General features: G+C 61.9%; 41 protein-coding genes (1 of these 41 only partly in view). 30 read left to right on the top strand and 11 right to left on the bottom strand.

Annotated elements, in window-relative coordinates; all coding sequences use genetic code 11:
* Positions 1–88: 88 nt before the first annotated feature.
* From GTP69_RS10760 to GTP69_RS10705, 12 genes are all read left to right on the top strand, one after another.
* The gene (locus GTP69_RS10760; RefSeq protein WP_161054884.1) at positions 89–373 is read left to right on the top strand and encodes a TonB family protein; all 285 of its coding nucleotides are present in this window, start codon (positions 89–91) and stop codon (positions 371–373) included.
* Positions 374–385: 12 nt separating this feature from the next.
* Entirely contained in the window at positions 386–1,171 is a 786-nt protein-coding gene (locus GTP69_RS10755) for a MotA/TolQ/ExbB proton channel family protein (protein WP_161054883.1), read from the top strand.
* Position 1,172: 1 nt separating this feature from the next.
* Positions 1,173–1,595, top strand: coding sequence for an ExbD/TolR family protein (locus GTP69_RS10750; protein WP_161054882.1), 423 nt, complete (start codon positions 1,173–1,175; stop codon positions 1,593–1,595).
* Positions 1,596–1,677: 82 nt separating this feature from the next.
* Complete coding sequence (locus GTP69_RS10745) at positions 1,678–2,610, top strand: ABC transporter substrate-binding protein (RefSeq protein WP_229260890.1); 933 nt, start codon at positions 1,678–1,680, stop codon at positions 2,608–2,610.
* A gap of 22 nt (positions 2,611–2,632) precedes the next feature.
* Positions 2,633–5,122, top strand: a complete 2,490-nt coding sequence (locus GTP69_RS10740) for a TonB-dependent receptor plug domain-containing protein (RefSeq protein ID WP_161054880.1) — start codon at positions 2,633–2,635, stop codon at positions 5,120–5,122.
* Positions 5,112–6,104, top strand: coding sequence for an ABC transporter substrate-binding protein (locus GTP69_RS10735; protein WP_161054879.1), 993 nt, complete (start codon positions 5,112–5,114; stop codon positions 6,102–6,104). The genes GTP69_RS10740 and GTP69_RS10735 overlap by 11 nt, the downstream gene beginning before the upstream one ends.
* Positions 6,105–6,127: 23 nt before the next feature.
* The gene (locus GTP69_RS10730; RefSeq protein WP_161054878.1) at positions 6,128–7,456 is read left to right on the top strand and encodes an LLM class flavin-dependent oxidoreductase; all 1,329 of its coding nucleotides are present in this window, start codon (positions 6,128–6,130) and stop codon (positions 7,454–7,456) included.
* 576 nt (positions 7,457–8,032) lie between these two features.
* Positions 8,033–9,616 carry a rhodanese-related sulfurtransferase gene (locus GTP69_RS10725; protein ID WP_371867891.1) on the top strand — a complete coding sequence of 528 codons (1,584 nt, stop codon included), beginning with the start codon at positions 8,033–8,035 and terminating at the stop codon, positions 9,614–9,616.
* Between the two features lie 84 nt (positions 9,617–9,700).
* A complete protein-coding gene (locus tag GTP69_RS10720; protein WP_161054876.1) occupies positions 9,701–11,383 on the top strand; it encodes a methyl-accepting chemotaxis protein in 1,683 nt (560 codons plus the stop codon).
* 128 nt (positions 11,384–11,511) lie between these two features.
* A complete protein-coding gene (locus tag GTP69_RS10715) occupies positions 11,512–11,751 on the top strand; it encodes a DUF7661 family protein (protein ID WP_161054875.1) in 240 nt (79 codons plus the stop codon).
* 338 nt (positions 11,752–12,089) lie between these two features.
* Positions 12,090–12,383, top strand: a complete 294-nt coding sequence (locus tag GTP69_RS10710) for a DUF7684 family protein (RefSeq protein WP_161054874.1) — start codon at positions 12,090–12,092, stop codon at positions 12,381–12,383.
* Positions 12,384–12,478: 95 nt separating this feature from the next.
* Positions 12,479–12,898, top strand: a complete 420-nt coding sequence (locus GTP69_RS10705; protein ID WP_161054873.1) for a hypothetical protein — start codon at positions 12,479–12,481, stop codon at positions 12,896–12,898.
* 946 nt (positions 12,899–13,844) lie between these two features.
* On the opposite strand, the gene GTP69_RS10700 is transcribed toward GTP69_RS10705, so the two are convergent.
* Positions 13,845–14,888, bottom strand: a complete 1,044-nt coding sequence (locus GTP69_RS10700) for an ATP-binding protein (RefSeq protein WP_161054872.1) — start codon at positions 14,886–14,888, stop codon at positions 13,845–13,847.
* A 194-nt stretch (positions 14,889–15,082) separates the two neighbouring features.
* Here GTP69_RS10700 and GTP69_RS10695 point away from each other — a divergent pair, with 194 nt between their 5' ends.
* Both GTP69_RS10695 and GTP69_RS10690 read left to right on the top strand, forming a co-directional pair.
* Complete coding sequence (locus tag GTP69_RS10695; protein ID WP_161054871.1) at positions 15,083–16,036, top strand: GlxA family transcriptional regulator; 954 nt, start codon at positions 15,083–15,085, stop codon at positions 16,034–16,036.
* Between the two features lie 90 nt (positions 16,037–16,126).
* Positions 16,127–17,152, top strand: coding sequence for an aldo/keto reductase (locus tag GTP69_RS10690; protein ID WP_161054870.1), 1,026 nt, complete (start codon positions 16,127–16,129; stop codon positions 17,150–17,152).
* Here the strand turns inward: GTP69_RS10690 and GTP69_RS10685 are convergent.
* From GTP69_RS10685 to GTP69_RS10660, 6 genes are all read right to left on the bottom strand, one after another.
* Complete coding sequence (locus GTP69_RS10685; RefSeq protein ID WP_161054869.1) at positions 17,149–19,221, bottom strand: TonB-dependent receptor; 2,073 nt, start codon at positions 19,219–19,221, stop codon at positions 17,149–17,151. The two genes, GTP69_RS10690 and GTP69_RS10685, sit on opposite strands and share 4 nt — an antisense overlap.
* The gene (locus GTP69_RS10680) at positions 19,163–19,621 is read right to left on the bottom strand and encodes a DUF6702 family protein (RefSeq protein WP_202424368.1); all 459 of its coding nucleotides are present in this window, start codon (positions 19,619–19,621) and stop codon (positions 19,163–19,165) included. The genes GTP69_RS10685 and GTP69_RS10680 overlap by 59 nt, the downstream gene beginning before the upstream one ends.
* 32 nt (positions 19,622–19,653) lie before the next feature.
* Positions 19,654–21,999, bottom strand: coding sequence for a M1 family metallopeptidase (locus tag GTP69_RS10675; RefSeq protein WP_161054867.1), 2,346 nt, complete (start codon positions 21,997–21,999; stop codon positions 19,654–19,656).
* A gap of 87 nt (positions 22,000–22,086) precedes the next feature.
* A complete protein-coding gene (locus GTP69_RS10670) occupies positions 22,087–23,598 on the bottom strand; it encodes a carboxylesterase/lipase family protein (protein WP_161054866.1) in 1,512 nt (503 codons plus the stop codon).
* A gap of 22 nt (positions 23,599–23,620) precedes the next feature.
* On the bottom strand, positions 23,621–24,727 hold the full coding sequence (locus GTP69_RS10665; RefSeq protein WP_161054865.1) for a LacI family DNA-binding transcriptional regulator: 1,107 nt from the start codon (positions 24,725–24,727) through the stop codon (positions 23,621–23,623).
* Between the two features lie 56 nt (positions 24,728–24,783).
* Positions 24,784–26,922, bottom strand: a complete 2,139-nt coding sequence (locus GTP69_RS10660; RefSeq protein WP_161054864.1) for an alpha-glucuronidase family glycosyl hydrolase — start codon at positions 26,920–26,922, stop codon at positions 24,784–24,786.
* 82 nt (positions 26,923–27,004) lie between these two features.
* Between GTP69_RS10660 and GTP69_RS10655 the strand changes: the two genes are divergently transcribed.
* Positions 27,005–28,111, top strand: a complete 1,107-nt coding sequence (locus GTP69_RS10655; protein WP_161054863.1) for an endo-1,4-beta-xylanase — start codon at positions 27,005–27,007, stop codon at positions 28,109–28,111.
* 82 nt (positions 28,112–28,193) lie between these two features.
* Here the strand turns inward: GTP69_RS10655 and GTP69_RS10650 are convergent, their stop codons facing one another.
* From GTP69_RS10650 to GTP69_RS10640, 3 genes are read right to left on the bottom strand one after another with little or no spacing between them, the layout of a single operon-like run.
* Entirely contained in the window at positions 28,194–31,028 is a 2,835-nt protein-coding gene (locus GTP69_RS10650; protein WP_229260889.1) for a glycosyl hydrolase 115 family protein, read from the bottom strand.
* 36 nt (positions 31,029–31,064) lie between these two features.
* Positions 31,065–32,654, bottom strand: a complete 1,590-nt coding sequence (locus GTP69_RS10645; protein ID WP_202424367.1) for a glycoside hydrolase family 43 protein — start codon at positions 32,652–32,654, stop codon at positions 31,065–31,067.
* Positions 32,651–33,922 (bottom strand): SGNH/GDSL hydrolase family protein, encoded by a 1,272-nt coding sequence (locus GTP69_RS10640; protein ID WP_229260888.1) that lies wholly within the window; start codon positions 33,920–33,922, stop codon positions 32,651–32,653. The genes GTP69_RS10645 and GTP69_RS10640 overlap by 4 nt, the downstream gene beginning before the upstream one ends.
* A gap of 142 nt (positions 33,923–34,064) precedes the next feature.
* Between GTP69_RS10640 and GTP69_RS10635 the strand changes: the two genes are divergently transcribed.
* The 9 genes from GTP69_RS10635 to GTP69_RS10595 all read left to right on the top strand — a co-directional run bounded on the left by GTP69_RS10635 (position 34,065) and on the right by GTP69_RS10595 (position 45,393).
* Entirely contained in the window at positions 34,065–35,237 is a 1,173-nt protein-coding gene (locus tag GTP69_RS10635; RefSeq protein WP_161054902.1) for a fumarylacetoacetate hydrolase family protein, read from the top strand.
* A gap of 31 nt (positions 35,238–35,268) precedes the next feature.
* Positions 35,269–36,048, top strand: a complete 780-nt coding sequence (xylB, locus tag GTP69_RS10630) for a D-xylose 1-dehydrogenase (RefSeq protein WP_161054861.1) — start codon at positions 35,269–35,271, stop codon at positions 36,046–36,048.
* Positions 36,045–36,920 (top strand): SMP-30/gluconolactonase/LRE family protein, encoded by an 876-nt coding sequence (locus tag GTP69_RS10625; protein WP_161054860.1) that lies wholly within the window; start codon positions 36,045–36,047, stop codon positions 36,918–36,920. The genes xylB and GTP69_RS10625 overlap by 4 nt, the downstream gene beginning before the upstream one ends.
* Before the next feature lie 7 nt (positions 36,921–36,927).
* Positions 36,928–38,703, top strand: a complete 1,776-nt coding sequence (locus tag GTP69_RS10620; RefSeq protein ID WP_161054859.1) for an IlvD/Edd family dehydratase — start codon at positions 36,928–36,930, stop codon at positions 38,701–38,703.
* 28 nt (positions 38,704–38,731) lie between these two features.
* The gene (xylF, locus tag GTP69_RS10615) at positions 38,732–39,736 is read left to right on the top strand and encodes a D-xylose ABC transporter substrate-binding protein (RefSeq protein ID WP_161054858.1); all 1,005 of its coding nucleotides are present in this window, start codon (positions 38,732–38,734) and stop codon (positions 39,734–39,736) included.
* 9 nt (positions 39,737–39,745) lie between these two features.
* Positions 39,746–41,272 (top strand): D-xylose ABC transporter ATP-binding protein, encoded by a 1,527-nt coding sequence (gene xylG / locus GTP69_RS10610; protein WP_161054857.1) that lies wholly within the window; start codon positions 39,746–39,748, stop codon positions 41,270–41,272.
* Between the two features lie 12 nt (positions 41,273–41,284).
* The gene (locus GTP69_RS10605; RefSeq protein ID WP_161054856.1) at positions 41,285–42,424 is read left to right on the top strand and encodes a sugar ABC transporter permease; all 1,140 of its coding nucleotides are present in this window, start codon (positions 41,285–41,287) and stop codon (positions 42,422–42,424) included.
* A gap of 27 nt (positions 42,425–42,451) precedes the next feature.
* The gene (locus GTP69_RS10600) at positions 42,452–44,830 is read left to right on the top strand and encodes a glycoside hydrolase family 3 N-terminal domain-containing protein (RefSeq protein WP_161054855.1); all 2,379 of its coding nucleotides are present in this window, start codon (positions 42,452–42,454) and stop codon (positions 44,828–44,830) included.
* Positions 44,831–44,916: 86 nt separating this feature from the next.
* Positions 44,917–45,393, top strand: a complete 477-nt coding sequence (locus GTP69_RS10595) for a VOC family protein (protein WP_202424379.1) — start codon at positions 44,917–44,919, stop codon at positions 45,391–45,393.
* Here the strand turns inward: GTP69_RS10595 and GTP69_RS10590 are convergent.
* Complete coding sequence (locus GTP69_RS10590) at positions 45,390–45,971, bottom strand: hypothetical protein (RefSeq protein WP_161054853.1); 582 nt, start codon at positions 45,969–45,971, stop codon at positions 45,390–45,392. The genes GTP69_RS10595 and GTP69_RS10590 overlap by 4 nt on opposite strands.
* A gap of 123 nt (positions 45,972–46,094) precedes the next feature.
* Here GTP69_RS10590 and GTP69_RS10585 point away from each other — a divergent pair, with 123 nt between their 5' ends.
* The 6 genes from GTP69_RS10585 to GTP69_RS10560 form a co-directional block, all read left to right on the top strand.
* Positions 46,095–46,640, top strand: a complete 546-nt coding sequence (locus GTP69_RS10585) for a TetR/AcrR family transcriptional regulator (protein WP_161054852.1) — start codon at positions 46,095–46,097, stop codon at positions 46,638–46,640.
* Positions 46,641–46,773: 133 nt separating this feature from the next.
* Positions 46,774–47,928, top strand: a complete 1,155-nt coding sequence (locus tag GTP69_RS10580) for an alginate lyase family protein (protein ID WP_161054851.1) — start codon at positions 46,774–46,776, stop codon at positions 47,926–47,928.
* Between the two features lie 100 nt (positions 47,929–48,028).
* Positions 48,029–50,665, top strand: a complete 2,637-nt coding sequence (locus GTP69_RS10575) for a TonB-dependent receptor domain-containing protein (protein ID WP_161054850.1) — start codon at positions 48,029–48,031, stop codon at positions 50,663–50,665.
* 8 nt (positions 50,666–50,673) lie between these two features.
* The gene (locus GTP69_RS10570; protein ID WP_202424366.1) at positions 50,674–51,903 is read left to right on the top strand and encodes an alginate lyase family protein; all 1,230 of its coding nucleotides are present in this window, start codon (positions 50,674–50,676) and stop codon (positions 51,901–51,903) included.
* Between the two features lie 75 nt (positions 51,904–51,978).
* On the top strand, positions 51,979–52,230 hold the full coding sequence (locus GTP69_RS10565) for an AbrB/MazE/SpoVT family DNA-binding domain-containing protein (protein ID WP_161054848.1): 252 nt from the start codon (positions 51,979–51,981) through the stop codon (positions 52,228–52,230).
* Positions 52,224–52,469, top strand: partial view of a type II toxin-antitoxin system ChpB family toxin gene (locus tag GTP69_RS10560; protein ID WP_161054847.1) — the 5' portion only. The gene runs 102 nt beyond the window's last position; the window shows 246 of its 348 coding nt (coding positions 1–246); it begins with the start codon at positions 52,224–52,226; the stop codon falls past the right edge of the window. Before GTP69_RS10565 ends, GTP69_RS10560 begins: the two co-directional genes overlap by 7 nt.

Genomic DNA, 52,469 nt, shown 5'->3' with positions numbered 1-52,469 from the left:
GGCCTGCTCGAATAACTCCAGCGGCGTCAGATGGGCGGCGACTTGGGTAGCACTCATGGCGGTTCCTTGTTAGTTAATTTTAAAGACGATGTTCCCGACCGACTACGTCAACCAGGTCTACGCCCGCATCAACCGCAACGCAGACTACCCGCGCGAAGCGAAGATGCGCCGCCAGCAGGGCAAAGTCGGCTACCGCCTGACGCTCAATCCTGATGGTTCGCTGGTGTCTTTTGATATTCAGTCGTCCGGCGTGGAAGCGTTGGACGAAGCGGCACGCGACGCCATACGCCGCGCCGCGCCTTTCCCGCGCCTGCCCGACCTGGGCGGCAGCAGCTATCTGCTGGCCGGGAACATCGTCTTTAAAATTAACTAACAAGGAACCGCCATGAGTGCTACCCAAGTCGCCGCCCATCTGACGCCGCTGGAGTTATTCGAGCAGGCCGACGTGATCGTCAAATCCATCCTCGTGCTGCTGACGCTTGCCTCGCTGGTCAGCTGGGGCGTCATCATCGACAAGCTGATTCGCTTCGCCAGGCTGCGTCGCAACGCCATCAACTGGACTGCGGCAGTGGCCGGACAGCGCTCGCTCGGCCGGCTGGCGCAGGAGCTGAAGCAGCACGCGCAAGATCCGTTCGCCCGCATCTATCACGCGATTGTCGACGAATGGCAGATCACGCACCGCCAGCACCTGCATCAGACCGAGTCTGGCCGTGACAGCCTGAAAGAGCGCATCAACCGCGTCGGCCAGATCTCCAGCAATGTGGAAGTGGAGCAGTTGCAGCGGGGCTTGTCGGTGCTGGCCACCGTCGGTTCGGTGGCGCCGTTCGTCGGCCTGTTCGGCACCGTGTGGGGCATCATGAACGCCTTCCAGGGCATCGCCGCCAGTAATAACACCAGCCTGACCGTGGTGGCGCCGGGCATCGCGGAAGCCTTGTTCGCCACGGCGCTCGGCCTGGTGGCGGCGATTCCCGCAGTGGTGGCCTACAACCGCGCATCCGGCGATTTGAATAACTATGCCGGCCGCTTATCGACGCTGGTCGGGCTGGTGGAGGTGCAGCTCTCGCGCCAGCTGGAAGCAGGGGAGTCACAGGTTGAAAACGTCGATGTTGCGCCAGCCAAGGCGGATCACGCGGGCCGCAATGTGACGTCGCTGTCGGCGCAGGGAGCCTGATATGGGGGTGCGTCTCTCTTCCGGTCCTGCCACGCGTCCGACGCCGGTTAGCGATATTAACGTGACGCCGCTGGTGGATGTGATGCTGGTGCTGCTGATCGTCTTCATGGTCGCAGCGCCGATGATGACCGCCGGCGTCAAGGTCGATTTGCCGACATCGAACGCCAAGCCGCTGCAGGAACCGAAGCCGCCGATCGTCGTCAGCATCAACGCCGAAGGCACGGTCTACGTCAACCAGACCGCCGCCACGCCGGAGACGCTGCTGCCGCTGATGGCGCAGGAGGCCGATGGCGACAAGGAGCGCCGCATTCACCTGCGCGGCGACCAGGCGCTGGCCTATGGCCGCATCGTCAAGACCATGGGCGCCCTGAATGATGCCGGTTACGCCCGCATCGCGCTGGTGTCGGAACAGCCCTCGCAATAACTCACTGATTAAAGGTTGGAAGATGGATTCGATGATTTCGAAGGGCGGCGCTCGTCGTCAATTTCTGAAAAAAGGCGCAGCCATGGCCGTATTAGTGGACGGCTGGAGCAACGCCACCCGCGCCGCAGCGGCGCAACTGCGCGATACCACGCTGCGCATCGGCACCTACAAGGGCGGCGACAGCTACTACTTCACCGAAGCCGGAGTGGCGGACATCCCGTACAAGACCGCCGTGGCGGAATTCTCGGGCGGGAACCTGATTGTGGAAGCCATGTCTTCCGGGACACTGGATTTCGGCGGCATGAGTGAGATTCCGCCGATCTTCGCGGCGGCTAGCGCGGCGCCACTGAAGGTGATCGCGGTGCTGCGCGGCGACGTGAATAACCAGGTTGTGCTGGTGCCGAAGAATTCGACCATTAGCGATCCGTCGCAGTTCAAGGGCAAGCGGATTGGCTACGTGCGCTCCACTACCTCGCATTACTTCCTGCTCCAGCTGCTGAAGGAGAACGGCCTGACGATCAAGGACATCCAGCCGGTGGCGCTGCCGCCACCGGACGGACTGGCCGCGTTCAAGAGCGGCCAGCTGGATGCCTGGATCATCTACGGGCTGGTGGTGGAATTTGCCAAGAGCCAGGGCGCGCGCGTGCTGCGCACGGCGAAGGGCTACTTGTCCGGTAACTATGTCATCAGCGCGTCAACGCAGGCGATTGCCGATCCGGCCAAGTTCCAGGCGGTGGGCGACTACCTGCAACGGGTATCTAAAGTCTACGACTGGATCAACAACAATCCGGAAAAGTGGGCCGCCAAAAGCGGCCAGATCGCGGGCGTGCCGGCGCAGTTCTTCCTGAATCAGGTGAAGAACCGCAGCGAACCATTCAAATTGATCGCGGTGGACGATGCGGCCATCAAATCACAACAAAAAGTCGCGGATGTATTTGCCGACGCGGGCCTGCTGGGCCGGCGCGTCGACGTGCGTCCGATCTGGGATCACAGTTTCGCTAAATATTTGACCTGATAATAAGAGAGGAAGAAAAGGCATGCAGCATTATTCCAAGAAGATCGCATTGACGCCATTGAGCCTGGCGCTGATGGCCATCGGTATCCCAGCGCTGGCGCAGACCAGCGTGGGCCAGGTGCAGGACGTGGTGGTGACCACCGGCGTGCGCGGCGAAGCCCGTACCGTGGCGGACAGCCCGGCGCCGATTGACGTGATCAGCGGCGAACAATTGATCCACACCGGTCGCGCGGAACTGGCCGAGGCGCTGGCGCGCCTGCTGCCGTCCTTTAACTTCGGCACCAACCAGGCGGGCGTGAACTCGGTGGTGCGGCCGGTGAGCAATCGCGGCCTGGGGCCGGCCTACACGCTGGTGCTGGTCAACGGCAAGCGCCGTCACAACAGCGCGCTGCTGACCAACGGCGGCGGTGACACCAGCGGCGTGAACGCCATCGACCTCGATACCATTCCGCTCAGCGCCATCGATCATATCGAGGTGCTGAAGGACAGCGCGGCGGCCCAATACGGCTCGGATGCGGTGGCGGGCGTGGTCAACGTCATTCTCAAAACGGGTAATCATGGCGGCGAAATCTCGGCAAGCTATGGCAAGCTGAAAGAGGGCGACGGCGACCTGTCGAGCAAGAAGATTGAAGGCGACGCTGGTTTCGCGTTGGGCGACGATGGCTTCCTGCATATTGCCGCGGCGGCGCGCAAGCGTGGGCAAGCCTGGTATAACTTCCCGTCGACGAATCTGGTGGCTTATTCGCCGGCCTCCAATCCCAAGAACGCGACCTGGAACCGCGACGGCGCGCATAACGGCGATCCGGGCATCGAGGCTTACGATCTGGCTTTTAATGCGGAGAAGCCGTACAACGCCGATATCACGCTATACGCTTTCGGCACGGCCGGCACGCGCAACACGGTGGCGGGGAATAACTTCCGCCGTCCGAACGGGCTGGCGACCATCGCGCAGATTTTCCCGGACGGGTACTTCGCGATCAATAACATGAGCGCCTTCGATTACCAGCTGAACGTCGGCGCGCGCGGCAAGACATCGGGATGGAACTGGGATATCAGCTCCGGCTACGGCAAGAACCGCGCCCGCCAGTACAGCAACCTGACGCTGAATCCTTCGCTGGGCCCAACCTCGCCGACCAGTTTCGACAACCTGGCCACCTATCAGTTCGAGCAGTGGACCACCAACGAAGACTTTACGCGCGCGTTGGATATCGGCTGGAGCAAGCCGCTGCAATGGTCGTGGGGTCTGGAACAGCGCGTTGAGCGCTTCTCGACTTTTGCCGGCGATCCGCTGGGCTATATCAATGGCGGCTATGTCTTCAAAACCGGGGACCAGGATGGCAATCCTAACGTCGGCAAGCCGGCGGCGGTGGGTGCACAGGCTGGCGTGGCGTTGTCGCCTGCGGATGCCACCAGTATCCGCCGCACGGTGCTGGCGGTGTACAACGACCTTGGCTTTTATCCGGTCGCGGACTGGTTTGTCGATGGCGCGGTGCGCTTTGAACATTACAACGACAGTGCCGGCAACACGGCCAGCGGCAAGATCAATAGCCGTTACGATTTTTCGCCGAAGGTAGCGGTACGGGGAACGGTGGGCAGCGGCTTCCGCGCACCTTCGCTGACGCAGACCGGCTATTCGCAGACCGATAACCGCACCAACATCAATCCGGTGACCGGTGTGGTGGAGCCGAGTTTGTCCAAGCTGCTACGCAACGATTCCGAGCTGGCGCACAAGTTTGGCGCGCGCGATCTGGACCCGGAAAAGTCGGTCAACTTTGGCCTGGGGCTGGTGCTCAAGCCTGCGGATAACATCAATGTGACGCTGGACGGCTATCAGGTCAAGGTGAAGGACCGCATCGTCCGCACTGGTTACATGTTTGGTCCGGCGTTTGCGCCGACACTGATTGCGGCGGGGCTGACCGGTACCGAGTGGGTACAGTATTTCGCCAATGCGGTTGATACGCGCACGCGTGGCGCGGATCTGGTGGCTGACATTACCAGTGATTACGGCACGTATGGGCTGGTGCGCTGGGGCGGGGCGCTGAACTGGAACAAGACCACGGTCACGCGCATTAATGCTACGCCGTCGCAGATTACGGCGCTCGGTGCGAATACGGGCGGTAGTTCGGTGTGGTTCGGCTATTCGGCGGGTGGCGGCATTGGCGATTTGAGTGCGACACCCAAGACCAAGCTGATATTGTCGGCGCGCTGGTTCCTCGGCGATTTTGAGGCCAATGCGCAGACGACGCGCTATGACTCCTATACGTGGCAGACCACCGCCAATCGCGCGCAGGATTACCACTTCGGCGCCAAGTGGCTGACGGATCTGGATTTGAGCTATGCGGTGACCAAGAAGGTCAAGCTGGTGGTTGGCGCGGCCAATGTGTTTAATACCAAGCCTGACAAGAATGGTCCGGGTGATGCCAACTCCGGCGGCAATAGCTTTGTGTACGGCCCTGCGCCGTTTGCGCCGAGCGGTGCGTACTACTACGGCAAGGTGACCTATGCCTTCTGATCCGGATGTGATCCGTCGCCGGCTGCTGGCGATGCTCCCGGCGGGAGCGTTGCTGAGTGCTTGTGGCAAGGCCGGACCGGCAGCGGGCAGTGCGGCGGTCGATCTGTCCAAGGTCACGCTGGTGCTGGGCGATCAGGTCCGCCTGTTGCAGACCAAGGCCGAAGCGGCTGGCGTGCTGAAAGATGTGCCGTACAAAATCCAGTGGGCCAGCTTCCAGGGGGCGGCGCCGTTGTTTGAGGCGGTGGTCTCCGGCGACGTCGATACCGCCATGGCGGCCGACACGCCGGCCCTGGCAGCGGCCGCCGGCGGCGCGCGCGTCAAGGTGGTGGCGGCCAGCGTCTCCTCGCCGGTCAGCGTCGCCATCCTGGTACCGCCGGATTCGCCGATCAAGACCGTGGCCGACCTCAAAGGCCGCAACGTCATCGTCTCTTCCGCGCGCGGCAGCGTGGCGCACTTCCTGTTGTTTGGTGCGCTGCGCGAAGCGGGCCTCAAGCCGCAGGACGTCACTACCGGTTTCCTCCTGCCGAGCGACGCCGCCGTCGCTTTCTCCAGCGGGAAGATCGAGGCATGGGCCACCTTCGGCACCTACCAGGCGGCCGCCGAGCTACGCGGCGCGCGGGTGCTGCGCAATGGCGTTGGCATCAACTCCGGCATCGGCGTCATTGCCGCTTCGGATGCAGCGCTGGCCGATCCCGGCAAGCGCGCCGCACTGGCGGACGTGCTGCAACGGCTGGCGCAATCGAACGTCTGGGCCAACGCCCACCCCAATGAGTACGTCGAAGTATTCCAGCGTTTGACAGGCTTGCCGCCCGACGTGGCCAAGCTGGCCGTCAGCCGCGACAAGCCTCAACTGCGCGCGGTGGACAGCGAAATCGTCCGCCAGTTGCAGGAAGTCGCAGACACCTTCTACGAAGCCAAATTATTCCCGCGCCGGGTAGACGCGAGCAAGCTGGTGGACCCCAGCCTGTTCCATCCCGCCTGACCCTACATACAAGGAGCATCACCATGAGCACTCGACAACTGAAACTCGGCTTCATCCTGCACGGCGTTGGTCCCGGCTGGGGCGACTGGCGGCATCCGGACGCCGACCCTACCGCCAGCACCAACATCGACTTCTACCTGCGCCAGGCCAAACTGGCGGAGCAGGCCAGGTTCGACTTCCTGTTCGTGGCGGACAGCGTGCACATTACCGAAAAATCCAGCCCGCACTACCTGAACCGCTTCGAACCGCTGACCATCCTGTCGGCGCTGGCCACCGCCACCCAGAACATCGGCCTGGTGGGCACGCTCACCGTCAGCTACAGCGAACCGTACACCGTGGCGCGCCAGTTCGCGTCGCTGGACCATATCAGCAAAGGCCGCGCCGGCTGGAACGTGGTCACGTCCTGGTTGTCCGGCAGCGCCGACAACTACGGCAAACCGACGCACCCACCACATGAAGTCCGCTACCGCATCGCCGCCGAACATCTGGAAACCGTACAGGGCCTGTGGGACTCGTGGGAAGACGATGCCCTCACGCGCGACAAAGCCGGCGGCCAGTTCTTCGACCCGTCCAAGCTGCACACGCTCAACCACAAGGGCGAATTCTTCTCGGTGCGCGGCCCGCTCAACATCAGCCGCTCGCCGCAAGGACAGCCGGTGATCTTCCAGGCCGGCGCCTCGGAAGACGGCCGCAATTTCTCGGCCCGCTATGCAGACGCCTTCTTCACCGAGAACTCGTCGTTTGAAGCTTCGCAAGCGTACTACGCCGACATCAAGCGCCGTGCCGCCGCCTTTGGCCGCGCGCCGGAACGCCTGAACGTGCTGCCAGCGCTGCGCGCCATCGTCGGCCGCAACGAGGAAGAGGTCGAGCGTCTGTTCCAGGAAGCGGTAAGCCTGATCCGCGTGGAAGACGCGCTGGTGGCTCTGGCCCGTTCCTTCAACGAACATGACCTGACGCAGTACCCGCTGGACGGCCCGTTCCCGGACATCGGCCACCACGGCGCCGAAAGCAACCGCAGCTCGTCCGAGCGCATCATCCGCACCGCGCGCGAAGAAAACCTGACGCTGCGCGAGACAGCACTGCGCTACGCCAGCCCGCGCCGTGAATTCGTCGGCACCGGCGTGCAAGTGGCGGCCGCCATCCAGCGCTGGTTTGAAAATGGCGCAGCCGACGGCTTCATTTTGTTTGAATCGCTGCCGCGCCAGCTGGACGCTTTCGTCAGCGAAGTCGTGCCGATCCTGCAACAGCGCGGCCTGTTCCGCCGGGAGTACGAGCACCATACCTTACGTGGTAATCTGGGCCTGGACGTGCCGGAAAACCGCAACACCGCCGCACGCCGCCAGGCTGCGTAAGGAGGAAGCAAGATGAGCGAAGTATTACAATCCGATCTGTCGCCGCGACTGCGGCATTTCGTCAGTCAGCTGGAAGCCGTGATCGGCCAGGATGAAGCACAGCTTGTCGAGCAAGGCTCGGCCGCACTGCGCGAGCTGATTGCCCATGACGACTGGTTGCCGCCGGAAGCCGCTGCGCCGCATCCGCAGTTCTATCGGCAGTACCTGCTGTACCGCGATCCGGCCGCGCGTTTTTCGGTGGTGAGCTTTGTTTGGGGACCGGGCCAGTCAACACCGATACACGACCACACCGTATGGGGCTTGATTGGCCTGCTGCGCGGCGCCGAGATTTCGCACGACTTCCGCCGCAACGCGGACGGCACGCTGGAGCGCCACGGCGAGCCGCAGCGGCTGGAAGCCGGCACCGTGGTTGCGGTGTCGCCGACCCTGGGCGATATCCATCAGGTCTACAACGCCTACAGCGACCGCGTGTCGGTCGGCATCCACGTGTACGGCGCGGATATCGGCGAGGTGGATCGCCATGTGTTCACGCTGGATGGCCAGGTCAAGCCATTCCGCTCCGGCTATACGCCGCAGATTCCGCTTCGCAGTTACGAGCAGGTGAGGGCGGAGCTGCTGGCTGGCCGCGAGATCGCGCTGCTGGACGTGCGCGAAGAAGACCCGCACGCGCAAGAGCATCCGCTGTTCGCCGCCAACTTCCCATACGGCCGCATCGAAGTCGACGCCTATACCAAGCTGCCGCGCCGCGATGCGCCGATTGTGGTGCTGGACGATGGTGAAGGCCTGGCGCTGCCGTCGGCGCTGCGGCTACACCAGCTAGGCTACACCAATGTGGCGCTGCTGGATGGCGGCATCGCAGGCTGGCGCGCCGCCGGCGGTGAACTTTTCCGCGATGTGAATGTGCCGAGCAAATCCTTCGGCGAACTGGTGGAGCATGAGCGGCACACGCCATCGCTGTCAGCGCCCGAAGTGAAAGCGCTGATCGACAATGGCGAGAACATCGTCATCCTCGACGCGCGCCGCTACGACGAATACCAGACCATGAGTATCCCAGGCAGCATCAGCGTACCTGGCGCGGAGCTGGCCTTGCGCGCGCGCGAGCTGGCGCCCGATCCGTCCACCCGCATCATCGTCAATTGCGCCGGACGCACGCGCAGCATCATCGGCACGCAGTCGTTGATTAATGCCGGCGTGCCGAATCCGGTGTCTGCGCTGCGCAATGGCACCATCGGCTGGACGCTGGCGCAGCAGCAGCTGGAACACGGCCAGTCCCGTAGCTATCCGCCTGCGGCGGAAGCCAACCGGCAGACGGCGGCGCAAGACGCGCGCGCGCTGGCCGATCGCGCCGGCGTGCCGCGACTGGATCGCGCGCAGCTAGCGGCACTGCATGCGGACCGCGCGCGCACCAACTACTTCTTCGACGTGCGCAGTCCCGGCGAATACGGCGATGGCAGGCTGCCGCACTTCCGCAACGCGCCGGGCGGGCAGCTGGTGCAGGAAACCGAACAATTCGCGCCGGTGCGCGGCGCACGCATCGTGCTGGCCGATAGCGACGGCGTGCGCGCCAACCTCACCGCGCACTGGCTCAAGCAGATGAACAACGACGTGTATGTGGTCGATGGCTTGCAGCCGGCTGACTTCAGCGTCGCCGGCGCGTGGAAGGATGAGCTGCCACCGCATCCGGCGGTGGAAGAAATCAGCGTCGAGACCCTGGCCGAGTGGCTGGATACTGCGCCGCAGCAGGTAGCGGTACTGGACTTCACCTCTGGCGTCAACTACCAGAAGCGACATATTCCCGGCGCCTGGTTCGCGTTACGCTCTCAATTGGCTGCGGCGCTGGCGCAACTGCCGGAGGGTGTGCAGCGCTACGTGCTCACTTGTGGCAGCAGCCTGCTGGCACGCTATGTCGGCGCGGACCTGAAAGCGCTGACCAAGCTGCCGGTGCTGGTGCTGACTGGCGGTACGGCCGCGTGGCTGGCCGCCGGCAAGCCGGTGGAGTCGGGCGTCACGCGTCTGGCGTCGCCGCTGATTGACCGTTATCGCCGTCCTTACGAAGGGACTGACAACCGCGCGGACGCCATGCAGGCCTACCTCGATTGGGAGTTTGGCCTGGTGGCGCAATTGGGCAAGGACGGTACGCATGGCTTTAAAGTAATCTGAGTTCTAATTGTTTCATTGCAATTTTAGTTGCAATGCAGCATAATTTTCTCATGATACTTGTTTAATCAGCTTGGGAAAATGGCAATGACGATTACGAAGCGCTTGATACTCACCTTGTCGCTGGCTTTGGCGGCGCTGATTTTTGTCGGCGTCGCCGGCCTGACGCAACTGTCCAAGGCGCAGCAGCGGCTGGACATGGTGCAGACCCGTTTGATCCCCAGCATCGCCAGCCTGAATATGGCCAAGGGCTATATGGCGGACACGCGCCTGGCCGGCTATCGGCTGTCGGTGTTCTCCAACCTGGCCGACAAGAGCGCGCTGGATAAAGCCTACAACGACGCCCACGCCAAGTTTGACGAGGTGATGGCGAACTACGAAAAAGAACGCATCTTCGACGACACCGACCGCAAGATGCTGGATGCCGACAAGGCGGCGATGGCGACTTATCGCCGGGCGCTGGTGCCGTTCCTGAATGGCGCCCACGCCGGCGACCTCGATGCGGTGCGCGCCACGCTGCAAGCCGGCACGCCGCTGGCCACGTCGGCCGGCGCGCTGAAAAAAGCCTTCGACGACCATATCGCTTACAACAACAAGCTGAGTGATGATGTGCGCGCCGAGAGTGTGGCGGCGTACGACTTCGCTTTCCGCCTGCTGGTGACGGTGATTGTGCTGGCGGTGATTGTGACCGGCGTGCTGGCATGGCAGCTGTACACCACCATTCGCAGCAGCCTGGCCTCGATTCGCGGCACGCTGGAAGATGTGAGCCAGTCGCTGGACCTGACCAAACAAATCCGCGTCGAGCGCATGGACGAAATCGGCCATACGGCGGTGGCGTTCAACAAGCTGCTGGAGCAGATTGCGGGCGTGATCGACACGGTGCGCGCATCGACCAGTGCAGTCGGCGCGGCGTCGCAGCAGATTGCATCGGGCACCGGCGACCTGTCGCAGCGTACTTCGTCGCAAGCGGCGGCGCTGGAAGAGACGGCGGCCAGCATGGAGCAGCTGACGTCCACCGTTGGCCAGAATGCGGACAACGCGCGTCAGGCGAACCAGCTGGCGCGGTCGGCGTCCGAAGTGGCGACGCAGGGCGGCGCGGTGGTCGAGCAGGTGGTGGTGACCATGGGCTCCATCAACGAATCGTCGCGCAAGATCGTGGATATTATTTCGGTGATTGACGGTATCGCCTTCCAGACCAATATCCTGGCGCTGAATGCGGCAGTGGAAGCGGCGCGCGCCGGTGAACAGGGTCGTGGCTTTGCGGTCGTCGCCACCGAAGTGCGCAATCTGGCGCAGCGCTCGGCGGCGGCGGCCAAGGAGATCAAGGCGCTGATCGATGATTCGGTCGAGAAGGTCGGCTCGGGCACCAAGCTGGTGGAGCAGGCAGGATCGACGATGCATGAAGTGGTGGCTAGCATCAAGCAGGTGACCGACATCGTCGGCGAAATCAGCGCCGCCACGCAGGAGCAGAACGACGGCATCTCGCAAGTGCACCGCGCGGTGACGGAGATGGACCAGACCACGCAGCAGAATGCCGCGCTGGTCGAACAGACCGCTGCCGCAGCCGCCACGCTGCGCGATCAGGCGGACAAGCTGGAAGAGGTGGTGAGTGCGTTCCGCATCAGCAGTGCATATGCGCCACCGGCCGCACGGACTGTCGCCACGGTGACGTCGCTGGCGAAAGCGCCGCGCGCCAAGCCAGCGCCCAAGCCGGCACCGCAAAAATTGAAAGCTGCCGCTGCGTCGAGCAACGAGTGGGAAGAATTCTAAGCAAACGCTTTTCGGAGTAAAGGCGTGACGACAGGGCCAAGTTTTTCTTGGCCCTTTTTTTTGCCATATCGACAATCTCCTGATAAAGTCGATGCACTCCCCAATCAAGTGGAATATGCGTAATTATCATGAACGAATTCAGGTTCAATATTTTTGGTGCGTTCATCGCAGTGACGGGCGTTGAAGGGGCTTGGCAAGCTTTTTACCTGGGAGCCGACGGCAAGCGCCGGCCGGCAGACTTCGTCGTGCCGGGAGATGTTGCCGAGAGTGAGCTGTGTGAATATTTGGCGGACCTGTACCACGAGAACGCTACGCCTCGTAATTCCAGGGCTGTGCAGTTAACGCAAGGCCCGCTTTCGGCCAAATAGCAGTCACTGGCGTTATTGACCTGATTTGAATATGCCGACTTACGTTAAACGACACTGGGCTGAGCTTGGAGGCGATGAGCATAACGCTTGGGGAACCTCTTGGTGGTACTTCGAAGTTGATGATAATGGCGGTGTACTTCGTCAGGTTGAGCTGTACGATTCGGGTGTTCGCCTATGTTATGGTGAACAGCATATAGAGGATGAGTTCGGTAGATTGAGCCAAACTCCGCTTGATTTATCTGAGTCCGGATACACTGCAATTTCGTCACAAGATTTCGAGGCAGCTTGGAGCCTCTCGTAGCTATGCCGCGACCAGCCAAATGCAGGCCCGTTGAAATATGCCCTACTCTGGAAAAATTGTTTTGCTTTCGAAATCTGGATATCGTTCAGAGCGGGACGATGGGTTTCTGCGTGAATTGCTGCAGGACCGTATTGAACTCTTCTGCGTACTCGGTCAAGACGCCGATAAATGGGAGGATGCTCTGGACTGGATTAGCATTGATGAGGATGGGAATGGACAGCATCTCATCATTACCACCTGCCATCGGAACGAATCGCTAGAAGAGGTGATCGCGTTTGCGCAAATGTTTAAAACGGGCCACGAACATGCGGTTCAGCTGGTAGAGCGATGATGCCGCAGCCCGCCATTAGCGGACGGCGTCCAAAGTAGTCGGCATACGGCCAATAGTGGTCACTGGTTGTCCAACGAGATGATGAATCAATACCTATGGCAAAAATCACTGTCAAAGATTATCGAACGGGGCATTACCCGAATTACATGTCGTACATTGACGACGAACAACTCCAACGATATCAAAGCTCAAAGGGACTGCTGCCATACAAGGTTTGTTTAGTGGATGTTTGTGGCTTTCGTTTTACCTTTCATAGTGTCATGCAAATTGAACTTTGCCATGACTATTTTGCGCAAAAGATTCGCATGAGTGGACGCTTGCCTGTTTACCGTGAAAATTTGGGTGGAGACCATTACGAAACACAGCGCTGGTTCGAGAAGTTGCCAGCTCGTCTTTCACATCATTCAAAGCGACCAAAGATCCTGGCAGCGCTTGAGAGGGTTATTCACGACTTCAAAGCGCACCCTGGTGCCATAACAGGGACCAAAAAGCCTTCGCTTATGGGCTGGTTCTGACTTTGGCCACATCCGGGCATGCAAATTTGAGAGGGGTACGATGCACGTCACTACTATGTTAAGTATCGTCGGGTCGACTGTTGCGATGGCTGGTTTTGCTTGGCAAAAGCAATGGCTGCCGTCGTTGATTTTTGCTTTTTCGCTGAGTTATACAGTCTTCGATAAGGTATTTCCAACCCTCTTACCTGAGTATTTTGTTACTGGGTTGTCCGTCGTATCTCTAGCCTTGGCTGTAATATTTTGCTGGCAGATTTTTTCACGCAAAAGAGTCATCTAACGGCCGCCAGAAGACACTGGTGTTATCGAGCTGATCAGAGAGAGCGGATTGCGGCAGAGATAGCTTTTGCCACTCGCCGTTTTTGAACCTTTGTGGTCGATCAAATCGGTATATGGATAGGGTTGCTTATTTTGCAGATCGCTTACGGCGTGGCATACGGGATAGATGCTCTTGAAGCGCTAAATGGCATCAAGTGGTGGGACATTTGCATAGCATGTTACGTTCTCTACTACGTATGTTTTGAGGTGGTTTCCGGCAGAACGCTTGGAAAGGTCGTGACCGGCACATTAGTTATCGTGTTTAAGGTTCTATATGACAAACAGTACCGAGAAGGCACACGGCTGGCTAGAACTCTTGAAGCAGCAAGCCCTGCCAAATTACGGCGATTTTATTCAACAGTTAGCCTTTGGTGAAGTGACGGACTTATGTCAATGCGGATGTAATGGCTTTGATTTTTTTGTGCCGGATCCGACGCGCAGTTTTTAGCGTCATCATTTTGCAAGACGAAACTTGCCGTTGACGATGTTGCCGGATTCGGTGACGCCGTTCAGCTTGCGGATAATGCGGCCGGGGATATCGGGATCGGCTTAGAAGAAGGGCACGTCTGGCGGCTGAGGAAAATCGATGCCGGGTTTCAGCATGCGCCGCAGCGCGCTAGCGAGCTGCCGTCTAATGCCTCATACAGCGAGGCAGCCAGTGCCATGGCTTGTGCTGATAAGCCATTCTTGCAGGCAGCGTCACGGTGATGCGGGTGCCATTCCCGGCGATGCTGCGAAGCGATAACTGCGCGCCAATCTTCGCCGCCCGCTCATGCATACCGCGCAGTCCCCAGCGGCCGGCTCGTCCTTGCGCGGCAATAACGGCGTTGGGGATGCCGGGCCCGACATCGGTGATCGACAGGCTGAAATGCCGGCGGCCATAGCGTAGCTCGATGTCGATTGCCCGATACGCGTGGCGATAGCTGTTGATCAGCGCTTCGCGTCCGATCGCACTCAGCTCTTCCTCCACGATCAAATGCAGCTCCCGCGCCGAACCGATGACTTGAATCCGGGGCGGCTCTTTTAAATGTTCATCTGCGAACTGGTCCGCGGTTCCGCTCAACACGGCTTCCAACGCCGTGGCATGCAAGCCGTGGATGCGCAGGTTCTGCACGCGGTCACGTCCTTCTTCCAGCGATGAGATGGCTTGACTGACGATGGCCTGGATTTCGTCGCGCAGCGCCTTCTTTTCCGTCGGTAGACCGAGCGCGACGGCCTGCACTTTGAGGATCAGGCCTTGCACCGATTGCAGCAGGGTGTCATGCAGCTCACGGGCGATGCGATGCCGCTCGTCCAGGCGTTCCTCCAGTCGGCTTTGCGCCTGGGCGGCGGCCTGGCACGATCGCCTCCGGTACCACCACCACAGCGACAATCCCACCAGCCCCGCCAGCAGGATGCGGAACCACAGCGTTTGCACCACGGTCTCGGGGGTGTCGAGCTTTTGCGCGGCGCCATATTCTTTCCAGTCGCCGTCTTCGTTCGCTGCCAGCACCTGGAAACGGTAGCTCCCGGGTGGCAATTCAACGCTGATTTCCACCGGCGCGGTGCGTTCTTGCGGTGCGACGACCAACGTCCCCGGCTCCGCGCTGCTGGAGGCAAAAATTGTCCCCATCAGTAAGGCGAAAAGCAGACTTCGGCTTTTCTGGTGGGCGGCGAATGACTGGGACTTGAGCATCGTATTGGGGGAATAGGCGCGCCTTGCGGAAACGAAGTAAGCGTACTGAAGGGATTATACGAAGCGCTGCCTGCGCGGAGAGGCCAAACAAGCGACGAAAAAGGACATTGACCGCCTCCGCATCGAATTTGGCGACCTCTTTTATAATAGCCAATGGCCGAGGGAGGCTCAGGGAGTTAGCTCATGGAGTTGGTATGGTAGCAAAAGTCGCACTTGTCATTTTTCCACAGTTCAATTTGCTCGATCTGTCCGTCGCTACGGTGCTGGGGATCGCGAACCATTACGCCCCTGATACGTATGCGCTGGACATTGTTTCCATGTCGGGTGGCATCGTCTACAGCATGAGCGGCATAGGTGTCGATACCAAAAAATTTGAAGCGCAGCGCTACGACACGATCATCGTCGGCAGCATGCCCGGTGTTCCCACGGCGGCTCCCGACCTGGTCGCGCGCTTGCGCCTGGCGTTGACCGAGTCGCGGCGCGTGGCGAGCATCTGCACCGGCGCGTTTATCCTGGGGGCGGCCGGCGCCTTCGACGGACGCGAAGTGACGACGCATTGGGGCTATACAGATGAGTTGGTCAATCGGCTGCCTGGCGCCAAGGTCGTGCCGGACCGCATGTTCGTGCGCGATGGCCATGTCTGGAGTTCTGCCGGCATGACGGCGGGAACGGACTTGATACTGAGCATGGTGGAGGCGGATGTCGGCCACCATGTGACCCAAATGATTTGCAAGATGATGGTGTTGAGTCACCGGCGTCCCGGCGGCCAGAGCCAGTTTTCTGTCCTGGCCGATATCGATCCCAAGCACGAGCGCATCCGCCAAGCGCTGGCCTTTATCCGCAACAATTTAAACGAAGCATTGAGTGTCGAGCTGCTGGCTGATCAGGCTAACTGGAGTCCGCGTCACTTCAGTCGCGCGTTCAAGGCGGAAACGGGGCTTTCTCCTGCTAAAGCCATCGAGAAGCTACGCGTGGATGCGGCAAAAAATCTTATCGAGAGCGGTCACTCGTCGGCGTCACGCATCGCGGTGCAAACTGGCTTCGGCGACGAGGCAAGAATGCGGCGCGCGTTCCTGCGGGAACTAAGTGATGTCCCGCAAAAAGTCCTGAAAGGCTCCCGCGCCCGCAAGGCTTCCCTGGCTCCGTGACAGAACGCGGGGGGCGGCAACGCGATTTTCCGTAGCGCGCTACAATCAAGATCCAGCGCGCCGTGGTGCGCGCCAATTTGGAGGATTGCGATGAATTTCAAGCGTCTTGGAAAGTCCGGCCTGCGGGTGCCGGAACTGAGTTTTGGCACTGCGACGTTCGGCGGTGGGAATGACTTCTTCAAAGCCTGGGGCAGTACCGATGCCGGCGGCGCCTCGCGCCTGATCGACGTCTGCCTGGAACACGGCGTCTCCCTGTTCGACACCGCCGACGTCTACTCGGACGGCTTGGCCGAACAAATCCTCGGCGAGGCGATCAAGGGCAAGCGCAATCGTTTGCTGATTTCCACCAAGGTCACATTCCCCACCGGCGATGGCGCCAACGATTACGGCTCCTCGCGCCAGCACATCATCGACGCCGTCGACCAATCGCTGAAGCGCCTGCAAGTTGATCACATCGACCTGTTGCAGCTGCACGGCCAGGACTACAACACGCCGGTGGAAGAGACGCTGTCCACGCTGGACCAGCTGGTCCGCGACGGCAAGGTGCGATACACCGGCGCCTCTAACTTCTCCGGCTGGCATTTGATGAAATCCCTGGCGACCTCGGACCGCTATGGCTATCCGCGCCATGTGGCACATCAGATTTACTATTCGCTGCTGAACCGCGATTACGAATGGGAGCTGGCGCCATTGGCGGAAGACCAGGGCGTTGGTGCGGTGGTCTGGAGTCCACTGGGCTGGGGCAAGTTGACCGGCAAGATTCGTCGCGGCCAGCCGGCCAAGCCGGGCACGCGCGCGCACGACATCGCCGGCACCGGTCCGCACTTTGAAGAAGAGCGCCTGTTCCGCATCATCGACGCGCTGGATGTGGTGGCCGAGCAGACCGGCAAATCCATCCCGCAGATTGCGCTGAACTGGCTGCTGGGGAAGAAGACCGTGGCCAACGTCATCATCGGCGCGCGCGACGAGAAGCAGCTGATCGAGAACATCGGCGCCACCGGATGGTCGCTGACGCCGGAGCAGAATGCGCTGCTGGAGCAGGCCAGCGATGTAACGCCGGCTTATCCTGTGTGGCACCAGCGCGGTTTCGCCATCCTCAATGAGCGCGGCGCCTAGAAGTTCTTGATCAGCGTCGCCCGCACGGAGCGCGATTCGATGGGGTGGAAGTGGATGTCGGACACCGGCGCCGCTTCGCCCTTCAGCTGCGACGCATAGTAGTAGTCGATGGCCGAATCGTGGCGGTTGGTGATGTTGAATGCTTCCAGCTCCAGCCGCAAGTCCTTGCGGATCTTCCAGCCCAGGCGGCCGTTCAGCGTCATGCTGGCATTGGAGCGCACGCTGTTATCCTCGATCAGCGGACGCGGACCAAAGTAGCGCAGCTTCAGCGAAGCCGAATAAGGTCCGCCATCGTCCACGGTGACCGCCAGCTGCCCGGTGCCTTCAATCGCACCGGCGATATAGCTGCCTTCTTCCACGTAGCCGCGCGAACGTGCGCGCGCATACGCCAGGTCCAGATCCACCGACAGCCATTTCAGTGGCTTGTAGTAGTTGGAGAACTCAATGCCGTAACGGCGGCTTGGCGGACCGGCTTCGGTGGTGCCGGCGTCGCCGGCATAGGTCAGCTCCGAATCGAAGTCCAGCCGGTATACCGACAGCGAGGTTTGCAAGCCAGGCAGCCATGATGTACGCGCGCCGACCTCCATGCCGCGCGAGCGCACCAGCGGCTGCACCTTGTCCGCCGCCAGGCCGGTCTTGGGATCGATGGTGATGGTGGACCCGCGCGCGTCGTTGCTATGGAAGCCGCTGCCGAAGTTGGCGTACACCTCGGCGGTCTGCCACGGGCCGTAGATCAGGCTCAGACTCGGGCTGACCAAGTGGTCATTGGCCTTACCGGAGTTGGCGGCCAGGTTGCTCTGCACGTCGAAGCGATAGCTGTCCAGCCGCGCGCCGGCCACGGTGCGGAAGGCCGCGTTCCAGCGCGTGTTGTTCTCGACGAACAGGGCGGCGCTGGACTCGACGATATGATCCTGCCGCGTCACCGACAGCGTGCGGCGCGCCTGCGTGTTGTACAAACCGTTGAAGATATTATCGTTCTGGAGCTGCACGCCGACGGTGGTTTCGGTGTTGCCGGTGTCGGTATGCTGGTGCCAGCTGTGCGACGCATTCACGCCGCTGGTCACGCGCTTGTCCGGCTGCGCAAACTGGTCGCCATGTACCGGATCATCCATGAAGTAGGTGAAGTTGGACCACAGGTCAAGCTGATTGGCGATGATGTAGGCGTTGACCTTGGACGCGCTGTCGTCGGTGGTGCGGCGCCAGGCGCCGGACAGGCTGTAACGATGGGCTTTGCCGCCGTCGGTATTGTCGATGGCGTCGTTGCGGCCGATCTGGCCATCCTGCACGGCGCGCAGCGGAATCTGGTCGGTGGAATTCCAGTCGGCCTTGTAGGCCATCAGCGCGATGTTGAAGCCGTTGTTGGCGTAGCCCTCGCTGTAGCGCAGCACGGCGTTCAGCTTCTGGTAATCGTCAGGCCGGGTGAAGGGGCCGTCGTTGTGCATCGCTTCGATGGCGTACAGCAGGCTGCCGCGCTGGGTGTCCACCGAATCGGCGACCAATGCGCGGCCGTAGCCGTTCTGGCCGGCCGACACGCTGGCCACGCCTTGCAGCAGGCGGTTGGCGTACACCACCGACGCAGTGCCGGCCGACGCAAAGTCGCCTTCCTCGGCGGAGTACGGGCCTTTTTTGTAATCGAGGCGCACCGCCAGTTCGGGAATCAGGAAGTTCAGGTCAGTCCAGCCCTGGCCATGCGCGTGGCTACGCTGGTTGACCGGCATGCCGTCGACGGTGGTGCGCAAGTCGGTGCCGTGATCGAGGTTGAAGCCGCGCAGGTAAAACTGATTGGCCTTGCCTTCGCCGCTATGCTGGCTGACCACCAGTCCCGGCACCGCCTCCAGCACTTCGCCGGGACGGTAGACGGTGCGTGCCGCCAGTTCGTCCTGCGTAATGGTGCCGGCGCTGGCCGCATCGGCCACGCCCAACTGGTTGGTGCGCGAGCCATCGACAAAGACCCGTTGCAGGATCTGGTCGTCGGCCTGGGCGGAACCCAGGGCCAACAGCAAAGCATATTTAAGGGGCGATTTGATCGATGCTGTCTTGATCGAAGAAGAGTGTTTTGACGGTGCCATCGGTTTCCACATTAACGGTGTTTCTTTGCGACGGCAGGAAGTCTATCAGCAAAGCGTTGTGGATGCGGCTACCTTTTGTCAGTTTTTCGCCTTTGATTTCCTGGAAAATCATGATGCTGTCGGCATCGATCTTGGCGCCGATCCATTGCAGCGGCAGGCTTTTGCCATCCTTGTCGGTGACGGTGAATTGTTTTTCCACGTAGCGGCGCAGCGGTGCTTCGCTGTCCGGTCGGCCCAGATCGAACTGGCGGCCGTAGAGATTCGTCAGCAGCGCGGCGAGATCGTGCCCCGTATAGGTGTGCACGATCTCGGTGCTGCCGGTGCGCTGGTTGTAGCTGATATCCGCTATGCCCATGTGGAAGTTATGGGCAGATGCGGCCATGCTGGCTGCTGCCAGCATGGTTGCTACCACCGCGCGCAGGCGGCGTGCGATCACTTCTTCTCGTCCTTTTTCAGCGGCGTGTTGAAGTCGCGCATCAGGTTATTGCGGTCACGCTCGGTCTTGAACAGCTCCAGGCGCGATTGCGAGACTTTACGTGGCCACGAATTGTTGGACGTATCGATGTCGGCGGTTTCCCAGTATGGGTCCTGGGTCAGGCCTACCATCGGTTCGTCGGTCACAATCAGCTTGGTGATTTTCTTCGGCGAGTAGCGCCATACTTCGGCCGGAATGCGCTCGATGTACTTTTTGCCGCTCTTCAGTTCAACTTCCAGGATCAACGGCATCACCATGCCGCCCAGGTTGGAGAAGTCCACCAGGTACAGGTGCTTGCCCTGATCCAGCAGCTTCTTCTCCCACGGTTCCAGCTTCTCGATCGCTTCGGCGTAGCTGTTGCGGTCCTTGTTGGTGACGGTGAATTCGTCGTGCTCGTTGTAGAAGTCCTTCAGTTCCGGATGGTCCGCCAGGCGTTTCGGCAGGGCCTTGTTGCGCTGTTCCGAAACGGAGATAGGCTGCGCATCCTTCTGCGCTTTTTTCCAGGCCTTTTCGGTTTCCGGATTTTTCGTGCCGACGCCGTACTCGGTGATGCCGTCGATGCTGATGTCCACCGGATCGGTGGTGTAGAACCAGCCGTGCCAGAACCAGTCGAGGTCCGTGCCCGATGCGTCTTCCATGGTGCGGAAGAAGTCAGCCGGGGTAGGGCGCTTGAACTTCCAGCGCTGTGCGTATTCGCGGAAGGCATAGTCGAACAGTTCGCGGCCCAGGATGGTCTCGCGCAGGATGTTCAGGCCAGTGGCCGGCTTGGCGTAGGCGTTGTTACCCAGCGCAGCGATCGACTCCGAGTTGGTCATGATCGGCACCTGGTTGCGGCTCTTCATGTAGTCGACGATGTTGCGCGGCTCGCCGCGGCGCGATGGGTAGTTGTCTTCCCATTCCTGCTCGGCCAGGTATTGCACGAAGGTGTTCAGGCCTTCATCCATCCAGGTCCATTGACGCTCATCCGAGTTGACGATCATCGGGAAGTAGTTGTGGCCCACTTCGTGGATGATCACGCCGATCAGGCCATACTTGGTCTGCTGCGACCAGGTCAGCTGGCCGGTTTTCTTGTCCTTGGTCGGGCGCGGGCCGTTGAAGGAGATCATCGGATATTCCATGCCGCCCACCGGACCGTTGACCGAGATCGCGGTCGGGTACGGGAAGTCGAAGCTGTACTTGTTGTACTTGTCGATGGTGTGGATGATGGCCTGGGTGCTGTACTTGCCCCACAGCGGATTGCCTTCCTTCGGATAGTAGGACATCGCCATCACGTCGGTGGTGTCCTTCTTGTAGCCTTGCGCATCCCAGATGAATTTGCGGCTGGAGGCCCAGGCGAAATCGCGCACGTTGCTGGCCTTGAAGTGCCAGGTTTTGCTGGCGGTGCTGTGCGACTTCTCGGCGGCGGTGGCTTCTTCCTGCGTCACGATGACCACTGGCGCGGTCGCGGTGCGGGCCTTGGCCAGGCGGTCACGCTGGGCGGCGGTCAGCACATCGTTCGGGTTTTGCAGTTCGCCGGTGGAGGCCACCACGTGGTCGGCCGGGACGGTCAGCTGGACGTCGTAGTCGCCGAATTCCAGCGTGAATTCGCCGGTGCCCAGGAACTGCTTGTGCTGCCAGCCGTAGACGTCGTAGTAGGCGGCCATGCGCGGGAACCACTGGGCGATTTCGAACAGGTCGTTCTTGTCTTCGTCAAAGTGCTCGTAGCCGGAACGGCCGCCCAGCACTTGCTGTTCGTTGATGTTGTAGGACCAGTCGATATTGAACACGAACTGCTCGCCGGACTTCAAAGGCTTCGGCAGGTCGATGCGCATCATGGTGCGGTTGATGACGTACTTCAGCGGCTGGCCGCCGGATGCCACGGTCTTGATCTTGAAGCCGCCGTCGAATTCGCGGCCGGCCAGGATGCCGCGCATACCTTCGAACTTGTAGCCGTCGTCCGGATTGGCCGGCTTGGCCCACGCTTCGCGCGATGGCTGCGTCAGCATCATGCGGGCGTCGGAGTCCTTTTTGTAGATGTTCTGGTCCAGCTGCACCCACAGATAGCTCAGCGTGTCCGGCGAGTTATTGTGGTAGGTGATCTGTTCGCTGCCGGTGAGGGCGCGCTTGGCTTCGTCCAGCGAGGCGCTGATGGTGTAATCAGCGCGCTGCTGCCAGTAGGCGTGGCCTGGTGCGCCGGATGCGGTGCGGTAGGCGTTTGGAGTCGGCAGGATTTCTTCGAGTTGACGGAATTTGTCGTCGAAAGGTTCCGCCGCGTAGGCGGAAACTGTCAGGCACAGGGCCAGGAAGCCAAGTTTCTTCTGCATTGGGTATGTTTCCTCAAGATAAGAGGATAAATTGTATAGCAGGTTTGCAATCGATTACCTGCTGATACAATAAAATACAAACCGTTGTTACCGTTTTGCCTGCGACTCCTGAAATTGATAGTGCGCGTCGTCGCTGGCTGTGATAGTTTTGGAGACGACATCCAGTTGCATTAAGCGGGAGCCCATGCCGGCGCTGGCTTGCGGCCATTCCGGCAGGCCTGCGCCGTTGGGATTTCCGGTCTTGATGAAGTTGGCGAAGTAGGTCTGCATCTGCGCAGAAAGCGCATAATCTTCCGCGCTCCATGCATATACTTTATTACCTGGCAGGTTGCCCAGCGCATATTCGATTTCCACCGAGTGGTTGGCGCCTTCCTGGCCCGGACGCGGACGCGTGTAGTAATAACGGTAGGTCGGCTTGCCGCTGGTGCGCGCGTGGCTGTCGATCCATTTCCAGGTGCCGTAGCCGATGAAGCGGTCGCTGGCCAGTTCCGTCGCCGCCTGTTTGACGTCGCCGCTGTAGGCCTGCTGCGCCGCTGCGGCCTGGTCGCCGTACAGTTTTTGCAATGCGGCGGCGAAGTTTTCGCTGGTCGGTTCGGCCTCGCCGAGGATTTGCTTGTAGTGGCCTTCGTATGAATTCCAGCCTGCCAGCAGCGGCACCTTGGCCTGTTCGCCCGCCGCGTACATGGCGACCGGCGAGCGCGGTACCACATAGCCGTCCTGGATCGCAAAGAACCAGGCGCCGGGCTTCTTGAGGTTTTCCAGCAGCTGGGTGGCGGGCAAGGCGCGCAGTTCGGCAAGCGTTGGCGCGCCGATGCCTTGCGCGAAGCCTGCGCCGGCCTGCTCTGCGGCGGCCAGCGGCGCGGGCGCCATCAGGCCAAGCAGCGAGCCGCTTTCGCCTATCGCGCCGGCGAACAGACCTTTGGACTGCGGATTGATCATCTGCGCGCTAACCGAAAAAGAGCCGGCCGATTCGCCGGCAATGGTCACGCGCGTTGGATCGCCGCCGAAGGCCGCGATATTCTTCTTCACCCACAGCAGCGCCGCTGCCTGGTCCATCAGGCCGTAGTTGCCGGATGTGTGGTGCGGCGACTCCTTGCTCAGCTCCGGATGCGCCAGGAAGCCGAACACGTTGAGGCGGTAGTTGATGGTCAGCGTGACGACGCCCTTGGCCGCCATGCTCTCACCATCGTAGCGCGGCTCGGAGCCATCACCGGCCGCAAAGCCGCCGCCGTAGAAGTAGACCAGCACCGGCAGCTTTTCCTTGGGCGACTTGGCCGGCGTCCAGACATTCAGGAACAGGCAGTCTTCGCTGACGCCATCGGAGCGGAACACCATGTCGTCAAACAGCGGCAGCTGCATGCAGCGCGCGCCGAAATGGTCGGCCTTGCGCGTGCCTTTCCATTTGGCCGCCGGTTGCGGCGCCTTCCATCGCAGCTGGCCCACTGGCGCCGCCGCATAGGGAATGCCCTTGTACGCGGTGACGCCGGATGCTTCCGCCACGCCTTCCACCGCGCCGGTGGCGGTGGTGGCTTTCGGCGCCGCATGGGCGGAGAGTGCAAACACTGTGGAAGACAGAAGCAGCAGGCCAGCTTTTTTCATGGGCGTCAGTGATGTAAAGTGATTATTTAGCCTTGCCAGCGATTTTGGCCGATGGCCTCAGGCGCGGCGCGGCATCGGACTGGCGGCGTACCAGCGTATGTTTGGTGACGACGTGTTCGGGCGCTTCCGGCGTGCCGTTGCGCTGGGCGCGGATCAGGCGCACCAACGACTGCACCGCTTCTTCCGCCATGGCGGTAATCGGCTGGCGCACGGTGGTCAGCTCCGGCCAGATGGTGGTGGCCAGCGCGGTATCATCGAAGCCGGCCACGGTCAGGTCGCCCGGCACGTCCAGTCCCAGGCGGTGGGCGATGGCCACGACGGCGGCCGCCATATCGTCATTACTGGCGAAGACGGCGGTCGGGCGCTGCGCAAGCCCCAGCAGCGACTCCGCCGCATCCAGGCCGGAACGGTAGGTGAACTGGCCCTGCACGATCAGTTCCGGCGCGCTTTGCACATGCTTCTCGGCGATAGCGGCCTTGAAGCCGGCCAGGCGGCGCGCGCTGGCGCTCTGGTTCGGGTGGCCGATGACGAAGCCGATGCGCTGGTGGCCCAGCGCGATCAGGTGGCAGGTCATGGCATACGCAGCCTGATAGTCGTCGATACTGACGCCGCCGACGCGCGGGTCGGGCTGGCCGCAGGCGACGGTAATCGCCGGCGTTCCGGAAGTGGCAATCAGGTCGATCAGGTTATGCACGTCGCACAGCGGCGGCGGCAGGATGATGCCGTCGACGCCATTGGCTATCAGGCGGCGCGCCTGTTCGACGCCGTGTTCATCGGCCTCGCATTTTTCCACCACCAACTGCACGTTATTCGGGCTGGCCTGGTTCAGCAGGCCGACCAGGAATTCGCTCAGATAGCCGGCGGACGGATTCGAATACAGAAAGCCGACGCGGATCGGGCGCGAGCCGGCCAGGCGGCGCGCCGCCTGATTGGGGACGTAGTTGAGGGCAGCAACGGCAGCATCGACGCGGTTGCGGGTTTTCTCGCGGACGTTGGTATCGCCGTTCATCACGCGCGACACCGTCATCGGGGATACGCCTGCCAGTTCGGCCACATCGGCCATGGTCGGCGCTTGCGAGCGGCTCTGCACGGCCGGTACCGGCGCCGGTTTCACCTTGGATTTCGTCATCTGTCCTCAATAAATATAAAGCTAAGTTAAGCCCCGGACTTTACCACAAGCGGGGCTTATCCACGACCCGGCGCATAGGGGTAGCTTAGCGATTTGTAGTAATCCAGCGGGTGCGCTGGGGCTTGTACGCCGGGCGGCAGCGCCAGGCCGGACACCGACTGGAAGTAGGCGATGCAGGCGTCGCGCCACAGGATGGCGTTGTTGACCTGGCGCGTCAGGCGCTGTTCTTCTTCCGTGTAGCGGCGTGCGTCGATCAATGGTTTCAGCGCCACCCAGCGCGCGTGCAGCGCGCGCGCATCGGCCAGTCCCTGGTCGTAGCGCGTCAGCAGTTCGGCCCATAGCGTGCGGCCGGACGGCATGGCGTAGTCCCACGGCAGGTGATGGAACCACAGCAGGTACTGCTGCGGCGTGGTTTTCGGATCGGCGTACTGGCGGGCGATCTCCGGCGCATATTGTTCCAGCGCGTTGCTGCCTTTGGTGGTGCGGTCAAAGCCGATGCCATCGCGGCTGGCACGATGATAGTAGACCGGATTCCAGTCCGGGCGCTCCAGGTTATCGACCCATGGCGCAGGACCGAAGTGGTGGCTGGTGCCCATGATGTGGTGCAGGCCCAGTGGCGTCATATAGTTCACCACCGTTTCGCGCGAGAGCATCATCATGTCGACGATGGGCGGGACCACGCGTTTGTCCGGGCCGAAGGTGAGGGCGGCCCATTCGACGGCAATGTCGCGCGCCTTGGCTTGCGGGTTCCAGGCCATGCGGCCGAAGGCATACCAGTTGGACTGGTCGAACTGCGAGCCGGCCCAATTGCGGTCGCTGCCGATGTTGGCCACGCCTGCCATGCCGCTCAAGGTGTTGGCGACTGCGCCGGCGGCGGTTTTGGTGTCGCTTTCCAGCGTCTCTTCAAACAGCGTGCCCAGATAGGCCATGTCGGTCGAGTAGCCGAGGTACTCCTTGGTGATCTGGAATTCCATCATCAGCGGCGTTTTCGGCATGGCGCCAAACAGCGGGTGGAACGGCTCGCGCGGCTGGAAGTCGATGGCGCCGTTCTTCACTTGTACCAGCACATTGGCGGCGAAGGTGCCGTCCAGCGGCTTGAATTCTTCGTAAGCCTGGCGCGCGCGGTCGTCGGCCAGGTGCGCGCCTTTCGGTGCATAGACAAATGCGCGCCACATGACGATGCCCTTGTGCGGCGCCACGGCGGCGGCCAGCATATTGGCGCCGTCGGCGTGGGTGCGGTGATAGTCCTGCGGGCCAGGCTGGCCTTCGGAGTTGGCCTTGACCAGGAAGCCGCCGAAGTCGGGAATGGCCTTGTAGATTTCGTCGGCCTTGCGCTGCCACCATGCGCGCACTTCGGGCGACAGCGGATCGGCGGTACTGGTCTCTTTCAATTCCAGCGGCGTGGAGAAGCGGGCCGACAGGTACACCTTGATGCCGTAAGGGCGCAGCACGTCGGCGACGGCGGCGGCTTTGGCGATGAACGGCGCGGTCATCACTTCCGGTTTGGAGTTGACGTTGTTGAGTACCGTGCCGTTGATGCCCAGCGAGGCGTTGGCGCGGGCGTAGTCGGTATAGCGCTGGTCCTTGATATCGGGCAGCGCCCACCAGTCCCAGATCGATTGGCCGGAGTAGCCGCGTTCCACGGTGCGGTCGAGATTATCCCAGTGATTCAGCAGGCGCAGTGATAGCTTGGGTGCGGACGACGCTTCCAGCTTGGCGCCGGTGCCGGCATCGCGCAGCCAGGCGTAGGCGCCGTAGAGCAGGCCAATGTCGCTGTTGGCGGCGATCAGTGTGACGTTGTGGCCTTGCACGCGCGTCTGGCGCAGCAGGTAGCCTTCGTTGCCCAGCGTGGCCAGTTCGGCGCGCAGTGGCGATGCGGCGGCGGCCAGTTCCGGCAGGCGCGCCGGCGTGGCAAGCAGCAGGGCGCCATCGGCGATGCGCGACGCTGGCGCTGGTGCTTTACCGAGCATGCCGGCCAGGCCGCGTTGCAGTTCTGCGACGGCGGCTTGCGTGGTCGGCGACGAAGCACCTGGCAAGACGATGCTGCGGGCTTGCGATTGCACGTTGGCTTGCGCGGCGCGGTCCAGTGGGCGATAGCGCAGCCACAGGTCGTAGCCGTCTTCGTCGGCAGCTGCTGCTGTCGCGCAGAGCGTTAGGAGCAGCGCTGCCAGCGCGGCCGAAAAGTTAATTCGCATCTTGTCTCCGTTTTTATGATAGCGTAACCATTTCATTATGCCACGATGTTAGCAAACAATTCCAACGAGGAGTGAGACAAAAATGAAGATATCCCGACGCGGTATTCTGACGATGATGGCGGCTGGCGGTTTGCTGCCTTTGCATGCGGCAGAAATGCCGGAACCCTTGAAAGTGCTGGGCAAACGCAAAGGCCTCAATGTCGGCAATGCGATTAGCCGCCACCATTTGCACAATCCCGGCTACACGGCCTTGATGGCGCGCGAGTGCAATATGCTGGTGGCCGAGAATGAAGGCAAGTGGCAGGCTTTGGAGCCGCGTCAGGGGGCCTATGAGTTTGGGCCGGCGGACGAGTTGTATGCGTGGGCGCGCTCACAGGGCATGCTGGTGCGCGGGCATAACCTGATCTGGCAGGACGCTAAGTGGTTGCCGAAGTGGGTGAATGCCTATGACTTCGGCACGCAGCCGGCGCAGGCCGCAGAAGCGCTGCTGCGCAAGCATATCGTGGCGGTGTGCGATCATTTTGGTGATGCGATTCATAGCTATGACGTGGTCAATGAGGCAGTGGACCCGAAGACCGGCGGCTTGCGAGTGAATGTTTTCACGGAGCGTCTGGGCGCGGTGGAGCAGATGGACCTGGCCTTCCGCGTGGCGCATGAGCGGGCGCCGAAGGCGCAGCTGGTTTATAACGATTACATGCGGCCGGATACGGGCAGCACCAAGCATCGGGCAGGGGTGTTGAAACTGCTGCATGACCTGAAATCGCGCGGCACGCCGGTGCATGCGCTGGGTTTACAGAGTCATATCGGTTCGTGGGATGAGATGGGGACGGGCAATCAGCAGCAGGAGTGGCGTCGGTTCCTCGATGAGGTGACCGGCATGGGATTGGATCTGCTGGTGACCGAGTTTGATGTCAATGACCGCAAGCTGCCGGCCGATGTGGCGGCGCGTGACGCGGGCGTGGCGGCGCTGGCCAAGGATTATCTGGATGTGACGTTCAGTTATCGTCAGTGTAAGGACTTCCTGATGTGGGGCATGGCGGACAACTTTAACTGGCTGCAGACCTGGGACGAGGCGCCGCGCACCGATGGACTGAAGATGCGGCCGACGCCTTTTGACGATCAGTTGCGCGCCAAGCCGCTGCGGGATGCGATTGCGGCGGCGATCAATGCGATGCCGCAGCGCGCCTAAACCCGCACAGCCATGCGGGGTCTGACCCCGTACGGGGTCAGACCCCTAAGCGGTACAGCATGCGTATCGCTTAGGTCGTGGGTTATTGGCGTGGGCTTTCCGGCGGTCCGAGATAGCTTGGGCGCACCCCGCCTGCATTCACCACCAGTTTTTGCAGCACCAACCCTGCGTCCACTACCCAGAACTTGAGGGTGTGGTTGCCGGGTTTTGCGATCTGATGCTGCGAAGTCAAGACCGTCACGCCATCCGATACCGTGCGCTCCCAAGCCTTCTCACTACCATCCGCGTGCACGTTGACGATCTGCGGCGCCTCGTCGTCAATCGAAATCGCATAGCGCAGACCAGCACCCGGTTTGAATTTCTGCGTCGGCGCCAGCGTCGCCTGTACTTCCACTTTCCCGGCGCTGAACAGCTGCATCTCATACTCCAGCCGCATGCGCGGCTTCTCATCCGCCGGCGCGTCGACCGGCAGCGCCGTCATGCCGGACAACGTGCGGCCATGATCCGGAATCCGTTGCCACGCGCGCTGGTCGGCCGCCACCGCCCGCGTATAGTGCTCCGCTTCCATCGACACCACGCCGCCGATTTCGATAAAGCCTTTCAACGCCGCCGCGCCAGCCGGTTTGCGCAGGGGAACTGAGACCGTCGTCTTGCCACCGGCACCCGAGATGGTCAGCGTGGCGCTGCGCACCCCATCCGGCACCTCCGCCCAGCGCACATCCACCATTACGCGCTGCTGGCGCGCGACCTTGCCCGCCGGCTTATCCAGCGTAATCCACGGCTCACTGGCCGACACCTTGTAGTCAAACGCCTGCTGCCCGCGATTGAAAATATCGACAAACCGCGCCTTCTTCTCAAACACATCCAGCGCCGGCAGGGCCAGCGCCTCGCCGCCCGGTCCAGGCCAGACCTGCGCGTTGCCCTCCACTGCCACGCCCATATCAGCCTCTTTCGGCACCTGCATCTCGGTCACCGGCGGCATCACATTGCGCGGCGGCTGGTTCCAGTACGTGTAGCCCAGGTGCGTCTGCGACATCATTTGGTTCCACTTGCCGCCGCTGATATCCTCGTGATAGCGCCGTACCAGTTCCGCATCCTGCGCAAACAAAGCCCGCGCCCGCGTTGCCAGATCATTGGTCGAAGCGCGGCCCTGCAATCCATACAATTGATTCAGGCCAGCCGTGACATACAACTCATTCACCACCGCGCTGGCCTTCACCGGATACAGCACCAGCTGGTAGAACGCATCGCGCTTGTTGGCCGGCAGCGCGGCGGAAATCTTCTCCGCCCGCGCCGCAATGGCGTTGTAGTCCTCGACGACGCTTGCCGCCTCGTTATAGTTCACCAGGCTGTAAGTGGTCGGCTCCAGCTGCTCCGGCTTGCGGCGGCCGTTGTACTTGGTGTACTTGGCCACAATGTCGGCGATATCGTCTGCGTACTGCGACCCGAACTCGCGCGTCGCCCACAGCTTCAGATAATCAGGCAGCCGCTCGGCAGGCCAGGCTTCCGGATTCCACGCATAGGTCAGGAAGAACTCAATCGGCACCTCCATCGGCTTCAGATCGCCCACATTGACGATCCACATGCGGTTGGCCTGATACTGCCACGCCAGATGCATCTGCTCCCATACCTTCGGCAGCGGCGTGACGTTCAGCCACTTGTACGAACGCGGGCCGCCGACATAGTCGAAGTGGTAGTAGATGCCGGCGCCGCCGGCGCGCTTGCGTTCTTCGGCGGTCGGCAGGCGTCGGATGTTGCCCCAGTTGTCGTCGCACCACAGCAGCATCACGTCATCCGGCACACGCATGCCTTTCTCGTAATACTCCTGCACTTCCTTATACAGCGCCCATACCTGTGGCACCTTGGTCACGTCTGGATTGATCTCCTTGGCGATAATGCTGCGCTGGTCGCTGACGATATGCTCCAGCAGCGACACATTGGCGCCTTCCGACATCGGCTCGTCGCCATCGCCGCGCATGCCCAGCGTGATCAGCTTCTCCTGGCCTTGCGACACGCGCAGCCCCTGCGTCCAGAAATCGCGCAGGGCGTCGGTGCTGCGGTTGTAGTCCCACGGCTTGCCACCACCGTAACGGCGCCATTCGTCGTGCGCGCGCATCATCGGCTCGTGGTGCGAGGTGCCGATGACGACACCGTAGTCGTCGGCCACCTTGCCGTTCAATTTGTCGTCATCGTAGAACGCCTTGCCCCACATGGCCGGCCACAGATAATTGCCGCGCATGCGCAGGATCAGCTCATACACCTTTTCATAAAACTGGTGATTGAAGCCGCCGTAGCGCTGCTTGACCCAGTCGGTCAGCGCCGGCGCTTCGTCATTGAGGAAGATGCCGCGATACTGCACCACCGGCGCATCGCTGACCGCAGCCGGGGCCGAGGCATACAAGCTTGCATGCTTAGCCGCCGGCACATCGGCCCACCAATTCCACGGCGAGACGCCAATCTGCTCCGACATCTCATAGATGCCGTAGATGGTGCCGCGCTTGTCGCTACCCGCTATTACCAACGCGCGCTCCACACCCGGCAGCGGCTTGCTCACGGTCTGCACCTGCCAGCCTTCCCACTTGCCCTTGATGGCTGAAACATCCAGCTTGCCGGCGGCGACCAACTGGTCGATCAATGCGCTCTTGCCGATGGTGCCGATGATGATCACGTCCGTGCCTGCCGGCTTGCCGTCCTTGACCAGCGCCGGTCTGGTCGCGCTGACGCGTGCGATATCGGCCTGCAGGTCGCCAGCGGCGCGCAGCACACCGACATGGTCGGATGAATCGACATACAGCCGCGCGGCTTGGCCGTTGCGGGCCAGCGCCACAGCATCGGCAGGCGGTTGATCGAACCAGGCCAGTTTTTTCTGGCCCAGCGCCTGAGCGGGCAGGGCGTGGCAAAGCAGGGCCAGTAACATGGCCCCGGCGGCAAGAACGGGTTGTCTCATATCGTTTTATTTTTCCAGCGGTGTGTAATCGAACCAGGCAAAATCTGCTGCCGGCATGGTTTGCTTCCCTGCGCCTTCGGCGTACATGCCGATAAAGACGCCAGTAAAACCACCCGCCGATTCTGATGACAGCGGTGCGGTGGGAGCAGTGCCGATCAATTTGAGCGGCCCGTCGCCGCTGCAAAAACTGAACGTATATTGGTTGGCCGACGACTCCACTTGCAGCTGCACCGGCCCTGGCGGCAGCGGCGCAGCCGCCTTGAGCGTGGTGACACCGCCTGCGCGCGCCACCAGTTCCACGCGGCGTTCCGGCGTGCCGGTGATGCGCAGTTCGTAGTAGTTCTTTTCATTCTGGCGGAGCACCAGGCCAGCCGCCTGCGCGGCCTCGCTTGGCTGGAATTCCAGCTGCGTGGCGGCGCGCATGCGCATATGTTCCTGGCGCCGCGCGACAAACGCCGGCTGGGCGATGTCGTTCATGGTGACGCTGCTGCCTTTCAGGCGCAGGTAGCCGGGACGGTCGGTCAATGACCACAGGCCGTCGCCGGGGCCGCGCAGCAGCGTCCATTGCAGGCCAAGCCGGGATGCGCTGAAATCATCGCGCACAGCTTCCGCCGGCCAAGGCGAAGAGGGCGGCAGTCCGTCGGCCGCCATCTCGGTCGCCAGCGGCTGGCCCTTGTTGACGACCAGCCAGCCCTGATCGTTCCACGCGACGGGCGCCAGCAGCGTCTCGCGGCCAAGGTGATGGAGCTTGTCGACCGGGCGTATGCCCAGCAGCGGCGTCCACCATTTTCCTTCCGGCGTCTGTACCAAGTCGCCGTGGCCTGTCGCCTGTAGCGGCAGTTCCGGGTGGTCGCGATGCGTGAGGATGGGATTCGACGGATTGGCGGTGAACGGGCCGAATGGCGATGATGAACGCGCCATCGTCAGGCTGTGGTTATACGAGGTGCCTCCCTCGGAAATCATCAGGTAATACAGGCCGTTGTACTTATATAGATGCGGACCTTCCGGCCACACACCGCCGGTGCCGGACCAGATCAGGCGCGGTTGCTCCAGCAGCTTGCCGGCTTTCAGGTCGATTTCCGCCTGATAGACGCCGCCGTGTTCACCGCCGCCGTGGCGGGTGTAATAGACTTTGCCGTCATCGTCGAAGAACAGCGACGGGTCCATGGCGAAGCTTGGGTCGTTCAGCCAGACCGGTTCCGACCATTCGCCGGCCGGGTCTTTGGTATGCACATAGAACGCGCCGCCGCCCTCCATATTGGTGGTCACCATATAGAACACGCCGTCGTGGCAGCGCAGCGTAGGCGCGTAGATGCCTTGCGAGCTGCGGGTGTGCGCCAGGTTCAGTTGACTGGCGCGCGTGAGCGCGTGGCCGATCTGGCGCCAGTGGACCAGGTCCTTGCTGTGGTAAATCGGCACACCGGGGAAGTATTCAAAGCTGCTGGTGGCGAGGTAATAGTCGCCGCCCACGCGGCAGATGCTTGGGTCGGCGTGGAAGCCGCTCAGGATCGGATTGGTGTAAGTGCCTGCCGTCGCCGGCGACGGCGCCGCCATAAACGACACCATCGCCATCAGCGCCGCGCGGAGGGCCATCATTTGGTGGCTCCGCATTGGCGGCGCAACGCAGCCAGCGGCACGGTCTCCGCCAGCGCGCGATAACCGGCCAGCGATGGATGCAGGTGGTCGCCGCCATCGTACACCGGCTTGATGTGCGATGGCTGCGCCGGATCGCGCAGCGTGGCGTCGAAATCGGCGATGGCGTCAAACACGCCGGAAGTGCGTATCCACTGGTTCAGCTCCTGGCGATCCGCTTCGTTTTCCGGCTCCGGGTGATAGTAGTCGCTGCCGACGTAAGGCGTCACGGTGCCGCCGATCAGGCAGATGCCATGCGCATGCGCGCGTTCGGCCAACTGGCGGTGCGCTACTTTCAGGTCGGCCAGCAGTTGCTGGCGGTCGGCCGGGGTGTCCGGGCCGTTGCGGTGCTGGATGCCGAAGTCATTCACGCCGATCATCACCAGCGCATGCGTGACGCCGGCGCGCGACAGCACGTCGCGGTCGAAGCGCGAGACCAGATTCGGGCCCAGGCCATCCTTCAGCAAGCGCCCGCCGCCGATGCCGGCGTTGACCACGCCCAGCGTATCTTTATTGTCGCGCAGGCGCGCGGCCAGCACGTCGGTCCAGCGGGTGTTGGTATCCGACGGCACGCCGTAGCCGTCGGTGATCGAGTCGCCGATCGCCACCAGCGCGCCGACGTTGCGCGGCGCCTGCACTTCCACGTCGCTAATTGCGTACCAGCGCGTTACCTTGCCGGCATCGGCCCACGTAGCGTCCATCACGTGGTTGCCTTTGGCGAGGAAAGTCGTGGCGCGCGCGCCACTGTGGGAGGTCTGGCGCGCCGGTTCGCCTTTAAAGTACAGCGAAATCGCCAGGTCGGCGGCCGGCTTGAGTTCCATGGCGACGGCGTCGCTGTAGTATTCCGCGCCGGCCGGAATGGTGACGCTATCGCGGCCAGCGAAGGTCAGCGCGCGCAGGGTAGGGGACTGGATGCCCGCCTCGCCGGCCGTCTGCGCCAGCGCCACGCTTGCCGCGTCCAGCGTTAATGGTGCAGTGCCATATACATTGCTGACGCGGACCCGGAACTGCTTGCCGCCCAGAGTGAGATGGACGACCTGGCGCAGGCTCCCGTCGCGCCAGTGTTCGGCCGCGAGTTCGTTATTCGCATCGGGGATTTGTTGCGCTGCACCCCAAGTCGCCACCCAGTGTGAAGGTGTTGGCGGAGGTGATGCGGCGGCTGCCGTTTGCATCAGGCCGGCCACCACAATGGCGCTGAAATAACGGGGTAAAGCGTGTTGACTTGATCGCATAATTCCTTCACACTCATAAAATGTTAGCGCTATTCATTTTAGGGTAATAAGATGGTAGGTGCAACAAAAATGCCCTGAGCGGCCAGCCTGGTAGTGACACGAAACCAGCCATATGAGACAAGGATATTCTGTGAAAAATACGCTGAACCACGCGCCCGTTGCGGCGCATCTCCCCGCCGACCTGTCGGACGCCCTGCTGGTAGGCCGCGTGTGGCGCAATGACGTCAATGGCCCCAGCGTGGTGGTGGTGCGCCAGGGCGAGGTATTCGACATCACCGCGCAAGCGGCGACCGTCTCCGATCTGCTGGACCACGACGATGCCGCCGCTTTTGCGCGCGCTGCGCAGGGCGAATCGCTGGGCCGGGTGGAAGCGCTGATCGAAGCCGCCTTGAGTGGCGACGCCGCGCCGGTGCGCCTGTTGGCGCCGTGCGACGTGCAGGCCATCAAAGCTTGCGGCGTGACCTTTGCCGTCAGCCTGCTGGAACGCGTAATCGAAGAACAGGCGGGCGGCAATCCAGCGCGCGCCGACGAACTGCGTTCATCGCTGCTGAAAGATATCGGCGCCGACCTGTCGGCCATCAAGCCAGGTTCGCCGGAAGCGGAAAAGCTGAAGCAGGAATTCATTGCGCGCGGCGCCTGGTCGCAATATATGGAAGTGGGCATCGGCCCGTATGCGGAAGTGTTCTCGAAATCGCAGCCTATGTCGGCAGTCGGTTTCGGCGCCGATGTCGGCCTGCATCCGGAATCGAAATGGAACAACCCGGAGCCGGAGATTGTGCTGGCGGTGAACAGCCGCGCGCACACCGTCGGCGCCACGTTGGGCAATGACGTCAACCTGCGCGACATCGAAGGCCGCAGCGCGCTGTTGCTGGGTAAGGCCAAGGACAACAACGCCTCGTGCGGCGTCGGTCCGTTCATCCGCCTGTTCGACGAACGCTTCACCATCGACACCGTGCGCAATGCGGAACTGCGCTTGCTGATCGAAGGCGCGGAAGATGAATTCCGACTGGACGGCGAGAGCCGCATGCGCGAGATCAGCCGCGATCCGCTCGACCTGGTGTCGCAGACCAGCGGCGCGCACCACCAGTATCCGGACGGCTTCATGCTCTTCCTCGGCACCATGTTCTCGCCGATTAAAGACCGTGGCGCGCCGGGCGCAGGCTTCACCCACAAGCTGGGTGACCGCGTCAGCATCAGCAGCCCGTCGCTGGGCATGCTGGTCAATCACGTACAACTTAGCACCACCGCAGCGCCATGGACCTTCGGCGTGCGTGCTCTGTATCGCAATCTGGCCCAGCGCGGCCTGCTCAACTAAAACAAAACAATATCTCAGGAGGAGAAACAAGATGGGGCAAACTTTGGTCTACGCGACCTACCCGGACCTGGCGGGCAAGCGGGTTCTGATCACTGGCGGTGGTACAGGCATTGGCGCCGGCATCGTGGATGCCTTCGTCAAGCAAGGCGCGCAGGTATTCTTCATCGACATCGTCGTCGATGCATCGAAAGCACTGGCCGATAGCCTGAAAGACGCGAAATATGCGCCGCAGTTCATTCACTGCGACCTGACCGACCTGGATGCACTGTCCAAGGTGATCTCGCAGATCGAAAAAGACCATGGCGCGATTGAAATCCTGATCAATAACGCGGCCAACGACAGCCGTCATCAGGTGCAGGAAGTCACCCCTAAATACTGGGACGACAGCCTGGCCGTTAACCTGCGCCACCAGTTCTTCTGCGCGCAAGCGGTGGCGCCGGGCATGAAGGCCGCCGGCGGTGGCGTGATCCTGAACTTCGGTTCCATCTCGTGGCACCTGGCGCTGCCGGATTTGACTTTGTACATGACCGCCAAGGCGGCCATCGAAGGCCTGACCCGCGGCCTGGCGCGCGATCTGGGTAAAGACGGCATCCGCGTCAACACCATCATTCCTGGCTCGGTGCTGACCGAGCGCCAGAAGGCGCTGTGGCACTCGCCGGAAGCTGGCCAGGCGATCCTGGATGCACAGGTGCTGCCGCAAAGCGTGGAGCCGGAAGACATCGCCGCCATGGCGCTGTTCCTGTCCTCGAACAATGCACGACGCTGCTCCGGCCGCGATTACTTCGTTGACGCCGGATGGTATGGAGCATGAACCTCTATCAGCCTGAGTGCATCTGGCCTCTGGGCGCGACGCTGGCCGAAGGCCCGGTATGGCACGCGGAAGACAAGGCGCTGTACTTCGTCGACATCAAGCAGCGCGCGATCCATCGCTGCGCCGAAGACGGCGGCCGTCGCCAGAGCTGGACGGTGCCGGATGAAGTGGGTTTTGCATTGCCCATGCACGGCGGCGATTTCGTCTGCGGCCTGCCGGGCCGCATCGAGCGCTTTTCGTTCGAGACCGGCGAACTGACTCCGCTGCATCCGCTGGAAGAACACCTGCCTGGCAATCGTCTCAACGACGGCTATGTGGACCGCCACGGCGCGCTGTGGTTCGGCTCCATGGACAACGCCGAGGAAGCGCCCAGCGGCGCGCTGTATCGCCACGCCGCCGGCGAAGCCGTGCAGCACAAGGACGGTGGCTACGTCATCACCAACGGTCCGTGCGTCAGCCCGGACGGCCGCACCTTCTATCACACGGACACGCTGGAAAAAACCATCTACGCGTTTGATCTGGACGACCAAGGCAACCTGTCTAACAAGCGCGTGTTCGTGCGCATCGAAGGCAGCGGCTACCCGGATGGCACGGCGGTCGATGCCGACGGTGCCCTGTGGGTCGGCCTGTTTGGCGGCGCGCGCATCGAGCGCTATGCGGCATCCGGCGAACTGCTGGACACCATCAACATGCCGTGTTCGAACATTACCAAAGTCACCTTCGGCGGCGAAGATTTGCGCACCGTATTCGTGACCACCGCCCGCAAGGGCCTGTCGGCTGAAGAATTGAGCCGGGAGCCACTGGCGGGAGGCATCTTCAGCTTCCGCGTGGCCTCGCCGGGACAACTGCAACACTTGTACATTCCAGAATAGGCACTCTATGAGCACCCAATCGCGTCGCTACCGCTCGCAGGACTGGTTCGATAATCCGGACCACATCGATATGACCGCGCTGTATCTTGAGCGCTTCATGAATTACGGGATCACGCCGGAGGAACTGCGTTCCGGCCGCCCGATCATCGGCATCGCACAATCGGGCAGCGACATCAGCCCGTGCAACCGCATCCACCTGGAGCTGGCCAAGCGCGTGCGCGACGGCATCCGCGATGCGGGCGGCATTGCGATGGAATTTCCGCTGCATCCGATCTTTGAAAACTGCCGCCGTCCGACCGCCGCGATTGACCGCAACCTGGCGTATATGGGCCTGGTCGAAATCCTGCACGGCTATCCGATCGACGCCGTGGTGCTGACCACGGGCTGCGACAAGACCACGCCGTCGCAGTTGATGGCTGCCGCCACCGTGGACATTCCGGCCATCGTGCTGTCCGGCGGTCCAATGCTGGACGGCTGGCTGGATGGTGAACTGGTGGGCTCCGGCTCGGCGATCTGGAAAGGCCGCAAGCAACTGGCTGCCGGCAAAATCGACAACGAGAAATTCCTCGAAATCGCCGCCGCCTCGGCGCCTTCCGCTGGTCACTGCAACACCATGGGCACCGCATCGACCATGAACGCGATTGCGGAAGCGCTGGGCATGTCGCTGACCGGCTGCTCGGCGATTCCTGCACCGTACCGCGAGCGTGGCCAGATGGCCTACGAAACCGGCAAGCGCATTGTGGAGATGGCCAAGCTGGACATCCGTCCATCGCAGGTCCTGAACCGCGACGCTTTCCTCGATGCGATCGTGGTCAACGCCGCCATCGGCGGTTCCACCAACGCACAGCAGCACATCGTCGCCATGGCCCGCCATGCAGGCGTGGAGCTGAAGTCCAGCGACTGGATGGAATACGGCCACAAGGTGCCGCTGCTGCTGAACATGCAGCCGTCCGGTAAATTCCTCGGCGAGCGTTTCCACCGCGCCGGCGGCGTGCCGGCCGTGATGTGGGAACTGGAACAGCAGGGCAAACTGCGCTCCAACCGCTTCACCGTCACCGGCAAGACCATGGCGGAAAACCTGGCCGGCCGCGAGACCAACGACCGCGAAGTGATCTACCCGTTCAACGCGCCGCTGAAGGAAGACGCAGGCTTCTTCGTCCTGAAGGGCAATCTGTTCGACTTCGCCATCATGAAGACCAGCGTGATTTCGCCGGAATTCCACCAGCGCTATTTGAGCGCGCCGGGACAGGAAAACATCTTCGAATCGCGCGCCATCGTGTTTGACGGTTCGGGTGATTACCACGACCGCATCAACGATCCAGCGCTGAACATCGACGAGAACTGCATCCTGGTAATTCGCGGCGCTGGCCCGATTGGCTGGCCTGGTTCGGCGGAAGTCGTCAACATGCAACCGCCGGATGCGCTGATCAAGCGCGGCATCAACTGGCTGCCGACGCTGGGCGACGGCCGTCAGTCCGGCACCTCGGACAGCCCGTCGATCCTGAACGCGTCGCCGGAAAGCGCGGTAGGCGGCGGGCTGGCCTACATCCGCACCGGCGACACCGTGCGCGTGGACCTGAACGAAGGCAGCTGCAATATGCTGATCAGCGACGAGGAACTGGCCAAGCGCAAGGCCGAAGGCATTCCGCCGGTACCGGCCAGCCAGACGCCATGGCAGCAGCTGTACCGCGCCACCGTCGGCCAGATGGAAACCGGCGCCTGCATGGAGCTGGCGCTCGAATACCGGGGAGTGGGACAGACGCTGGCGCGACACAACCACTAAATCCAATACAAAATAAACGGAGACAAAAATGAAGAAGATTGTAGTGAGCGCTGTTATCGGCGCGATGATGGCGCTGAGCGGCGGCGCGGCCATGGCCGACGCCAAGAATCCGAAGATCGGTTTTTCCATCGACGACCTGCGCCTGGAACGCTGGGCGCGTGACCGTGATTACTTCAACGCCGAAGCGGAGAAGCTGGGCGCCAAGGTCTACGTGCAGTCGGCCGACGCCAGCGAGCAGCGCCAGATCGCGCAGATCGAAAACCTGATCTCGCGCGGTGTCGACGTGCTGGTCATCGTTCCCTACAACGCCACGGTGCTGAACAACGCGGTGCGCGAGGCGAAGAAGGCCAAGATCAAGGTGGTATCGTATGACCGCCTGATTCTCAACGCCGATATCGACGCCTACATCTCCTTCGACAACGCCAAGGTCGGCGAACTGCAAGCCAGCACGCTGGTGGCGATCAAACCAAAAGGTAATTACTACCTGCTGGGCGGCGCGCCGACCGACAACAACGCCAAGATCCTGCGCGAAGGCCAGCTGAAAGTGCTGCAACCGCTGATCGACAAGGGCGATATCAAGATCGTCGGCAAGCAGTGGACCAAGGACTGGAGCGCTTCCGAGGCGCTGTCCATCGTGGAAAACGCGCTGACCGCTAACGGCAACAAGATCGATGCAGTGGTCGCGTCCAACGACGCCACCGCCGGCGGCGCGATCCAGGCGCTGGCGGCGCAAAAGCTGGCAGGCAAGGTGCCGGTATCCGGTCAGGATGCCGACCTGGCGGCGGTCAAGCGCGTCATCGCCGGCACCCAGGCCATGACCGTCTACAAACCGCTGAAGGTGATCGCTACCGAAGCTGCGCGCCTGTCGGTGAAGCTGGTGCGCAATGAAGCGCCGGCCTTCAACTCGTCCTATAACAACGGCTTCAAGAACGTCAACGCGATGCTGCTGGCGCCAGTGGCGCTGACCAAGGCCAATGTCAATGTACTGGCCGACGACGGCTTCTACACCAAGGCCCAGCTGACCGCTAACTAAGGAATCAGCATGGCCGAATATCTTCTGGAAATGCGTGGCATCGTCAAGGAGTTTGGTGGTGTGCGCGCGTTGAACGGCATCGACATCAAGCTCAAAGCCGGTGAATGCGCCGGCTTGTGCGGCGAGAACGGCGCCGGCAAGTCGACGTTAATGAAAGTGCTGTCCGCCGTGTACCCGCACGGCACCTGGGACGGCGAGATCGTGTGGGATGGCCAGCCTTTGCGGGCCCAGTCCATCCGCGAGACCGAGGCTGCCGGCATCGTCATCATCCATCAGGAACTGATGCTGGTGCCGGAACTGTCGGTGGCGGAGAATATCTTCCTCGGTAACGAGATCACGCTGCCGGGCGGCCGCATGGACTATGCGGCCATGAACCGCCGCGCCGAGGAGCTGCTCAAAGAACTGAACATCAATGACGTCAACGTGGTGCTGCCGGTGAAGCAGTACGGCGGCGGCCACCAGCAGCTGATCGAGATCGCCAAGGCGCTCAACAAGAATGCGCGCTTGCTGATTCTTGACGAGCCGTCGTCGTCGTTGACGGCGTCCGAGATCAAGGTGCTGCTGACGATCATCCATTCGCTCAAGGCGAAGGGCGTCACCTGCGTGTATATCTCGCACAAGCTGGATGAAGTGGCGGATATCTGCGACACCATCGTCACCATCCGCGACGGCCAGCATATCGCCACCACGCCGATGTCGGAAATGAATATCGACCGCATCATCGCGCAGATGGTGGGCCGCGAAATGACGCAGCTGTACCCGCAGCGCGAACATACGCCGGGCGAGGTGATTTTCGAAGCCCGCAATGTGACCTGCTATGACCCGGACAACCCGGAGCGCAAGCGCGTCGACAACATCTCCTTCAAGCTGCGCAAGGGCGAGATCCTCGGCATCGCAGGGCTGGTAGGCGCGGGCCGCACGGAACTGGTGTCGGCCATCTTCGGCGCCTATCCGGGCCAGAGCGAAGCGGAAGTCTGGCTGAATGGCCAGAAGCTGGATACCAGTACACCGGTCAAGGCGATCCGCAATGGCCTGGCCATGGTGCCGGAAGACCGCAAGCACCACGGCATCGTGCCGGACCTCGGCGTTGGACACAACATGACGCTGGCGGTGCTGGGCGATTTCGCGCGCGGCACCCGCATCGATCAGGAAGCCGAACTGGCGACCATCCGCAAGGAGATCAAGAGCGTCAAGCTGAAGACTTCCAGCCCGTTCCTGCCGATTACCGGTCTGTCGGGCGGCAACCAGCAGAAGGCCGTGCTGTCCAAGATGCTGCTCACCAAACCGAAGATCCTGATCCTCGACGAACCGACGCGCGGCGTGGACGTCGGCGCCAAGTTCGAGATTTACCAGCTGATGTTCGACCTGGCCAAGCAGGGCGTGTCGATCATCATGGTGTCGTCGGAACTGGCCGAGGTGCTGGGCACATCCGACCGCGTGCTGGTGATCGGCGAAGGCCATTTACGCGGCGATTTCGTCAACGATAATCTGAGCCAGGAAACCGTGCTGGCAGCAGCGCTGGACCAAGCGCATTGATGAGGACTACCAATGAAAAGTAATTTGAAACAGCTGTTCACGCAGTACAAGATGCTGGCCCTGCTCATCGCGGTCGCGCTGATCTGGGCCTTCTTCAGCTATCACACCGAGGGCGGTTTCCTCACCCCGCGCAACCTGTCCAACCTGATGCGCCAGATGGCGATTACCGGCATCGTCGCCTGCGGCATGTCGCTGGTGATCATCGCCGGCGAGATCGACCTGTCGGTCGGTTCACTGCTTGGCCTGTTGGGCGGCATCGCGGCGGTGCTGGATGTGACGCACCATCTGCCGCTACCGGCCACGCTGGCGGCCGTGCTGGTGGTCGGCCTGCTGATTGGCCTGTTCAACGGCTACCTGACGGCGTACCTGGGCATCCCATCCTTCATCGTCGGCCTGGGCGGCATGCTGGCGTATCGCGGCATTGTGCTGGGCGTCACCGGCGGCACCACCATCGCACCGGTGTCGGACGACATGGTCTACATCGGTCAGGCCTACCTGTCGCCGACGCTGGGCATCGGGCTGGGCGTGCTGCTGTTCGTGGTGGCCGTCTACCTGATCCTGCAACAGCGCAGCAGCAAGGCAAGGCATGCGCTGGAAGTGGCGCCGGTGTGGCGCGACGCCGCCAAGCTGGCGATCCTGGGCGTGGTGCTGGCGGCGTTTGTCATCACCTTCAATTCCTACGAAGGCATTCCGCTGCCGGTGCTGCTGCTCCTGGCGCTGCTGGGCATCTTCAGCTACGTGACCACGCAGACGGTGTTCGGCCGCCGCGTGTACTCGGTCGGCTCGAACATGGAGGCGACGCGCCTGTCGGGCATCAACGTCAAGTCGATCAAGCTGTGGATCTTCGGCATCATGGGTTTGATGTGCGCACTGGCCGGTATCGTCAACACGGCGCGTCTGGCGGCGGGTTCGCCATCGGCCGGCACCTCGGGCGAGCTGGATGCGATTGCGGCCTGCTTCATTGGCGGCACCTCGATGCGCGGCGGTTCGGGCACCGTGCACGGCGCGCTGATTGGTGCGCTGGTGATGGCGTCGCTAGATAACGGGATGTCGATGCTGGATGTGGATACGTATTGGCAGATGATCGTCAAAGGCGCAATTTTGACGCTGGCGGTCTGGGTGGACGTGAGCACCCGTGCAGGTAAGCGGTAAAACTATAAAAACCAAAGGAGACAATGCATGAGCAACAACCGTAGGCAGTTCCTGACTTCCGTCACCGGCCTGGCCGGCCTTTCCGTGCTGCCGCCGATGGCGCTGGCCGCCGCGTCGTCGCCGTACAAGGACGCGGCGCTGCCGGTCGAGAAGCGGGTCGATGACCTGCTGGGCCGCATGACGCTGGAAGAGAAGATCGCGCAGATGCAGTGCACCTGGCAAGCCAAGACCGAGATCCAGGACGCCAAGGGCGAGTTCTCGGCGGCCAAGGCGCAGAAGGCGTGGCCGCATGGCCTCGGCATGGTTGGTCGTCCGTCGGACCGCCAGCTGGGTCAGGCCGCCGGCGCCGGCGACACCGGCGGACACGCCAACCGCAATGCGCTGGAGACGGCGACCTACACCAATGCGGTGCAGAAGTGGGCGGTCGAGCAGACCCGCCTCGGCATCCCGTTGTTCATGCATGAAGAGGCGCTGCACGGCTATGTGGCGCGCGATGCGACTTCGTTCCCGCAGGCGATCGGCATTGCCTCGTCGTTCGACACCGATCTGACCACGAAGATTTTCAGCGTGGCGGCACGCGAGATGCGCGCACGCGGCGCCAACCTGGCGCTGGCGCCGGTGGTGGACGTGGCGCGCGAACCGCGCTGGGGACGCATCGAGGAAACCTACGGCGAAGATCCGTATGTGTGCGGCGAGATCGGCAAGGCAGCCATTATCGGCTTCGCCGGCACCGATCCCAAGCTGGCCAAGGACAAGGTACTGGTCACGCTGAAGCACATGACGGGGCACGGCCAGCCGGAGAGCGGCACCAATATCGGCCCGGCGGAAGTCAGCGAACGTACGCTGCGCGAGGAGTTCTTCCCGCCGTTCGAGAAAGCCATCAAGGAAACCAATGTCGGTTGCGTCATGCCGTCGTATAACGAGATCGGCGGCGTGCCTTCGCATGCCAACAACTGGCTGCTGCACAAGGTGCTGCGCGATGAGTGGGGCTTCAAGGGCATCACGGTATCGGACTATTTCGGCATCAATGAACTGATCACCCGCCACAAGCTGGTGGCAACGCCGAAGGAAGCCGCGCTGCGCGCCATCAAGGCCGGCGTGGATGTGGAAACGCCTGACGGCCTGGCGTACAAAACGCTGGGTGAGCTGGTGCAGGAAAAGCGCGTCTCGGAAGCCGAGATCGACGTCGTCGTGCGCCGCATCCTGACTCTGAAATTCCAGGCCGGCCTGTTCGAGCAGCCGTACGTGGACGCCAAGGCGGCCGACGGCCTGACCGCCGCGCCGGACGCTGTCGCGCTGGCGCGCCTTGCCGCGACGCGCACCCCGGTGCTGCTGAAGAACGACAAAGGCGTGCTGCCGCTGGACGGCAAGAAGGTCGGCAAGCTGCTGCTGATCGGCACCCACGCCAAGGACACGCCGATTGGCGGCTACTCGGATCATCCGCGCCATGTAGTGTCGATCTTCGACGGCTTGCAGGCGGAAGCCAAGGCGCAGGGCTTCTCGCTGGCGTACTCCGAAGGCGTGCGCATTACCGACAGCCGCGTGTGGGGCGCCGACGAGATCAAGTTCACGCCGCCGGAAGTGAATGCGAAGCTGATCGCCGCCGCCGTGGAAGCGGCCAAATCGGCCGACACCATCGTCATGGTCCTGGGCGACAACGAGCAGACCAGCCGCGAGGCATGGGCCGACAATCACCTGGGCGACCGTGAAAGCCTGGACCTGCTGGGCCAGCAGAACGATCTGGCGCGCGCCATTTTCGCGCTGGGCAAACCGACCGTGGTGTTCCTGCTGAACGGCCGTCCGCTGTCGATCAACCTGCTGGCGGAGAAGGCCGACGCCATCATCGAAGGTTGGTACATGGGCCAGGAGACCGGCTACGCTGCGGCCGACCTGCTGTTCGGCCGCGCCAACCCGGGCGGCAAGCTGCCGGTGTCGATTGCGCGTAGCGTCGGCCAACTGCCGATCTTTTACAACCACAAGCCGTCGGCACGCCGTGGTTACATTGATGGTTCGACCAAGCCGCTGTATCCGTTCGGCTTTGGTCTGAGCTACACCACGTTTGCGATCTCCGAGCCGCGCCTGACCAAGGCGAATATCGGCGCCAGCGACTCGACCAAGGTGGAAGTGGACGTCACCAATACCGGCAAGCGCGCCGGCGATGAAGTGGTGCAGATCTACATCCGCGACGACGTCAGCTCGGTCACGCGGCCGGTGCTGGAACTGAAGGCGTTCAAGCGCGTGACGCTGCAACCGGGCGAAAAGCGCACGCTGAGTTTCGACATCAAGCCGTCCGACCTGTGGTTCTACAACACCGAGATGCAGCGTGTGGTGGAGCCGGGCAGCTTCACCATCCACGCCGGTCCGGACAGCGCCAACCTGAAATCGGTCAAGCTGATGGTCGGTTGAGTGGTGCGCTGACCGCATTCTTAATTCTGTAAAATCGTCGCTCCGGCAGCATCGGCTGCCCGGGCGGCGAACAGAGGAGAGACATGATGGTAGCGAAAAATACGATCTGCCTGTGGTACGACCAGGATGCGGAAGAAGCCGCAAACTTCTATGCGCGTACCTTTCCCGATAGCGTAGTGGGCGCCGTGCACCGCGCGCCATCCGATTTCCCCGGCGGCAGTGCAGGGCAGGTGCTGACGGTTGAATTCACCGTCTTCGGCACGCCGTGCATCGGCCTCAATGGCGGCCCTGTCTTCCAGCACAGCGAAGCCTTCTCATTCCAGATTGCCACCGACGACCAGGCCGAGACCGACCGTTACTGGAACGCCATTGTCGGCAACGGCGGCGCCGAAAGCGCGTGCGGCTGGTGCAAGGACAAGTGGGGCCTGTCGTGGCAAATCACGCCGCGCGTGCTGACCGACGCCATGGCGCAGGGCGGCGCGGTGGCCCAACGCGCCTTCCAGTCCATGATGACGATGCGTAAGATCGACGTCGCCCAGATCGAAGCTGCCGTGCGCGGTTAGCTGTTCGCCTTGAACCGGTACAGCACCCACGCCGCCGACAGATACCAGGCGGCGTAGATGGCGAATATCACGATCAGGCTGCGCGGCGTTAGCAGCAGATCGCCGAACAGTATCCAGGCCGCCGGCACAATGCCGGCCAGGACGCCGATCGCCGCAAACCAGCGCACGCGCGGCCACGCGGTGCATGACCACAGCAATATGGCAGCGCTTTGCGTGATAAATCCCGCCTTGCTGAATACCTGGATCATCACGCTAATCGGACGCGGCACCGCAATGGCGTTCGCCAGCTGCGGCAGGACAAAGCCATCCAGCAGCATCGCCACGCCAAGCAGCACGCAGCCGAGACGATAGACATAGAGTGCCCCGGAGCGCTCGTTCAGCTTTTCACTGAGTACTGCAAGGGTGCTAGCCAGCACCGCCAGCAATACGGTCAGGATGCCGTGTATCAGATTGTCCTTGCCGGCCTGCTGCGCCAGCTCGACATTCGTGGTGGCGACGGGATGGTGAAACAGGGCCAGCGTGATCAACAGGACCACGACAACAATGGTGAGGGCGGCTACGCGCGATAACAATTTCATGCTGTTCCTTTACATGGTGTTGGGAGTGACATTAATATCAGCGGCAGCGCCGCAGTTGGCGGCGTGTTGGCGCCCGAGGTCCGTTAGCAGACAAAAGGGCGCAAATGTCCATGAGGAGAAGGTATGACGGCGGCACCTGACAGGCGGCAGACCAAGACCCGCGCCGCATTGCATGCCGCCTTCCGTTCGCTGGTGCTGGAGCAGGGCTACGAGACGCTGACGGTGGGAGCGGTGGCGGACATGGCCAACGTTGGCCGCTCCACGTTCTACGAGCATTACCGGACCATGGATGATTTGCTGCGCGCCAGCATTCAAGGCCCGTTCACGACGCTGGCGGATCTGGTGGACAAGCCCGAGGCCGGGGATGCGCTGCGCGATCTGCTATTGCACTTCCGCGAAAACCAGCAGGTGGCGCGCGTGCTGCTGGGATGGCCGACCAGGCCCGTGCTGGCCTCCGCGCTGGCGCAGTTGATTGCCGACCGGTTGCGCGCCGTGCCGCTGGTGACGCCGTTGATTCCGCCAGAAGTCATCGCCCGCCAGATCGCCGAGATGCAGCTGGCGTTGATCGAGGCGTGGATCGCCGGCCGGCCTGCGATGCAGGAAGCGGCGGCAGTGGCAGCGTTGTCGGCCGGAACCAGCGCGCTGGTGCAGCCCCTCCTCAAAAGATAGTAACAGCGGATTAAGCAAGTTGACGCCGCCTGCCATTTTTCTATATACTAAGTTAAACGTTTTACTAAAAAATAGAAAATTGTCGAAAATAGCTCTAAAAAATAGAGTTAAACGATTTCATGATGGCGGGGACATGTTTTACAAATTGCTTTGTATTCTGTTATCACTGGCATGCCTGGCGGGCGCTGCACAGGCGCAGTCGCCTGATATCGCCAGCCTTGACCGTCAGCGCATCCTGCTCGCAGCCGACGCCGCTTTGGCGGAAGCGCCGGTGACGATCACGGCTTTTTCCAGTCCGCGCAGCAGCGGCGGGGCGCATGATTTTTACTCGGAAGGCGACTACTGGTGGCCCGATCCAGCGCATCCGGGCGGCCCGTATATCCAGCGTGACGGCCTGACCAATCCCGACAACTTCGTCGCCCACCGGCGCGCGCTGGTCGGATTTTCGGTGCAAGTGCCTGCGCTGGTGGCGGCATGGAAGATCTCGGGCGAGCCTCGCTATGCGCAGCACGCCGCCGCCCACTTGCGCGCCTGGTTCATCGACCCTGCCACGCGACTCAATCCCAATCTACAGTATGCGCAGGCGATTTCCGGCAAGACCACTGGACGCGGCATCGGCATCATCGATACCGTGCACCTGGTCGAAGTGGCGCGCGCCATCGAGGTGCTGCAAGCCAGCGATGTTTTGTCCGCCGAAGAGCAAGGGCAAATCAAGCGCTGGTTCACCGACTATCTTCAGTGGCTTACCACCAGCAAGAACGGCCAGGAGGAGCGCGACGCCAAGAATAACCACGGCTCGTGCTGGCTGCTGCAAGTCGCCGCCTTTGCCCATCTGACCGGCGACCAGCAACTGCTGGCGTATGCCCGGGAGCGCTTCAAGACTGTGCTGTTGCCGACCCAACTGGCTACCGATGGCAGCCTGCCGCTGGAACTGAAGCGCACCAAGCCCTACGGTTACGCGCTGTTCGACCTGGAGGCGCTGGCCGCGCTGTGCCAGATCCTCTCTACGCCCGAGGATAACTTGTGGACCTACGCCACGCCGGATGGCAGGGGCATGGCCAAGGCCGTCGCCTGGATGGTCCCCTACATCCGCGACAAAGGTAAGTGGCCCTTGCAGCCGGACGTCATGTATGACAAGGAATGGCCGATGCGCCAGACCAGCTTGTTGTTTGCCGGGCGCGCGCTCGGCAAACCGGACTACCTGACCTTGTGGGCCAGCTTGCCCGCCGACTCGGCGGTTGAAGAAGTCATTCGCAATTTCTTCATCCGCCAACCCGTACTTTGGTAATTCCCGACCTATAAAAATGGAGACGCACTTGAATCACAAGACTACTCATCTTATGCTGCCACGCCGCTTGCCGGCCGCAGTCGCCCTGGCATTGTTAAGCATGTCCGCAGTTGCCCAGGCGCAGCAAGACGACACCATGCAAAAAGTGGAAATTACCGGTTCCAGCATCAAGCGCGCGGTGGCCGACCAGGCCCTGCCGGTCACCGTGGTCAAGGCGGAAGACTGGCTGGCGCAGGGCATGGTGACCATCGACGATATCCTGATGTCAATGTCGACCGCTTCGGACTTCGTGCCGAACACCACCTCCGGCGTCGGCAACAGCGCCAATATGCGCGGCATCGGCACCTCGCGCACGCTGGTGCTGCTGGACGGAAAACGCCTGAACGACGTGCCGATCAACCCGAACAGCATCCCGGTCAGCGCGCTCGATCGCACCGAGGTGCTGCGCGATGGCGCCTCGTCCATCTACGGCAGTGACGCGATTGGCGGCGTGATCAACTTCGTCACCAAAAAATCCTACACCGGCGCCTCGCTGACGCTGAAGGGCAGTGCGCCGAGCAAGAGTGGCGGCGGCGAATCGACCGGCTTGAGCTTCATCGCCGGCAAGGGCAACCTGAGCACCGACGGCTGGAACGTCTACGTTACCGGCGACATCAATAACCAGAATGCGCTGCCGCAATCGGCGCGGCCGAATATCACCTCCGATGCGCGGCTGGCCAGCGCCGGCTTCCCGCCGCCCAAGCTGACCAAGGGCGGCAATTCAATACCGGCCAACGTCACGCTGGCGGACGGCTCGACCAAGGTCGGCAATATTACCATCGGCGGCAATCCCTACTATGCGAGCGGCTGCCTGGCGCCGTATTCCAGCCCCGGCCTGAACAACACCTGTACCGCGAGCTACACTGCCAATAGCCTGGCGCTGACCAAGGAAAGCCAGGAAGCGTCGCTGTTCACCAAGGGTACGCTGATGCTGGGCGAGGACCACAAGCTGTCGGCCTCGCTGCTGTATTCGTCGATCTATAACCGTCCGGTAAAAAATCCGACTTTCGGCATCAACCCATCGATCGCCAACTTCCCGGCGCTGACCATCGGCCCGAACAGCAAATACTATCCGGGCAAGGGCATCGTCCCGGCCATGCCCGGCATCACAAACCAGAAGCTGACGCTGGCCTGGTCGCTGTACGGCGACCTCGGCCCGACCGTGCTGGACTACAAAACCGAAACCACCCGCCTGACGGTGGACGACGAAGGCCGCCTGGGCGCCTGGGATTACAAGGCCAGCTTCTGGTCCGCGCTGTACAGCACCCGCACCAGCTTCCGTTCCGGCTTCGTCAACAGCTACGACTTGCTGGCTGGCGTCGCCAATGGCCAGCTCAATCCGTTCGGCCTGCAAGATCAAGCCGGCAAGGATTACCTGAGCAGCATCTCCACCAACGGCCAGACCGCCAACGCCGGTTTGACGCGCATGAACGGCATCGACCTGAGCGGCAGCCGCGAACTGATGACGCTGCCCGGCGGCGCGGTCTCGCTGGCGGTCGGCGGCAGCGCGTATCACGACTTCTCGTATAACTCGATTCCTGCCACGGTGGCGCTGTCCGGCGGCCAGACCGGCAATACCGCAGCGACCAACCAGAGCGCCTCGCGCAATGTCGTGGCCGTCTACGCCGAGCTCGACTTCCCGATCACCAAGGCGCTGGACGTCGACCTGGCCGTGCGTACCGACCGCTACAGCGACTTCGGCGCCACCACCAATCCGAAAGCCAGCTTCCGTTACAAGCCGGCGGAGTGGGTCATGCTGCGCGGTTCGGCCGGCACCGGCTTCCGCGCGCCGACGCTGGCCGAGCGCTACTTCGGCGCCACCGATGGCCCGACCGGCATCACCAGCACCACCTATAACGATCCGGTGCTGTGCCCTGGCGGCTCGCCGGGCGCTACCACCGGCGGCACGGCTTTGCCGGGCTACAACCCGAGCACCGTGTGCAATGCGCGCCAGCCGATCAACACCGGCGCCAATCCGCAGGTCGGTCCGGAGCGTTCCAAGACCTTCAACCTGGGCGTGGTATTTACGCCGACCCGTTCGCTGCTGGTATCGCTGGACTACTTCCGCGTCCAGTTGCGTGATTCGATCGGCCAACTGACCCAGCCGACGCTGTTCCAGAATCCCGCCTATGCCAATCTGTTCGTGCGCGACCCCAAGGGTAATCTGCTGTACATCGACGATCGCCTGACCAATATGGGCGGCGTGCGCACCGACGGCATCGACCTGACCACCACCTACAACTTCCCTAAAACCCGATGGGGCCAGTTTGGCGTGCAGCTGGACGGCACGTATGTACACGAGTTTGAAACGCAGGTCGACCGCAACGGCGCATGGATTTCCAGCGTCAATAAATTTGGCCCGCTGGATGCCAACGTCATGAACTTCCGCTGGAAGTATGGCGCGTCGGCGAAATGGATCAGCGCCAACGGCAACTGGACCTCGACCATCAACCAGCAATACAAGCAGAGCTTTGAGGACCGCAACAGCGGCACCGCTTACCACGTGATCGATCAGTACACCGTCTACAACTGGTCGATGCAGTACAACGGCTACAAGCAGTGGAGCCTGATGGTCGGCGTCAACAACCTGTTCGACCGCGATCCGCCAGCAGCCAACTACCGTGGCGAAGGCTACTCCAGCGGCGAAGCCAGCCCGGTCGGCCGTACCTACCGTGCGCGCGCGACGTTTAACTTCTGATGCGAGCCATGATGATCAATCGCTCCCTGTGGTGCGCGGCCTGGCTGGCCGCGAGCCTGTCCGCACCTGCGCTGGCGGCCTCGCCGTCGCAGTTCTATACTTACGATCCGGCCGAGCTGGCGCTGGCCAAACAGAAGCTGGCGGCGCATGATCCGCTCTATCAGCCATCGTATGACTCGTTGCTGAAGGAGGCGAATGCGGCGCTGTCCCACCGGCGCTACAGCGTAGTGGACAAGACCCTGAGCCCGGCCAGCGGCGACAAGCATGACTTCTTCAGCTTCGGGCCGTACTGGTGGCCCGATCCGGCGAAAGCGGACGGCTTGCCTTACATCCGCAAGGATGGCGTGCACAATCCGGCCTCGTCCACCGACGGCACGGACAGCACCCGCATGGGCAAGTTCTCGCATGACGTCACGGTGCTGGCGCTGGCCTGGTACTTCACCGGCGAACAGAAATATGCGCTGAAGGCGGGCGAACTGTCCCGCGCCTGGTTCCTCGCGCCGGAAACCCGCATGAATCCCAACCTGGATTACGGGCAGGCGATTCCGGGCCGGGTGAACGGACGCGGCATCGGCATCATCAGCAGCCGGTCGCTGATCGACGTGATGGACAGTCTGGCCTTGCTGCAACCGACCGAGGCGCTGAGCGACGCCGAAAATGCCGGCGTGCGCGCCTGGTATCGCGATTACCTGAACTGGCTGCTCAACAGCCGCAACGGCTTTGAAGAAAGCAACGCGCACAACAACCACGGCACCTTCTATTCCGCGCAAGTGGTGGCGTATGCCTTGTACACCGGGCAGCAGGAGATCGCCAAGCGCGAGCTGGACATCACCAAGATCCGCCGCATCGCCGGTCAGATCGATCGCGAAGGCAAGTTGATCGCCGAACTTGAGCGCACGCGGCCATCCGGCTACGTCAATTTTGCGCTGGAGGCGTTTGGCTACCTGGGACGTTATGGCGAACTGACGGGGCAGAAAGTCTGGGAGCATGGCGAAGATGCGCACAGCATCGCCCAAGGCTACCGCTTCGTCGCGCGCTATGTGAACGGGGAGAAGTGGCCGTATCCGGAAATCGATCCGAAGGAGGGATCGGTAGACGGCATCAACAAGCATGCGATGCATAACATGCTTGCCGCCGCGCGCGCCTACAAGAGCGAACCGGTATTCGCGCAAAAAGCCCGCTGGCTGCTTGAGCATTATCCAGGCCAGCTGGATGCATTGATACTGCCGTTGGAGTAGGCTGAAACGTTGCCCATCCTTGCGTTGACATGATATTTCGGATGAATTTACAATGTATCAACATCTGGATGATTCATGGAATTGTCAATTCAGAAATGGGGCAACAGCGCTGCGGTGCGTTTGCCCACTGAGTTGCTGGGCATACTCAAAGTAACTTTGGGCGATAAGTTGAGCGTCAATGTGCAGCCTGAAGGAGTGCTATTGAAAGCAGCTCGCCCGTCTTATTCGCTGGCTGACCTGGTGGCCCAATGTGACATTACAGCACTGGAGCCGGCCGATTTGGCGGAGTGGTCTAACGTCAAGCCTGTAGGGCGAGAAGCGTGGTGAGCCGTAGCAAATTTGGGCGAGGTGACATCGTGATGGTAAGCCTCGATCCGACGCAAGGGCATGAGCAAAGGGGCAAGCGCCCCGTACTCGTGCTGTCTACAAGTGTATTCAATGCGCTAGGTGTGGTGCTGGTTGCGCCAATAAGGCAGGGCGGTGACTTCGCTCGGCATGCAGGTTTCGCAGCATCCCTGTACGGCGCAGGTATGAAGACGCAAGGCGTGGCGTTAGTTAACCAGATT

It is taken from the genome of Duganella levis, assembly GCF_009857605.1.
GTDB lineage: Bacteria > Pseudomonadota > Gammaproteobacteria > Burkholderiales > Burkholderiaceae_D > Rugamonas > Rugamonas levis.
Note: the sequence above shows the minus strand (reverse complement) of the source record. Positions and strands in the feature narration are given on the sequence as shown.

Coding starts and splice junctions, on each gene's coding strand:
- GTP69_RS10760 (WP_161054884.1), top strand. CDS start 89: ATGTTCCCGACCGACTACGTCAACCAGGTCTACGCCCGCATCAACCGC.
- GTP69_RS10755 (WP_161054883.1), top strand. CDS start 386: ATGAGTGCTACCCAAGTCGCCGCCCATCTGACGCCGCTGGAGTTATTC.
- GTP69_RS10750 (WP_161054882.1), top strand. CDS start 1,173: ATGGGGGTGCGTCTCTCTTCCGGTCCTGCCACGCGTCCGACGCCGGTT.
- GTP69_RS10745 (WP_229260890.1), top strand. CDS start 1,678: ATGGCCGTATTAGTGGACGGCTGGAGCAACGCCACCCGCGCCGCAGCG.
- GTP69_RS10740 (WP_161054880.1), top strand. CDS start 2,633: ATGCAGCATTATTCCAAGAAGATCGCATTGACGCCATTGAGCCTGGCG.
- GTP69_RS10735 (WP_161054879.1), top strand. CDS start 5,112: ATGCCTTCTGATCCGGATGTGATCCGTCGCCGGCTGCTGGCGATGCTC.
- GTP69_RS10730 (WP_161054878.1), top strand. CDS start 6,128: ATGAGCACTCGACAACTGAAACTCGGCTTCATCCTGCACGGCGTTGGT.
- GTP69_RS10720 (WP_161054876.1), top strand. CDS start 9,701: ATGACGATTACGAAGCGCTTGATACTCACCTTGTCGCTGGCTTTGGCG.
- GTP69_RS10715 (WP_161054875.1), top strand. CDS start 11,512: ATGAACGAATTCAGGTTCAATATTTTTGGTGCGTTCATCGCAGTGACG.
- GTP69_RS10710 (WP_161054874.1), top strand. CDS start 12,090: ATGCCCTACTCTGGAAAAATTGTTTTGCTTTCGAAATCTGGATATCGT.
- GTP69_RS10705 (WP_161054873.1), top strand. CDS start 12,479: ATGGCAAAAATCACTGTCAAAGATTATCGAACGGGGCATTACCCGAAT.
- GTP69_RS10700 (WP_161054872.1), bottom strand. CDS start 14,888: ATGCTCAAGTCCCAGTCATTCGCCGCCCACCAGAAAAGCCGAAGTCTG.
- GTP69_RS10695 (WP_161054871.1), top strand. CDS start 15,083: ATGGTAGCAAAAGTCGCACTTGTCATTTTTCCACAGTTCAATTTGCTC.
- GTP69_RS10690 (WP_161054870.1), top strand. CDS start 16,127: ATGAATTTCAAGCGTCTTGGAAAGTCCGGCCTGCGGGTGCCGGAACTG.
- GTP69_RS10685 (WP_161054869.1), bottom strand. CDS start 19,221: ATGGCACCGTCAAAACACTCTTCTTCGATCAAGACAGCATCGATCAAA.
- GTP69_RS10680 (WP_202424368.1), bottom strand. CDS start 19,621: ATGCTGGCAGCAGCCAGCATGGCCGCATCTGCCCATAACTTCCACATG.
- GTP69_RS10675 (WP_161054867.1), bottom strand. CDS start 21,999: ATGCAGAAGAAACTTGGCTTCCTGGCCCTGTGCCTGACAGTTTCCGCC.
- GTP69_RS10670 (WP_161054866.1), bottom strand. CDS start 23,598: ATGAAAAAAGCTGGCCTGCTGCTTCTGTCTTCCACAGTGTTTGCACTC.
- GTP69_RS10665 (WP_161054865.1), bottom strand. CDS start 24,727: ATGACGAAATCCAAGGTGAAACCGGCGCCGGTACCGGCCGTGCAGAGC.
- GTP69_RS10660 (WP_161054864.1), bottom strand. CDS start 26,922: ATGCGAATTAACTTTTCGGCCGCGCTGGCAGCGCTGCTCCTAACGCTC.
- GTP69_RS10655 (WP_161054863.1), top strand. CDS start 27,005: ATGAAGATATCCCGACGCGGTATTCTGACGATGATGGCGGCTGGCGGT.
- GTP69_RS10650 (WP_229260889.1), bottom strand. CDS start 31,028: ATGTTACTGGCCCTGCTTTGCCACGCCCTGCCCGCTCAGGCGCTGGGC.
- GTP69_RS10645 (WP_202424367.1), bottom strand. CDS start 32,654: ATGATGGCCCTCCGCGCGGCGCTGATGGCGATGGTGTCGTTTATGGCG.
- GTP69_RS10640 (WP_229260888.1), bottom strand. CDS start 33,922: ATGCGATCAAGTCAACACGCTTTACCCCGTTATTTCAGCGCCATTGTG.
- xylB (WP_161054861.1), top strand. CDS start 35,269: ATGGGGCAAACTTTGGTCTACGCGACCTACCCGGACCTGGCGGGCAAG.
- GTP69_RS10625 (WP_161054860.1), top strand. CDS start 36,045: ATGAACCTCTATCAGCCTGAGTGCATCTGGCCTCTGGGCGCGACGCTG.
- GTP69_RS10620 (WP_161054859.1), top strand. CDS start 36,928: ATGAGCACCCAATCGCGTCGCTACCGCTCGCAGGACTGGTTCGATAAT.
- xylF (WP_161054858.1), top strand. CDS start 38,732: ATGAAGAAGATTGTAGTGAGCGCTGTTATCGGCGCGATGATGGCGCTG.
- xylG (WP_161054857.1), top strand. CDS start 39,746: ATGGCCGAATATCTTCTGGAAATGCGTGGCATCGTCAAGGAGTTTGGT.
- GTP69_RS10605 (WP_161054856.1), top strand. CDS start 41,285: ATGAAAAGTAATTTGAAACAGCTGTTCACGCAGTACAAGATGCTGGCC.
- GTP69_RS10600 (WP_161054855.1), top strand. CDS start 42,452: ATGAGCAACAACCGTAGGCAGTTCCTGACTTCCGTCACCGGCCTGGCC.
- GTP69_RS10595 (WP_202424379.1), top strand. CDS start 44,917: ATGGTAGCGAAAAATACGATCTGCCTGTGGTACGACCAGGATGCGGAA.
- GTP69_RS10590 (WP_161054853.1), bottom strand. CDS start 45,971: ATGAAATTGTTATCGCGCGTAGCCGCCCTCACCATTGTTGTCGTGGTC.
- GTP69_RS10585 (WP_161054852.1), top strand. CDS start 46,095: ATGACGGCGGCACCTGACAGGCGGCAGACCAAGACCCGCGCCGCATTG.
- GTP69_RS10580 (WP_161054851.1), top strand. CDS start 46,774: ATGTTTTACAAATTGCTTTGTATTCTGTTATCACTGGCATGCCTGGCG.
- GTP69_RS10575 (WP_161054850.1), top strand. CDS start 48,029: ATGTCCGCAGTTGCCCAGGCGCAGCAAGACGACACCATGCAAAAAGTG.
- GTP69_RS10570 (WP_202424366.1), top strand. CDS start 50,674: ATGATGATCAATCGCTCCCTGTGGTGCGCGGCCTGGCTGGCCGCGAGC.
- GTP69_RS10565 (WP_161054848.1), top strand. CDS start 51,979: ATGGAATTGTCAATTCAGAAATGGGGCAACAGCGCTGCGGTGCGTTTG.